Here is a 57671-nt window from a genome sequence, read left to right as displayed (position 1 = left end):
CTGTAAACCTTGCCGAGCCTTATCATCACACCCGTGGAAATCATGTTGAGCACCATCTTCTGGGCTGTACCGGCTTTTAACCGGGTGGAACCCAATATAACTTCCGGCCCTACAACCGGGGCGATAAGTATGTCGGTAAAATCTCTCAACGGGCTCTCGGGATTGCAGCATATCCCTATCGTAAGCGCTCCTACTTCTCTGGCATATTTCAACCCACCTATGACGTAGGGTGTCCTGCCGCTGGCCGTCAGACCCGCAACCACATCTCTGTCGGACAGTCTCCTGTCCTGAAGGTCCTTTCTCCCCATATATTCGTCGTCTTCAGCTCCCTCAACGGCTTTTTTTATGGCTGAGTCACCTCCCGCTATCACACCCTGCACGAGTTCCGGGTCCACGCCGAAAGTCGGGGGGCACTCGGAAGCGTCCAAAATTCCCAACCTGCCGCTGGTGCCCGCCCCGATATAAATAAGCCGGCCACCGTTCTTCAGCCTATTGGTTATAAGGTCAACGGCCGTAGCTATCCTGGGGATCTCCTTTTCCACAGCGAAGGCCACTTTTTTGTCCTCGTCATTCATTTTTTTCAGCATGCTCACGGTATCCAGTATGTCGATGTCTTCCGTGTAAGGATTTCTCTGTTCTGTTATGAGTTTTGTGAGTTCCATCGCACCATCCCCTTTTTAAAGGTCATATAATTATTTTCCCGAGTATAACCCTTTTTCCTGCTCCCGTCGCACCGGGTACGTTGTTGCAGACCCCGCCGATCGTCTCGTTGGCCAGTACTGCAAAGGCCACAGCTTCCTTGGCGTCCGAATTTAGGCCGATATCTTCAAAGGTACGAATCTCAACGCCTTTCAATTCTTTGCGAATCATATCGACCAGCGTTTTATTATACGCCCCGCCGCCGCTTATTAAAATCTCATCTATTCGATGGTTTGGCATAAGGAAATCCCTGCAAGCTCTAGCTATTGAATATGCGGTAAAGTAAGTAACGGTAGCTACCAGGTCTTCGAATCCAATCCTCAGGTCCAAAGATTTCCTAATAATCTCTTCTACAAAACCACCACCGAAGATCTCCCTACCTGCCGTTTTTGGGGGCCGCTGTTTTAGGTACGGATGTGCTTTGAGGAATTCAATCAGTCTTTCGTCTACCTTTCCTTTCGAAGCTACAGCCCCGTCTTTATCGAACTTCATACTTCCTCCAGTCCCTCGCAGCACTATTTCGTCTATCACCATATTACCGGGACCTGTGTCAAAGGCCGTTATATCTTCCACCGAGCAGCTCTTCGGCAGCACCGTAATATTGGCGATTCCTCCTATATTCAGCAGAGCCCGGTTGACTTCATCGGACCTGTAAAGAAGGTATTCGGCGTACGGCACCAGCGGTGCCCCATGACCTCCGGCAGCCACATCGCGGACCCTGAAATCGGCGACCACCGTCCGGCCGGTAATCTCGGCGATAACGCAGGGTTCTCCTATCTGCAGCGTAGCTTCTCCGGGAATGTGATAGACGGTCTGCCCGTGGGACCCTATCAGATCAACATCACTTATATCCACGCCCGCAAGCTCGCACAGCCGTATCGCAGCATTGCCGAAGAGTCTCCCGAGCTTAAAATTCATCCTGCATACCAGGTCCACCGTTGAACGGCTCACATCAAACAGATGGAATATTTCCCGCCTCGTCGGCTCATCATAGGGGAAATTGCAGAAGACCAGGAGTTCTGCCCTGGTTTCCGGGCCGTATCCTTCAATTTCCACAAGCGCAGCATCGATACCATCGGCTGAAGTCCCCGACATCAGGCCGATTACCTTTTTCTTCTTCTTTTTATAAAGTGCGTAGAGCCTTTCCAACAGCATCACTCCTATAATGTTTCCGCCCCCGGCAGCAAATTCGAATCCAACTCTATACCCAATTCCCCGGCAAGGAGGATAAGAGCCCCCGCAGTAGCCCTATATCTGGGGCGGCGTATTTTTACCTTTGGACACGTGCGCTTTAGCTCAAAAGCGAAAGTATCGTATACCAGCTTTTCCTTTAACAGGATGCTGCCGGATACAATAACATCGGAAATATACACGAACCTTTTCAGAGCACAGCTTACAAGCTCTGAAAGAGCCGTGCCCGCCTCTTCAAGGATCTGGCGAGCAATTCTTTCGCCTTCATCGCAGAGTTTGCTCACCCTGACTGTGAGGCCTGCAATGATATCTTTCGAAAAACCTCCCGAATACAGAATAGGCTTTATTTCCGTTAGATCTTTTACGGAAAAATGCGCCAGGACCTCTTCGTAAATCCTTTTCGAGCCTCCGCGCCCTTCATAGAATTTAACCGCTTCCCTAATGGCCCTTCGGCCTATATAGTATCCGCTGCCTTCATCTCCGATCAAATGGCCCCAGCCTCCCAGGATCACTTCACTACCGGCTTCGTTTACGCCGTATACCACGCTTCCGGTACCAGCTATCACCACGACGCCGTACGGCCTTCCAGCTGCACCTGCCAGGGCTATCCTGTAATCGCTGTCTACGAATACGGCGTCCGTCAGCGCAAGACCCGTCAAGACCTCGCGGATTTTCCGCCTGATCTCCTTGCTGCCCGCTCCTGCGGCTCCCACGTATATCCCCAGGCATCGGGAGCCCGTCTTTTCGACCGGCGCCGACACCTTCTCCACCGCTTCTTTTATGTTGTATAATGCTTTATCTTCTCCCGCCGACATGGCATTGCCGGACCTTTCAATAATGAGAGTATTTGCACTGTGCCTTTCCAGGTCAAGGGCTAGTACTTCGATTTTACTTCCCCCTGCATCGACACCTATTATGTAACTCATAGGCTCCCCTTCTCGGTTTTCAGGTCGTTAAAACTCACCAGCACAATATCCTTTTCCTCAAGAACACCGCGTAAAAAGGGGTTCGTCAGTATCTCCAGTTCTTTTTCGCGAAAATGGGTATAAGTGCTTATCTCCAAAAGCTCTTGATCACAGTAGCCGGGATGGGTCATGATTTCCATCACCCCGTAGCTGTAGGAGTCTAAAATGGAAACCAGATTTTGATAAGATGCTCCCTCCCCGTAAAAATCCACGGAAAATTGATCGGGCGTTATAACACCGCGGCTTTTAAAAAACGCTCTAGTTTGAGAATCAACGGCCCGTACCGGTACATTAAGTTCCAGAGCTAATTCAGCCACGATTTCTGCTACCATCGGGTGAAGGTGCAGGTGATGATGACAGTCCAGGTGGCTCGGCTTTAGCCCGGATCTCAAAAATTTATCCACCTGGGCTCGCAATTCTTTCTCGATGTCTCGAAGGGTTGCCCTTTCCATCAGAGCAGCTCTTCTCCGGTAAAAACGGCCCGATTTATCCACCAGGCTCGGGACCTCCGCCGGGTCCAGCACCGGCCTGCCGCAGGTCAGGTTCAGGTGAATCCCCACCCGGTCGGGGAAGCATTCCATGGCTATATCCATCGCTTCCCGGGCAGCGGGCATATTCACCATGAGGGTTGTATCGGTTATTATCCCTTCGATAACGCCCTGTTTAACAGCCCGATTTATTCCCGGCGTCAATCCGAAATCGTCTGCATTAACTATCAATTTTTTCATTACCAAGACACCCCTTGAGCGCGCTTACCTCAACTTCCAGTTCCCGCACCCGGCGGAAAAGATCTATCATATTTTCGATGAGGCTTCTTTCCGCCATCGCCGTCATGAGGTGATCCTGGGCGTGCACCAGGAGCACCGAAACCTCGTGTTTTTTTCCCTGAACTTCCTCGTGGATCAGCCTCGTCTGGACGTGGTGCGCCTTTAACATCTCTTCGTCGGCTTCCTTTAGCAATTTCTCCGCCAGTTCAAAATCGCCTTTTCGAGCCCGGGCAGCAGCTTCATAGGCTTTAGCCCGTGCATTTCCGCCGTAAGCTATCATCTCAAATATCGAGTTTTCGTCTACCATCATACGACCTCCATTTTTGAAAGCCGGGTAAAACCCGGCTTTTTTGATCAGCTTTCGGTCTCTTCTTCCATCATCTTTCTCTCGTATACCTTAAAGAACGGATAGTAAATTATAGTTGTTAAAGCAATATTGACCAGCACCAGCACCACCGCCCTCCAGTCTCCTCCGGTGGCGAGGTAAGCACCTATAGGAGCGGGCAGGGTCCAGGGCGCCAGCACGTAGGGCCTGCCTACCAGGTTAAAAACCATAGCTATGTAGGATATTACTGCTGTAATTACAGGTCCTATAATAAACGGAATTGCAAGTATTGGATTCAGCATTATCGGAGCGCCGAAGATTACGGGCTCGTTGATGTTGCATACGCCGGGGAGGAGCGACGCCTTCCCGAGATTTTTGAGGTACCTCGACTTCGAAGTAAGCATTAATAGTACAAGGCTCAGCGTTGCACCCGATCCTCCTATCCAGATGAACCACTGGAAGAAAGGCTCCGGAGCTATGTGGGGCAGGATTTTAGCTCCGGCTGCCGCCGCCTGCGTGTTTTCATCCAGAAGCGCCATCCAAATGGGCCTCGCAATGCTGCCCACCACAGAAACTCCGTGGATGCCTGCCGACCACAGTAGGGTGATCAGGATGACCGGAACGAGCACGCCGATTAACGAATCTCCGGCGGTTACCAGCGGTTTGAAGAGATTCATTATCAGTTCCTGAATATTAATGTTAAGCATAACCCTCACAATATATATGATAACCATGATTGCGGCCGCGGGTATTAATGCCTCAAAGGACCTGGCTACCGACTCGGGAACGCCCTCGGGCATTTTTATGGTTATTTTTCTGACGGTCAGGAACCTCAAAACCTCTACGGCAAAAAACGCCATGATGATGGCTGCAAAAAGGCCCGCACCACCCAGTCCGCCCATGGGCAGGACGAAACCTATTTTTTCCACGTTCTGAGGCAGGGTAATCATTATAAAAGACGCCAGCGCCAGGAGACCACCTGCTACGGGGTCCAGGTTATAGGACTTGGCAAGGCTGTACCCTATGCCGTGGGCTGCGTAGAGTGCCATCAGTCCCACGCTGAGCCTGAAAGGTATTAATATCTGGGAAGCGTAGGGCTGAATTTTTTCAGCCAGTGCCGGTATCGGGGGAGAAGCGACTATTAGGAAGAAGCTGCCCACGATTATAAGGGGCAGAGTGGCCACTATACCGTCCCTGACGGCCCGCAAATGCCTCTGTTCTGCTAGTTTCGCCATGGGAGGCATCAGTTTTTCCTCAACCCACTTTAAAAAGAATTCCACCGTTCATACCTCCTCGAGAAGTTTTTTTGCCTGGCGGAGAATTTTTTCCCCGCCAAAGGGACCGTAAGCTTGAGGCTCGATAAGTCCTGTGGGAATCCCATGCTTTGAAGCTATTTCTTCGAAGAACTGCTTCCTGTGTCTTACCTGTGGAGCTATCAATACTACGTCAAAATCCTTTACCCTTTCTTCAAATTGGGTGGTGGATGCCGCTTCAACGTAAACGTCTTCTTTTAGCTCTGCCGCTTTCTTTTCGACGGCCTTTAAGACAATGCTTGTGCTCATGCCTCCTGAACATACGAGAAGTATTTTCAAAAGTCTCCCCCCTTTCGTAAGTATAATTTCGTATTGTTTTAGTAATACTGTAATTTTACTTCATCATACTCCAAAAAAAATTAATATTTTCTTGAAGCAACCGCTTCACTGGTATTTTCCAGGTAATTGATTATATCGTCGTACTTCCTGCAGGCTACGATGGTAAAAAGGATGTCGATGACGTTAAGCTGCGCCATGCGGGAAGCCATGGCACCACTCCGGAAAAGCGCCTCCGAGGAAGTGACGAAAAGTTTTATGTCGGAAACCTTTGTAATCGGTGAATGGCCGAACTTGGTTATGCAGATGGTGGTGGCCCCGGCATTTTTGGCAAGCTTTAGGGCATCGACGGTATCCACGGTCTGTCCGGAGTACGATATCCCCACCGCCACATCCTCCGGCGAGAGGTTGGCCGCCGAAGTAAGCTGCATGTGGGTATCGGTATACGCGGTGCAGGCCTTGTTTATCCTCATGAATTTGTGCATTGCGTCCTGGGCTACTATGCCCGAGGCCCCTACGCCGTAAAAATCAATCTTCTTTGCCCGTAAGAGTACCTCCGCCGCCTTTCGGACTTCATTCCGGTCCAGGATGTCCATCGTATTTTCTACAGCCAGCATGTTGTTGCGCGATACCTTTGTTATTATGGCGTCCACATCGTCGTCCACGCTGACCAAACCCTGGATCTTTTTAGTTTTTATAGCTAAATCCGCCGAAATCTTTATCTTCAAGTCCTGGTAGCCTTTATAGCCTAAAGTCCTGCAGAACCTGACAACACTCGCCTCGCTGGTACCGCACCTCTTTGCCAGCTCTGCGATAGGCAGGTCCGAGATCTCCTGGGGGTTTTCCAGAATATACTGCGCTATCTTTTTTTCCGACGGTTTTAGGCCGTTTAGTATCGCTGCGATTTTTTCTAGACTTCCGGGCATAACCTCACCTCTTAAATAAAATATTCTACACTTTTTGTAACTATCCTTCATATTTTTATAAAATTTTTGTAATCCAGTTTCTTCGCTGTAAAAACCCTAGAAGCATATGAAAACAATTCCTTCCGGGGGTTGACATCCGGCTTAAAATATCATAGTATTATCTTAAAATAGACTCATATAGTATACTTTAGCTTGGAGGAATTACATACAGTGAAGCTCAATCAAGCAACGGATTATGCATTTCGGGCAGTATTGCATTTATCTAAGCTCCCCCCGGGGGAAGTGGTGGAAGCTAGGGTTATAGCAGAACAAGAGCACATCCCCATGCGTTTTATGTTAAAAATACTCCGCTTGCTGACCCAGGCCGGCATTGTAAAATCTTACCGTGGAGTAGGCGGCGGTTACGCATTGGCCAAAATGCCCCGGGATATAACCATGCGGGATGTAGTGGAAGCAGTAGAGGGCCCGGTTTACATCAACAGGTGTCTGATTGCCCCCGAGGAGTGCAATAAAAGAAGCACTGCCAAATGTTCCATTCATAAAGCGCTTTTTTCCATCCAGCAAACCATCAATGATAAGCTGGAGGAATATAATTTTGAGATATTAAGTAAAAATTAAAATGCAATATTGTACGTAATTAGTTACAAAATTTTTTATAAAATACTATACATCTTGAGTATAGTTTTAGCAGCATCTTAGAAATGCTAATACCCAAAATAGTAGATAAGAAAATTGACGCACAGTTGCACCCTAAAGTATACTATTTGAGTCTAGTATATAATTACTAGTAATAATTACTATTTTAGTCTAGTATAATTACTAATAATGATAGTTACTAAACTAATATTTACTGCCGGGAGGTTAAAAAAATGGAAATGTGTACTTCTGCGGATAAAAAATTAATCGATTTTATGCGTTCAAAATTTGAAGTAGAGACATCCTTTAACCGCGTTTCAAGTCAAGCCGTGAAGTGCGGCTTTGGCATGCAAGGGGTTTGCTGCCGGCTGTGCACCAACGGACCCTGCCGGATCACCCCCCAGTCTCCTAAAGGGGTCTGCGGGGCCACCGCCGACACCATCGTCGCCCGGAATTTTTTACGGTCAGTGGCTGCCGGAGCGGCCTGCTACCTGCACATATTGGAAAACACCGCAAAAAATTTGCGCGCTCTTGGCCAGGGGAAAAACGGGTTAACCATTAAAGGACCGGAAACACTGCGTGAACTAGCCGAGATGTTTGAAATAGAGGAAACCGATCCGGCGCAGCAAGCCGTCAAAATAGCGGAGCGGGTGCTGGAAGATCTTTACCTGCCCCGGGAACAGCAAATGACCCTGGTGGAAAAACTGGCCTACCGGTCAAGATTCCAGCGTTGGAAGGAACTGAACATACTGCCCGGCGGTGCTAAGTCCGAAGTCTTCGACGCCATCGTCAAAACCAGCACCAACCTATCCAGCGACCCGGTGGATATGCTGCTGCACGCTTTAAAACTGGGTATTGCTACGGGTTTATACGGCTTGACTTTAACTAATTATTTAAATGACATTATGTTGGGTGAACCCCAAATTACTACCGCTAAAGTAGGTTTTTCCGTGGTGGACCCGGATTATATCAATATTATGGTTACCGGCCACCAGCATTCCCTCATCGGAGTACTGCAGGATAAAATAGTTACCCCCGAAGCAGACGCGCTGGCGAGCAAGAATGGGGCCAAAGGCTTCAAGATAGTGGGCTGCACCTGCGTAGGCCAGGATATGCAGCAGCGCGGAGCGCACTACCGGAAAGCTTTTGCAGGTCATGTCGGCAACAACTTCACCAGCGAGGCTCTGCTGGCCACCGGCGGTATCGATCTGGTAGTATCCGACTTCAATTGCACCGTGCCGGGCATTGAGACTATTTGCGAGCAATTTCAAGTAGCGCAAATCTGCCTGGATGACGTGGCTAAAAAATCTAACGCAGACTTTATACGGTTCGATAGCAGCGAGGCTGCAGACATAGCGGAAAAAATTATGCACGCGGCTCTGGAAAGCTATACCCGGCGCCGGGGCAAAGTACAGGTGGATATACCCGACCACGGCTGCGACGACGCAGTAACCGGTCTTAGTAAAAAATCATTGAAAAGTTTTCTGGGCGGGAATTTTAAACCTTTAATCGACTTAATAGCCAGCGGTAAAATCAGGGGAGTTGCCGCTGTGGTGGGCTGTTCCAATCTTACAGCCAAGGGACATGATGTTTTTACCGTAGAGTTAACCAAAGAGCTTATCAAGCGGGATATCATCGTTCTGTCCGCCGGCTGCACCAGCGGTGGTCTGGAAAACGTCGGTTTGACCTCTCCGGGAGCGGCGGAACTGGCCGGCGACAATTTAAAAGAGGTTTGCCGTACGCTGGGTATACCGCCGGTACTGAACTTTGGACCGTGTTTGGCTATAGGGCGACTGGAAACAGTAGCCGCTGAATTGGCCCAGGCCCTCGATATCGACATCCCAGAGCTGCCACTGGTATTGTCTGCCCCGCAGTGGCTGGAAGAACAAGCTCTGGCTGACGCCTCCTTCGGGCTGGCCCTGGGGTTACCGATTCACGTTGCTATCCCGCCCTTTGTTACCGGCAGCCAGTTGGTAAGCAAGGTTTTAACTGAGGATGTGGAACAGCTAACCGGCGGGAAGGTCATTGTGGAGGGTGAAATCGTACCGGCGGCAGAAAAACTGGCCGATATCATTGAGCAGAAAAGAAAAGCCCTGTTATCGTAAGCGGGAAAACTTTAAGCGCAGGAAGTAGTAAAAACTACTCCTGCGCTTCAGCTTGTAGACAAAGCCGCTTTTAGGATGCATAACCTAAAAGCGGCTTTTTGTTGAAGGCGAAGAAAATTTTTAAGAAAAACGAATGTAAAGCGGGGACTGTTGGCGGAAACGTTCCCCGTCTTTTCTTCCATAAAGCCAGCTTTTTTAAATTCATGCATGCGAAAAGAAGCGTGAGGTAATGTCCAACTTTCCTCAAGCCTCGTAGATTTGTATAGCGCATGCCATGCTTTTCCTTCGCATCGGCAAATACCCGCTCGATGGTCTGGCCGCGCATTTTGTATAGTTCTTTACCCCATTGGGTGTGTCTTATATCTTCCGCTATTTCTATGTAATGCTCCCATATATGCCGAGTTATGATTTTTGTGTAATTTTTACTTTTGGTGCACTGTAGGCGCATGGGACATTTACAGCATATTTGGGGGTTGCTCCTATATTCCCGGTATCCCGCCCGGTTGGTGGTGCTGTATTCTAATATTTGGTTGTTGGGGCATATGTAACAATCATAATATTCGTCATAGACGTATTCGCGTTTTTTAAAGTAGCCATCTTTGGTCATCGACCTCTTGTAGGGCATAACGGGAAGCGCTCCTGCCTCAATGATTTCTCTGCATATCCCGGGGGTTTTGTAGCCTGCATCAACCACTACCGCCTCTATTTTAGAAAATTTATCGTTTACTTCTTGAAATAAATCGGAGAATACCTGGCTGTCATGAACATTTCCAGGTGCTATTTTGACACCAAGGACAAAGTTGTTCCGGTCACAGGCTACAGAAGCTGTGTAGGCAAAGCAGCGCTCTTTTTCCCCTTTTTGAAACATCCCACTTTCAGGATCTGTGGTGCTTACCCTGACTTTTTTAGAGCTATTTTCTCCTTTGTTGTTATCGTCATCATCATCTTCTTCTTCAAAGGGCTTTTTACCGTTTGCTTCCCGTTCGGCGTTGATTTCTTTTAAAAGTTCTTCCTTATATTTTTGAGTCCGTTGCTTAGCGACTTTCTCGATATATTTATTCTTATTGGCACTGGCTTTTATGTGAGTAGCATCGATAAATACTGCATCTGTTTTAACAAACCCGCATTCTATTGCTTCCATCAACACCCGCTCGAATATCTTTTCAAATAGATCACTTTCCTTAAACCGCCGTTCATAGTTTTTTCCAAAAGTTGAAAAGTGAGGTATTTTTTCTTGTAATCCATAGCCTAAAAACCAACGGTAAGCTACATTGACTTCTACTTCTCTGATGGTTTGGCGCATGGAGCGGATTCCATACAATGCTTGGAGCATGAGTAGCTTAATTAACACTACCGGGTCAATACTAGGTCTTCCTGTATTTTCGCTATATAGGTCTTTTACTTCTTCATATATGAAACTAAAGTCGATGCTTTCTTCTACAGCTCTAAGGAGATGGTCTTGAGGCACCAGGCTATCGATGCTTACTAATTCTACTTGCTTTATTATTTCTCTATTTTTCTTCGTTAACATTTCATCGCCCCACAATATTTTTGTATCTTCTTTAATTTTACTAAAAAGCTGATGATTTTTGTACTAGCTTTTGCAAAAAAAGACTGTCGACAGTTACTTTGTCGACAGTCTGAAGCGCAGGAAGTAGTAAAAACTACTCCTGCGCTTTTTTGTTTCCTTCATTATTCTGTTCTTCCCCACTTTAGTTCTTCTCCATTTGCATCAAATTTCTTTCTTTTGGCTGTTATTTCTTCAATTTCTATAGAGTCTACATTAGTCCTATTTAATCCTGCTTTAATTGCTATAGGAAAATAAGCCATTTTTGTCGGGGTATATTTTTCGCATATTAATTTCAGTGCCTTAATCTTTTCATCTTCATCCTCTACTAATTTTACTTTTCCTACTACAACAGCAGATTCAAACTCAGTGGTAAAAACTTTACTAATAAGTGCATTTGCTTTTGATTCATCCTTTGCGATTTCATCCAATTCTTCATTGGAATAGATTTCTGGAATTTTTGTTTCTCCAACGAAAACTACACTAACTTTAGGGTTTTTCTCCAGTATTTTAACCTTCCTTCCATCCTTGGCTGAATGAAAATATAATGTATTCCCATCTCTTACAATAGAAAGAGGAATACCATAAGGTTCACCCTCATCCACCATTGAAAGAACTCCATATATGGATTTATCTATGACTTTTAGTCCAAATTCCCTGTTCATTTCTCTATCTTTTCTTCTCATAATTTTCACCCTTTAAAAAACTACACATTACTTATTTCTTAAATTTATTTTCAATTCCTTCTTGTATCATCCCTTCATCTTTAGCTTCTTTTAAAAAGAGGTGATGAAAAATTTCAGAATACTATATTGAGCTATTTCTCATCTCTCCAGTTAGGTTTTTGGGTTGTCAATTTAATTCTAACCAGAGGGGTGAGGGTGGCTCAACCCTTTTTTAAAACTCCCTTTTTACACAATTATATGGAATTAACTCTATTACCCAAGCCTTTGATGTATTGTCTTATATTGTTCTGAATCTATATAAATTCTTGAGTGTATAATTTGTCGGGATTTTTCTGATTCCAAAAAACCGCTATACTCACGTATCCTTAATTCATTTTTTCGTAGAGTTCGGCTTCGGTATCTTTTATGCTGATGTTAGATTGAGAAAATAATACTTACTATTAAAATTATAAACAGCGCAATTACGACTATAATTTTTTCTTCACGATGGCATTCCTCCAACCAGGAAGAGGCACCCGGAAGAGGGGATGGCTAGCACCCTCCTTCTCACCACTAGATATGCAGGTGCGTATCTCGAATAGTTTCTATTCATACTCACCAAAAACGCGGGATTTCAGTACGTCCTTTTCCCGAAAAATAGAAATAAAGTCTTTCGTTTACTTTTCCTTTTGGAATTTCAAAGACAAGTATATCATTATATTCAGGGGTTTGCGAAACTTTAGCTTTTGCCAGTATTTTATTTTTTCCGTCTGTAATATAATATTCATTCCAATGGCCGTGCTCATTGTTGTATAGTTTAAGCAGAATAAGATCAAAATCCTTAAGACGCCTTAATTTATATCCGCTTACCGAAAGGCCTTTCTTACCGTTGTAGCTTGCCTCAATTGCTCTGCTTGAAGTCCTTACACTGTAGTTTTTTATGAATGAATACATTTGCATGTACTTTTCCGTCAATGAAAGAGAAGGGGGACTCTCAAAGTTCTGTCTTACTCCTCCCTCATCAGATTTAAAGAGATTCAGATAATCATAGGAACAAAACAAGGGTTCCTCCAGAACATGGTTATACTTTTGTATCATCATAGCATAATACGTTATTAAAAGGTCTCCTTTTTCCGCTTTATTCAATTCCTGGTTTATTAGTTTCTTTGCAAACGAATCTACTTGTTCATTGTAAGAGCTGATGATATTAATGTTGTCGATCAGTTTTACCGAGTAATACAGGGGAACTATGGAGACTATAGAATTTGCTTTTAAACTATCCCCAATGACCTTTTCGGCGTTGATATATATTTTCTGTTTTAAGGTCTCCGGAATTTCTTCGCCCAGCATTATAAGGATTTCGACATAATTTGATACGTCATATAACTCCTGTTCAAAATTGTCCCGGTTAAGTTTTTCCTCAAGATTTTTGTAGGTGTTCTGGAGAAAATCTTCATACAAATGCTGATTTGAATCTTTTAAAGTCGATTTTAAATTTCTATCTTTGTCTAATATTTGTAGAGCTTTTAAAGTATTCAACATCACCAGAGGATGATAGTCTGGACTCCCAAGTAATGCTTTCAAAGTGCGGTTCAGGTATTGCTCTACGATGTTTGCATTTTTAACTTCATATCCTAATTCTGTTAATATATAAAGGCATTTATAAGTGGCTTGGGGAGTCGAAGGGCTTATAAACGGCTTGTTGAAGCCGCCTGCAGGATTCATGTGTGCGAATATAAAATTTACAAGCTCATTTTTTTCGGGCCCGGTTATTTTGTAATTTAATCTGCGCAAAGCACTTACGGCATAATATGTTTCCCGGTCTGTAGATGAATCTTCAACTACAGCAGAAAACCCGCCGTCTAAATTTTTATACTTTAAAAGAGTTGTTTTAATAACAGAATTTAATCTATCGTCTTCAAAAAAACTCAAAAACCACAGTTTTTCAATAAAAGAGGATTTACCTTGCTCCATCTCACTGGTAAGCTGTTGGCGTATGTTTTCGTCTATTTTTACAGGTTCGTCAAAGTAACGTAGAAAAAACAGTTTTGTCAGGGTATTCATACTAGTTGATGTCAAACATAATTTTTTAAATTGAGTTTTGACATCTAAGAACTTTTCTTCGTTTTCTATGGCTTTAACGCTCTCCAAGACAAAATAATTTAAAAAAGGTTCTTTTTCGGCACTATGCTCATAATAGAGATTATCAGGCTTTTTTAGCCGGACAAAGAGATTTTTTATTTCCTGTTTTAGATTTTCATCAAATTCAAAACCGAGCCTCTTCAGGCTTAAAATTGCAAAGAAGGTATTTTGTATTTGTCTGCTATACTGGCTTTCACTGCCAAAATATCCGGCCTTGGTTTTTATTGACAATATCCACTGGATGGTTTTTTCTTTAAAATCTTTATTAAGGGGAATATTAATCATATCACATATCTCTAAAAAATAATAAGTAGAAGATAAATCCCGGTCTTGGATTAAAAAATGCTCCTTGAATCCTCCGTCATTATTTTGCGAGGCATATATCTTTTTCTTTGTATTTTCCTCCCATGTAATTCTCGTTAAATTATCACATGATACCGTAAAAAAGATTATCAAAAAAACAAAAAACAAAGATAATATCCTCTTCATAAAGCATCTCCCTACAAAACTGAATTGTTAATTTCTATGTAAAATTAGGTCACATGGGGCTTGTCTATATAATTTCAGCCCTATGTGACAATTATTTGTTAATCAGTATACCAGTTAATATAAGTTTCTATATAGTCATAGCTTCCGTCATAAAATAATCCAGCTCTAGTAGATGTGCCACAGCTTGTGAGTACACCAGCAGCATAAGCGTAATGGTATTTTGCGTCATGGAATCTAAGGTTTTCTCTAAATTCATCATATTGTATACTACTACCAGAAATTAGAGTAAAGCCTGGCGACAGACCCTGGCCATATGAAAAATCCAAACCGACTCCATAACAATAAGATTTAACCATTAAATGGTTTTCGTAACTACCGCTTGGTTCTGTTAAGATATCGCTGGCTCCCATACCACACCATTTAGCTGCAACAGGAGTTCCAAAAAATCCAATCCCAGACCAGGCCGCTACCTGACATGTTTGCGAACCCACATCTACAATATCAGTTTTATAGGTAAACGTAAGCTCAGGACATACATGCGAAGCAGATAATATGCTTGGATTACTATTATTTTGGTGTTTTTTCAAAAAGTATATTTTAGAACCGGGAGCAACTTCCAGCCTAGTAAAATCTGTCTTAGTAATTGATTTGTCTATAATATATTCATTGCTACTAATTTGTTTTATTAATTTAGGATCATTTTCCGAATATGCTTTAATATATTCTTCTATCGGAATTAAATCACCATCTATAGGTGCCGCTTGTACAGAGGAAATCAAAGTAGTTAATATCAAACATATTAATGTAGCAATTGAAATAATTCTTTGCATTTTTGTATCACCCTCCTCATAATCATGTTTTAATATTCGTAAAATTAAATTTACAGACTATGATCCAACGGCAGCACTTCCTTTCTAATAAAATTTTTTCCCTTTACTTTATAAAAGTACATTCGAGAATCAAAAACGCAACCCCCAAAATATAAATTTTACAAAAATTTTCAGTTCTTTATTTGCCAATTTTCCTGTTTGATATTTTTTATTTCTTTTATCAACACTCAATTAAATCCTGACTTGCCTCATCAAAATCATACCCCATTAACCTATTGAATATTTTTTATTTTAGTTTTTCAAATCGCCCTGATACAATTTTAAATTGACCAATGACTGTTCTCCCGTCTTTATCATAAAGAGGTATCAATTTATCACCAAGATTATTTTGAGCTACGGCTTCCTCCGGTGTGCGCGGATCAGGAGGGTTCAGGTCCGAGGACCGTACATAACCGAATGTTCCATCTATGCCTATGGCTGCAATTAAATCCGGCTCCTCTCCTAAAACCTCAGCATAAATTGCTGGACCATAAGTTTCGCCATATTCATTTACTCGATATTGATAATTCGAAATTTCTTTTGGTTTTGGCAAGGCGGATTCACTGCTGCCTTTTCTTTCGAGGGCTGACGTCTCCACTGCACCTGCCAAAATAGCGCCTAATAATACGATTGCCAGTGTTATTGCGGTTGCAACCATGCGCACCCATTTTTTGCTCATTGGGACTTTATCTTTCAGTATTATATCGACCCTCCTTTCCAGTTGTTTCCGTTTGCCGCTGAATGCGGAAAATAATTTGGCGCTTTGGTCCGCAACGTTCCATAGCACACTCAGCATTAACTCACAATACCGCCTCCTTTCCCGATTGCTCATTGATTTCACAACACTTTCGTCACAGGATAGTTCGCAGAAGCGGTCAATGTCGAACCTTGCCGCATAGGCTAGAGGGTTGAACCAATGTATCGCGTTGATAAAAAGCATCAAGAATTTCAACCAGCCATCACGGCGTTTCCAGTGGGTCAGTTCATGAAGAAAAACGCATTGCAATTCGTCCGCAGAAAGTTTAATATCCGGCAGGACGATGCGGGGCTTTATGATGCCGTAAAGAAAGGGTGTTGTTATGCACGGTGAGATGTATACTGGGATTTGTCTTGTTATGCCCATTTGCTGTTTACACTTGAAAAGTACCTCCAAAATCTGCATATCATCGGTCAAACGACAGATTCTGAAAATGCGGCGGTTCAGATTATAGTTATGGACAAGAATTACAACCATGAATATCAGAGTTCCGGCCATCAATATATATGGCAGAATTTCAAAGTAAACGGAAGCTCCTGCATAGCCTTTTTGCTGTGATATACCGCCAGCAGCAAAGTTCAAAGCGGTGAGTGGGTTTAATCCCGTAATAGAGGGCAGTTCGAAGCCTTTGTCGGACATCTTTAGAAAGCTCAGATCAAGCCCGGACATCCACCGGTGATACGGCAGCAGGAAAAACATATATACAGCTATATTGGTGTAATAATGCCATGCCGCAGAAAAGTATTTAAGGGTTACCGCACTCAAAACTTTCAGAATCAGGTATATTCCTCCGGCTACAACCGACATGATAAACAGTTGATTGTAAATGTCGTTCAATATAAGCACCACCTATTCTTTCAGGCGTTTCAAAATGCTTTCAATATCTTCCTTCGTCAAATCGCCATTGTCGCACAAAGCGGTTATAAAGCCCAATACGGAGCCTTTATGAACATCGTTTATGAATTGCTTTGTTACAAAATTCCGGTATTCCTGTTCCGTTACACAAGGTTCATAATAGTTGGCTTTTCCTATCCTGGTCGCCTTAAGTATCCCTTTTTTCATCAAACGGGTCAAAAAAGTAACCACCGTGTTTTGCTTCCATGCCTTGTCCTCCGGTAGATTTCGCATGATTTCCGAAGTTGTAACCGGGCGCCCGGCTTTCCAAATGTATTCCATAATCTGTTTTTCCGCATCAGATATCCTTTGTAGCTTTTTCATGAGAATCACCTTTCATTAATCTATATTATGTAAGTCAATTTTATTCTACATCGCGTAAGTTGTCAATAGTTTTTCGAAAACAAAATTAATTTTGGATAACTCAAGCCACGAATATGGTACTCGTGACTTTGGGGTTTGTTTTGATAAAGTAATTGTGCCCTCAATTTTTCAATAAACATCCCCATACCCTAGACCATAATTTTTATGCTACTATATTTTGAGGGTGATGTTATGAATTTAGATAAAGTCAAAGGCTATCTTGCAGGAGTGGGTTTTTCATCTATTTTCGGGTTTTCCTTCATGTTCACCAAAAACGCTTTGGAAAGGGTGGACCCCTTCCGATTTATAGGTTTCAGGTTTGCCCTGGCAGCTTTCACTATCGGGTTGCTGGCGGCTACGGGCGTGATAAAGTTTTCGCTAAGGGGTAAGAGCCTTGCGCCCCTTCTCGCGGTCGCCTTTTTGCAGCCCGTCTGCTACTTCACATTTGAGACCATGGGGGTAAACCTCACTTCTTCTTCACAGGCCGGCATGATGATGGCACTCATCCCTATCTTCGTAGCCATTCTCAGCGCCCTCGTGCTGAAAGAGCGTCCCAGCCTGGCCCAGGCTTTTTTCATCATCCTCTCGGTAACGGGTGTGATTATCATAGCCGCCTTTCAGGGTGTAAACGGCGGTGGAGCCAACCTGCACGGGCTTTTGTTCCTCACCGGAGCCGTGCTCTCAGCAGCTTTTTACAACATTGCCAGCCGGCGCTTTTCCACCAAATATACGCCTTTTGAAGTCACTTTTGTAATGATGTGGGTGGGGGCTCTTTTCTTCAATACCGTGGCTTTTATACTGCACCTGAAATCGGGGAATCCGGGCACTTTTTTAGCTCCTCTCACCGACGGCAGGGTCCTGGTATCCCTCTTTTACCTGGGGATAGGCTCTTCGGTGATCGCCTTTTTCCTGGTGAACTACTCGCTGTCGCGGCTTTCCGCATCCCAATCGGCGGTGTTTTCAAACCTGACGACGGTCATATCCATCCTGGCCGGCGTGGCTTTTCGCGGTGAGCCCTTTTTCTGGTATCACGCTGCCGGTGCCCTAATGATCCTGGCCGGTGTGTGGGGAACCAACTATTTTTCGCGGAGCCCTGAACAAACAAAAAAATCCCCGGGGTTCGGGGAATCCTCTTCAATAGAATAAGGTTTATTATCTCCCGATTTATATTTTCTCTGAAAAGCTAAAAGGAACTCCTTCCACCATAGCCCATTTTACTCTTATCTCATCGTCGAATATGATCATATCCGCATCCTTTCCCACCTCTATACTGCCCTTCTTTTGCGAGAGCCCTATCGCCCCGGCAGGGTTCAGGCTCGCCATCCTCACCGCTTCGCAAAGCGAAACTCCGATAGTCCTCACCATGTAGCGCACCGCCCTGTCCAGGGTAAGGGTGGAGCCTGCCAGGGTTCCGTCCTGCAATCTCGCCTCGCCGTTTCTCACTATAACCTTCTGACCGGCCAGGGTGTACTCTCCGTCGGAAAGCCCGCAGGCCATCATCGCATCGGATACGAGGACGATCCTGTCCTTTCCTTTGGCCCTTAGTATCAGCCTGACCGCCGCTGGGTGCAGGTGTATGCCGTCGCATATAACCTCGCAGTAAACCCTTTCGTCGGTCAGCGCCGCACCGGCAGCCCCGGGTTCCCGGTGGTCGAACCCCCTCATGCCGTTGAAGGTATGGGTTACCAGGGTCACGCCCAGATCTATCCCGCGCTTTGCTTCATCGTAGGTGGCATTGGTGTGGCCCATGGCGGCCACGATACCTCTTTCCCTTAGAAAGGATATGGCATCCTCGGCGCCGGCGGCTTCCGGAGCCAGCGCCACCACCCGGATGCTGTTTTCCGAAAGGCGAAGGAGTTCGTCCAGTTCGGCCGTATCGGGTTTCCTTATGTATTCTGCGGGCTGGGCTCCCCTTTTTGCAGTTGAAAAATACGGCCCTTCCACATAAATTCCCAAAAGCTTTGCCCTCGCTTTATCAGGCCCCTGGATTTTTATAAAACCTGCCGCATTTTTTATCGCCCTTTTCATCTCCTCAAAAGGTGCCGTGAGTACCGTCGCCAGGAACCCGGTCACGCCGTTTTTCAGGTGAAATTCAGCTATGGTCTCCAGAGCCCCGGGTGTAGCTTCCATAAAGTCTCTGCCGTAACTTCCATGATTGTGGATGTCGATAAAACCGGGCGACAGGTAGTTACCCCCTGCATCCACCACTAAGTCGAAGTTTTCACCGGGTTCCCTCCCTTTTTTCACTTCCGCAATACTGCCGTCCCGAACCAGAACCCAGTGGTCATCCAGCACCTCGAAGGGAGTTATCACCCGGGCGTTTTTTATCAGCACCTTCATTTTACACCACCCCCCTAGAAATCAGACGCCGGCTGTATCGCAGCGTCTATCTTTTTTTGGCAGCCGCATCTTTATCCATCACGACGGTGACGTCCCTGTGGAGAAGCAGGAACGAAGCAGGCACCCTGGTGGAAACCGCATCATCATCCAGAAGTTCCGCCATTATAGCGGCTTTTTCGGGGCCGCTGGCCAAAAGCAGGATTTTTTTCGCCTGTATTATGGTACCTAAGCCCACCGTTATGGCTTTTCTGGGAACCTCGTCAATGCTCCCGAAGAAGCGGGCGTTGGCTGCCAGGGTATCGGGCGCAAGATCGGTCAGGTGGGTGGCGGTCAGGAGCTCATCGCCCGGCTCGTTGAAGCCTATGTGGCCGTTTACGCCGATGCCGAGAAGCTGCAGGTCGATTCCGCCACACTTTTTTATTTCTTCGTCGTATCTTAGGCATTCTTCCTCCACGTCCCGGGCCGTTCCGTCGGGAATATGGATGTTTTCCGGCCTTACGTTTACGTGGTCGAAGAAGTTCCTGTACATGTAGTAGTGGTAGCTCCTTTTATCATCGGGCGAAAGGCCGTAGTATTCGTCCAGGTTGAAGGTTATTACCCGGGAAAAGTCGAGTTTTCCTTCTTTATACATTCGCACCAGTTCCCTGTAGGTGCCGAGTGGCGTGCTCCCCGTAGCAAGGCCCAGCACCAGGTCCGGCTTTTTTTTGATTTCCTCCGCTATTATGTTAGCCGCAATCCTGCTCATCTCCTGATAGTCCCCGGCGACGATAATTTTCATAACTTTCCCTCCAATCTATTACCTATTGAGATTTACCGTTATCTTGAACTGGTCAGATTTGTAATAGGAAACCTCGTAGAAAACCGGCTTTGTGTGAAAGTATACGCTCTCCACTTTCAACAAGGGGACGGTCTCCTCCAGCATCAACAGCGCTTCGAGATCCGGCGTGGAGAGCACCGCCGAAAAACTGGTCCTGGAACTCCTGACTTCGATTCCGTACCGGGTGCTCAAAAGTTCGTATAAAGAACCGCTGAGATCTATTTTTTCAAAATCCGGCACCAGCAATACGGGGATGTATACGGTCTCCACCGCTACCGGTACCCCGTCGGCTTTCCTTAATCTAGCCACCCTGTAGACTTCTTCTTTCAAATCTATACCGAGAAACGCTTTCAGTTCACCGGCGGGAAGCCTGTCAAATTCGACCACTTCGGTCCGGGGCGTCATCCCCCTGCTCCTGACCATCTCGGTAAAACTCATGAGACCTTCCTGCTCTATCCAGGGGATGGCCACAAAGCTGCCCCTGCCCTTTTCCCTGACGATAACACCTTCCAGTTCCAGTTCCTTCAGAGCCTGTCGTACGGTCATCCTGCTGAGGCCGAAGCGCTCGCAGTATTCCCTCTCGGAGGGCAGCGGGTCCCCGGGCTTCAGGTCATGCCTTTTTATTTCATCCCTGATTATCTGTTTCAGCCTGAAATAAGCGGGTATCGGGCTTTTTTTGTCCAGCATTGGAACACCTCCATAATTAGTATACCATATATATGTATAGTTGTATAGACATGTAATGTTAAAAAATTTACGTCAATATATTTTTGCCGCCTTCGCTGACCGGGCTATCCCGTTGGCCGCTTCCATACCAGTCTTCAATGCACCGTTGGCCCAGCCATGGGTCCCGGATATATGTTCTCCTGCGAAGTATACTCTGCCGTCGTATTCGGGGAGCGCCGACGCCCAAGAAAATATTCGCTTTTGCTCCGGAAAATAGTAACAAAACCCCCCTAAAAAGGTTGGCTGCCTACCCCAGCTGATTCTGGCAAAGTCAACAACTACGGGGTCAAGATATCCTTTGGGCAATCCGTGGACTTCCTCCACCTGACGCTTTATTATTTCAAAGGCCACGTCATCGGGTATATTGCCCAGGCGGGCCGCATCTAATGTTAGATTATAAGAGGCCAGAAGAACCCCCGGTTCATCAGGTGAATACCCGTGTCTCATATCCCAGCTGTCCGCCGGCGACACAAAGAAACCCCTGCGCACCCTCTCCTTCCATTTTGAATTGCACCGCGCATGGTCCGATGGATACCGAATTTGTTGGATTGGCAGGTCTGTATAACTTGCACCGCCGACAATCCTCTCGCCGGGCCCGCCAAGTTCCCAAAAGCGGAACTTGCAGAGAAAGAGGGTTTTCTGGGCCTCGATATAATTCACCTCTTTTATCGCCTGCATCTTTCTGTTTCTAAAAGGAGGATCTATCTTGACAATCCTGAGGGTCGAAAATGGTATTGCGCATACCACATAGTCAAAATCTTCCTGAAGGCAGTCTCTCGTATATCTTGTTTTATACCTTAGGGTAACCCTTCCGTCTTCCCCGTGTCTAAATATTCCGTCCACCCAGGTACCCCTTCGCCAGGTAACTCTGCCCAAATGTCGGTCAGGGATACCGGGGTATTCTTTGGGATTGGGGCTGGTCAGCGATTCGTAAAAAGCCAGCGGCAGGCGGGCCATCCCTCCTATTATTTCATAAAGGAAGTTAAAGACAGCGGGATAGACTTCCGTAAGAAATTCTATATAACCGTTATACAAAAACGAGCCCACAGCGGGAGATAAGCTTCCCAGGAGATAGATAGCATCCTGACTGAGTCCCGCCTCCTCCATCACCCTGCGCACGTCGAAATAGTCCCAATATACTATTGCCGGGCTATAAATAGGCCTTACATCCACCGTTTCCGGGCGGACCTCCTGCAGCATTCGCAGAAGAGGCGTCTCAAGGGCGTAGAAAATGAGGTCTTCCCAGGGCGTCCTCCTTTCCCACCCGTTCAAATCGAACTTCGGGTAGATTCTTTCCATTACGTTCCTTCCTTCGGCGTCGTTCCTTACCCGAACGCCTTTTACGTAGATAAAGGCGTTCTCATTGGTCTGGACGAAGGGGCGGGTAGGCAGTTTAAAAAGGTTAATGTAATGCCATGTGGTTTCGTGGGAAACGGGAAACCGCATAGCCCCCAGTTCGCCGTAATATTTTTTCTCCTCGTCGAAATAGTAGGTATATATTCTCCCCCCTATGCGGTCTTCCAGGGCTTCGAATACGGTGATATCGAATCCCAGCTTGCGAAGCTCAAAGGCGGCGGAAAGTCCCGCAAGGCCGCCTCCGATAATGCCTACCTTTACACCTCTAAATTCTCCCGGCGAGGCAATGGTCGTAATATCGGGAGGCGGTCCCAGCACTTTTAATATATTGTCAAAATCTTCAAGCCGCCCCACTCGCTCCAGTGAGTAGCGCAAAAGACCGTACCTTTCTTCATCCGTGGGATTATCGGGCATATACGGCGTAAATCCCGGCTCAGAAGGGACTATGTTGGGTTTTTTGCGGGACATGGTCGCTTTCCTCCTTGTAATTTATCTTAACCTTATATTGAATCTATTCAATAAAATACGGATGATTGCATGTACAGTTAAAAAGGGAGGCAAGAAACATCACCTAAAGGCTTTTTCACCGCCCAACCTGAATACAGCAAAAAACCAGAGTTCGTTTCAAAACTCTGGCTTTTATAAAGAAAATAGTGCTTATTCTGATGAAGTTAGAGAAGCTGAAGAAATGGTAGGACTTTTTTAATAATTTTTCTTCAGGTTTTTCGCAGCGTTCCAGGCGGCTTCGATGGTCTTTTTTATATCTTCGTCGGAATGGGCCGCCGAGAGGAAGAAGGCCTCGAACTGGGCCGGGGGCAGGTATACGCCCTGTTTTAGCATTTCCCGGAAGAAGACCGCATAAAGCCGTGTATCCGATTTCACGGCCGTGTCGTAGTTCCTCACCTTTTCCCCGGTGAAGAATACCGTCATCATGCTGCACACCCTGTTTACGGTTACCGGTATGCCGGCATCCTCCATAACTTCTTTAAAACCGCTACAAAGCCTTTCCGCTCTGCGGTCCAGTTCATCGTAAAGGCCCGGGTTTTTCGACAGCACCTCCAGGGTTGTTAAACCTGCGGCCATGGCCAGGGGATTACCCGAAAGGGTTCCGGCCTGGTACACAGGTCCGTCCGGGGATACGCACCTCATTATGTCTTCCCTGCCGCCGTAAACTCCGACTGGCAGGCCCCCGCCTATTATCTTGCCCAGCGTGGTCAGGTCCGGCTCGATGCCGTAATAGCCCTGGGCACCCGAGTATGAGACCCTGAAGCCGGTTATCACCTCATCGAAGATTAGAAGCGCTCCGTACTTTCGGGGGAGTTCCCTCAATGCTCTCAAAAAGTCCTCCTCGGGAGGCACCACCCCCATGTTGCCGGCCACCGGCTCCACGATGACCGCCGCGATATCGGGGCCTTTTTCCTCGAATATTTCTTCCAGCATATCGACGTCGTTATACCTGGCGACAAGGGTTAACCTCGCTGTATCTTCCGGGACCCCGCCCGAATCCGGGATTCCGTATGTGATTAGGCCTGAGCCCGCCCTGATGAGCAGGCTGTCCGAGTGGCCATGATAGCATCCTGCAAATTTAACGATCAGATTTCGCCCCGTATAGCCCCTGGCCAGCCTAATGGCACTCATGGTGGCCTCCGTGCCCGAGTTGACCATCCTGACCACTTCCATCGAAGGCACGGCCTCCCTTATCTTTTCGGCCAAAAGCACTTCCAGTTCGGTGCAGGCTCCGAAGCTGGTGCCCAGCTCCGCCTGCCTTTTTAAGGCCTCTACCACCGCCGGATGGGAGTGCCCCAGTATCAGCGGCCCCCAGGACAGCACGTAATCAATATATTCATTACCGTCCTCATCCCATACGCGGCTGCCGAATCCCCTTTTGATGAAAACCGGGTCTCCCCCCACGGCTCCGAACGCCCTAACGGGACTGTTCACACCCCCGGGCATCACCTTTTTTGCCCTCTGAAAAAGTTCCGAAGACTTCATTTTATCCCCCTTTCCCCGAAATAAGCCCCTTCCTTTTATAAGGCTATAATAAAGCCTTATCTTCTCTTCAGGTGTCAGTTTAGCCGCCTTGGCCTCGGCTCTGGCCCTTTCGAGATCCCGAATGAGGTCGTCGACCTCTTCCGGCACGATCCCTTCCAGCCATTCCCTGACAACCTTTGACAACAGCGGGCTCTTGCCTCCCGATGAAACTGCGACCGCAAGATCGCCGCGCCTGAGTACCGAGGGCACGATAAAGGAAGAGAGCCCGGGGTCGTCGGCAACGTTGACAGGTATCCCCCGCTGAGCCGCCTCTTCGGCCACCTGCCGGTTAACCACCGGGTCATCGGAGGCCGCAAAGGCCATGAAAAAACCCTCCAGGTCCCCAACGGAGTAGCACCTTTCCAGGATTACAATCCTGCCTTTTTCGCCCAGCTCCCTTATATCTTTATTTATCTTTGTCGCTATTACGGTAACAGCCGCACCGCATTCCAGCAGGGACCTGATCTTCCGGTAGGCCACGGCACCCGCACCGACCACCAGGCATTTTTTGTTTCTCAAATCGAGCATCACCGGGTAGTAAGCCATCGGGCTACTTCCTTTGCATGGTACGTTATGATAAGGTCGGCCCCGGCCCTTTTTATGGAGGTCAGCGCTTCTAAGACCGAAGTTTTTTCGTCCAAAAATCCCATACTCGCCGCAGCCTTTATCATAGAATACTCCCCGCTAACGTTGTACGCCGCCAGCGGTACCCCGAAGCGATCCTTTGCCCGCCTTATGACGTCCAGGTATGCCAAGGCGGGCTTTACCATGATTATGTCGGCACCCTCCAGGATGTCGAGCTCGATCTCTCTCATTGCTTCGTTGGAGTTGGCAGGGTCCATCTGGTACGATCTCCTGTCTCCGAACATAGGCGCCGAATGGGCGGCTTCCCTGAAAGGTCCGTAAAAGGACGAGGCATACTTGGCACTGTAGGCCATTACGGGCACATGGCTGAAACCTTCACCGTCCAGCAGCTGCCTGATGCCCCTCACGCGACCGTCCATCATATCCGACGGCGCCACCATATCGGCACCCGCTTTTACGTGTGACAGGGCTGTCCGGGCTATTAACTTAACGGTTTCGTCGTTTTCGATACGTCCGTTTCTCACCACACCGCAGTGGCCGTGGCTCGTATAGGCGCAGAGGCATACATCGGTTATTACAACGAGGGACGGTTCCGCTTCCTTTATGACCCGCACCGCCCTCTGGACTATGCCGTCGTCGGAATACGCCTCGCTGCCGAATTCATCTTTTGAAGCGGGCACCCCGAATAAAAGTACGGCAGGTATGCCGAGCTCTCTTATCTCCTTCACTTCCTCCGGCAGCCGGTCGATAGAATACCGGTATACGCCGGGCATGGAATCAATTTCCTGCTTTATGTTCTCCCCGTGCGCCACAAAGAGGGGATAAATAAGGTCCTTTACATCCAAACAAGTTTCCCTCACCATTTCCCTTACGGTGGTGTTATATCTCAATCTCCTGGGCCTTTTTATTACCTCCATCTCCTTCACCTCTCCCAACAAATTTCTCTAGAAGGGCCTTTTGGAGCCCTTCCAGCGTATGCTCCTTTGGACATACGTCCACTTTCAATCCCGTTTTCTCTATGGCCGCCGCCGTTGTCGGACCTATCGCGGCGATGAAAACTTTTTTCAGCTTCTCGGGCAGTTTTCCCACCATTTGCTCCATACGGTAAAAGGACGAGGGACTGGTAAAAACCGCCGCATCCACGCCTTTTCCCAGTTCTTCGATGAGCCTCTCTCTCACGTCGTAGTTGGGCAGATTTTTATAGGCTGCGATTTTCATTACCCGGTATCCCCTGGCCTCCAATCCGCCTACGAGTTCCTGTCCTCCGATATCCGAGGTGATGACGGCGGCGGTCCTTTTACCGCCTCCACCGGCCGGTATTTTTTCAAGCAGGTCTTTTGAAGTGAATTCTTCCGGTACCAGGTCGGGGTAAATAAACACTTCCTCGAGTCTTTCCGCCGTCTTCCTACCCACCGCCGCCACCGTAGCACCGCCGAGCCTCCTCAGGTCCAGCCTCATCCGCCTCATGGCTCCGGCAAAGGCCGTAACGGCGTTCTTGCTTGTAAACACGAGAAGGTTTAGGTCCCCCGCATTTGCTAAAAACCCGGCCGTTTCCCCGTAATCGAACTCTATTTTTACGGTGGGGCAGTGGATGACTTCGGCCCCGGCGTCTTCAAGGAAGTCAAAGGGGCCGTCCTCCGGTTGGCCCTTTTCCGCGTCGATTGTTCCCGTCACCAGTATCCTCCGGCCGTGGAGGGGTTTCCCCTCAAACCAGTTTAAATACTCCCACAGGCCAACCGTACCGCCGACGACAAAAACCGCCGGGTTTTTGATGCCCGCCTCTTTCACCCTGCGGACTATATCGGCCAGAGTGCCCGTCACCGTCTTCTGGGCAGGAGTGGCACCCCACATGATCATAGCGGCCGGGGTGTCCGCCGGCTTTCCGTATTTTAAAAGGTTGCTGACGATTGATTCCAGGTTCTTTACTCCCATCAGGAAAATCAGGGTGCCTTTCAAGCGGGATAGGGAATCCCAGTCCGCCCTCTCCCCACAGCCGTCGCTCCCCGTAATTACGTGAAAGGAGGAACTGATGCCGCGGTGGGTTACCGGTACCCCGGCGTAAGCCGGCACCGCGATGGCTGAAGTAACCCCCGGCACCACTTCCACCGGCACTCCTCTCTCCGTCAGGTAAAGGGCTTCCTCGCTCCCCCTGCCGAAAACGAAAGGGTCTCCGCCCTTTAACCTGACTACGGTCATGCCCTTTAAAGCTTTTTCCAGCAGTATTTCATTAATCCTGTGCTGGGGCACGGGGTGGTTATCCGGAGCCTTTCCCACATCGATGAGTTCAGCATCTTTTCTTGCCAGAGTCAGGATCTCCCTATTCATGAGCCGGTCGTACAGCACCGCATCGGCCTTCTTCAGCACCCGGACGGCTTTGAGGGTCAAAAGCCCGGGGTCTCCGGGGCCGGCGCCTATGAGATAAACCTTACCGGTCACTGCTATCACCCAGCCTTTCTGCAAGTCTCAGCCCGATTTCTTCGGCTTCTTTTAACTTTCCGGACATCGTGCCCTTGCAGACGCTTCCGTTTTTTTCCACCATTCCTACCAGGGTCACCACCGTCCCTTCCACCCTCGCAAAGGCCCCCAGCGGCACCCGGCAGCTTCCCCCCAGGGCCCTCATGAAGGATCTTTCCGCCCTCACGGCAACCTCGGTTGCTTTGTGGCTCACAAGCCCGGCCAATTCCAATATATCGTCGTCCTTCCTGGCTTCCACCGCCAGCGCTCCCTGGCCCACAGCGGGCACTATCACCTCCGGTGGAAAATACTCCGCGATAAGTTCCTCCAGGCCGAGCCTCTTTATGCCTGCGGCCGCCAGCACCAAACCGTCCAGTTCCAGGTCATCCATTTTCCGGATTCTGGTCGGGACGTTGCCCCTGACCGGCACAATGTCTAGATCGGGCCTGAGGGCTTTGAGCTGTACCGACCGCCTCAGGCTGGACGTCCCGATCCTCGCCCCGGGCCTCAGGTTCAAAAGTCTTCTCTTGTCTCTCGATATGAGCACATCTCTGGGGTCTTCCCTTTCCGTTACCGCCGCTATGCACAAACCTTCGGGAAGCTCGTAGGGCACGTCCTTCATGCTGTGAACGGCCAGGTCTATCGATCCGGCGAGGAGCGCCTCTTCTATCTCCTTTACGAAAACCCCCTTGCCTCCCGCATCGCTCAAATTTACATCCAGCAGTTTATCGCCCTGCGTCTTAATTTTAACGACTTCGAATTCCAGTTCGGGACGGCGATCCTTTAACAACCTTATGACTATTTCGGTCTGGACCAGGGCCAACCTGCTCTCCCTGCTCCCTACCCTCACAATCCTACCCGTTGGTATCACCCCACTGAAAGGCCGCCACCACATCGGAGTCGATCTTCCCGTTTTCGGCCAGGAATTTCAACGCCGAGAGGTATCGGGCCGCTATTTTTGCACCCACCCGGTCCAGGGCTTTCTTGATGTGCCTTCTTTCTCTGTCGCCCATTTCCGGGAGTTTGCCGTTAACCTTTTCGAATTCCGCAAGGCATACACCTTCCACGTATTTATTCAGCTGTTTAATAACCGGTACTACAGCCAGGCAGCTGTACCATTTCACGTAATCTTCGAGGGCCGCCTTAGCCATTTCCTCGATCACCGCTGCCAGTTTGCGCCTTTGGTTTTCGTTTTCCACTGCCGCCATTTTCAGGTCGTCGAGGGTGAAGAGGCTCACGCCCGGTATACTCCCTATCCGGGGATCGATGTCTCTGGGAACGGCCAGGTCCACCATGCAGACCCTTCCGCCCCGGTAGGCTGCTTTGAATTTATCGTAATCCACCGTATAATGGGGCGCATCGGTTGCACTGATGACTATGTCGCTTGAGGCTATCTTTTCGTATTTTTGGTCATAGGGAACTACGGTAATTTCCGGTATCTCTCTTTTCAGGTTAAGGGCTCTTTCGTGGGTCCTGTTGGACACCGAAACATGAGCGATACCCTTCTGGATGAGGTATTTTATCGCAATCCTTGCCATTTCTCCGGCACCGATTACGAAGGCGGTCCTTCCGGAAAGTCCTCCCAGGACGTCTTCTACAAACTTTACCGCTATATAGCTGATGGAAAGGGGATGATCGGATATGCGGGTTTCGAATCTCGCCTTCTTGCCCAGGGCAACCGCATCCGAAAACAGCCTGTTCAATATCTTCCCCGAGGCTCCCGCTTCCAGTGCCTTTTCCCAGGCTTCCCTCACCTGCCCCAGGATCTGGTCTTCCCCCAGCACCATGGACTCCAGCCCGCACGCCACCCGGAAAAGGTGGAGGGCGGCATCCTTTCCGGAAAGCGTGAAAAGATTTTGACTCAATTCATCCTTTTCTGCGCCAGAAAGGCCGATCAAAAAATCTCCTGCCCAGTTCCGGGCCTCTTTTTCGGCGACCAGATAGACTTCGGTCCTGTTGCAGGTGGATAATATCACCGCTTCCCGCACGCCTTCGGTGCCTTTTAACCGGGAAAGGCAGTCGAAAAGGTCCCGCTGCTTTATTGCCACCCTTTCCCTTATCTCCACGGGCACCCTGTGGTCTATTCCCGTGACGACAATTTCTTCAAGACCCATCGTCATTCCCCATCTCCTTCAGAAGGTCTTCCATGTTATTTACGACAACCGGATAAACCAGGGGAGGTCTCTGGATTAAAATGACCGGAATTCCAAGCCTCCGTGCAGCCTCGAGCTTTTCCGGCACGCCTCCTTCCGGGCCGCTTTCCTTACTCACCACCGCATCGATTCCGTAATCCCTGAACATCAGGTAGTTCATCTCCGCGCTGAAGGGTCCCCGGGCGGCTATGATCTCCCCGGGCGAAAAACCGAGTTGTTCGCATTTTTTCAGAACTTCACTGGTGGGAAGAACCCTCACCACCAGCTTTTTCCCCATGCCCTTTAGCCCGGCGAATTTTTCCAGGTTCCTGCTGCCTATAGTGAGAAAGATGGTGTGGAATTCGGCGGCTTTTTGCGCCGCATCTTCGAAGTCCCTCGCCATTATAACGCCTGTGTAATATTCCCTTGCGGATTCTTTTCGCTCATACCTTATGTACTTTACCCCCATCTGCCTTGTGACCTCTATGGCCTTCAGGCTTATATCCTTCGCAAACGGGTGGGTGGCATCGACCACAACCCTGATACCGCGACGGGCGATGAATTCCCTAAGACCCGTATCGCCGAAAGGCCCTATCCTCACCCTCACCCTTTCCCCCAGGAGCTGCCCGCCGTAATCGGTGACAACGCTGGCGAAGACCTCAAAACCCATCGACGACAATTTTTCCGCCAGCAACCGGCCGTCTTTTGTCCCTGCCAGGACGAGTATCATACCCTGTACCCCCGGGGAGTTATGATCCACCGGCCGCTGATGAAGGTACTTTCGCCACCGACTACGACGATGGTGCTCATGTCCACGTTATATTCCGGCAATTTGTCGAGTCTTGTGATCGCCACCGACTGACCTTCTCTCGAAGCCTTTCTCACTATACCCACCGGCGTATCCGGCTTTTTATGGCGCATCAAAATCTCCCAGGCCCTCGAGAGGTTTTCCGGCCTTTCCGAGCTCCCGGGGTTGTATATGGCGATGACAAAATCGGCCTGGGCCGCCAATGAGAGCCTTTTTTCGATAACCTCCCAAGGCACCAGGTGGTCGGAGAGGCTCACAACGGCAAAATCCTGCATCAGCGGCGCCCCCAGAATGGCTGCCGCCGAATTTACGGCGCTGACACCGGGTATGACCTCGATCTCCGTCTGCGCACCGCCTTTCAGAGCTACTTCCAGGAGCAGGCCTGCCATGCCGTACACGCCCGGGTCTCCGCCGCTCACCAGGCTTACCTTCAACCCTTTTCCGGCAAGCTCCAGGGCTTTCCTGCATCTTTCTACCTCATCTCTCATGCCCGATACGATCACCATCTTGCCCTCGATAAGGGGCTTTATGAGATTTATGTAGGTCGTATATCCCACTACGACATCGGAGTCTTTTAAGGCTTTTGCGGCCCTAAAGGTCAGGTCTTCCGAACTGCCGGGGCCGATGCCCACCACCTTTATCCAGCTCATTTCATCCTCCTCCTGAAGATCGCGAGGGTAAATCCCCCTCCCCGGAAGTACCCCAGTTCCTCTCCACCGTTACTCGCAAGAAACGCAGAGGGCCTCGCGACGCTTCCCACGCCGATCCTCTGTTTTACAAATTCAGAGAGCGGAAATCTATTTTCCACTTCCTGCAGCCTCTTTACCGTATAGAACTCCACCGGAACTTTCAAGCTCCGGGAAAGCTCGTTTATACTCTCTTCCTCCCGCTTCAGGTCAACGGTGGCTATACGGCCTATACCGGTTACCGATAGATTCAATTGGTCCAAAGCTTCGGAGAGGAGCCGCAAAAGCTCCGGGTACTTTGCCCCTTTTCTCGCTCCTATGCCGAGCACCAGGCTTCGGGGCCTTAATATTACGTGCGGTATCCCCGGCGGGTTCACCCTTTTGTCGGTTATGAATACGGCGGCAGCGGCGTCTCGGGGGACCCTGTCGCATATTACCGCATTCTGCTCGAAATGACGTCTTTCGATGGCGTCCACCGGATAACCGGATTCCAGGACGTAAGCCACCTTATCACCCCGCAGCAGGCACGAACTTACCCTTTTAAGGCCCTCAAAATTCTCTATATAAAGTCCCAGCTTTGCCGCCGTCACGTCGGGCGTCTCGATGCCGGCTAGATCACTTGCCGTGGTGATCACCGGTACGGCCCCCGTGGCCTTCGCCACCGCCTTTGCCAGGTCGTTGGCACCTCCCAGGTGGCCCGAAACAAGGCTTATCGCAAACCTCGCCCTCTCGTCCAGCACCACCACCGCCGGGTCAAGCCTCTTGCCTTTTAGCGCCCCGGCGATGGACCTTACGGCGATGCCGGTCGCAGTCACAAAAATCAAGCCCCGGTATTTAGGGAAGATGCCGTGTACAAATTCGATAAAATCGCCTTCTATCGGGTAAGTCCCGGGACTTCCCGCTTTTATGAGCTTCTCAGGCAGGTAAATATCGCTCCCCAGGCTTTCCCGGAGGCGCAGGGCGATCCCGGCCCCTCTTTCGGTTACCGCTATGACCGCCGTCTTCAAGGCGTTCCACTCCTGAAGCCGTGGGAAAAGGACGGATCGTACAGCTTCGAAAATTCGAAGGCGTCGCCCAGGGCTTCGCCGACTATGATGACGGCGGTCCTTTTTATACCTTCTTCCTCCACCTTTCCGGCTATATCTTCAAGGGTGCCCCTGACTACTTTCTGGTCCTCCCAGGTGGCCCTGTACACAACGGCAACCGGAGTCTTCGGGCCGTACGATTGTATGAGCTCATCGGCGACATCTTTTATCCTGTCGGCGCTCAGGAACACCGCCATGGTGGCCCGGTGGGCCGCAAGACTTTTTAACCTTTCTCTTTCGGGCACGGGGGTCCTGCCCGGAACCCTGGTTATTATTACCGTCTGGCTCACTCCGGGCACCGTGAGCTCACTTTTAAGTACGGCGGCGGCAGCGGTGAAGGAGCTGACTCCCGGTATTATCTCGAAGGGTATGCCGAGCTTTTTGAGCATCTCCGCCTGCTCCCTGACGGCGCTGTATATGGAGGGGTCGCCGGTGTGAAGTCTGGCAACATCAAGGCCTTCCCCGTGGGCACTTTTCATCACATCTATTATTTCCTCCAGGTTCATGCCCGAGCTGTCGTAAACCCTGGCGTCCCGCCTAGCATACCGCAGGACATCCGGGTTTACCAGGGAACCGGCGTATATGACCACACCGCAGGATGCCAGGATATTTGCGCCCTTTACCGTGATGAGGTCAGGATCGCCGGGGCCGGCTCCGATAAAATATATCATGGCTTCACCTTCTTTCCGATTATGACGGACAAATAATCGATCTTTTGTCCCCTGTATTTTTCAGGCTCCAGGGTGACGACTTCATCGCGGTGCCCGCACCTTACCACCAGGCCGGAGCGAAAACCCTTTTGCTCCAAGAGGTCCAGCACGCCGCCGTAATCCGATGAAACCTTCATAACAACCACGTTGTCAAAGTTCTCCAGGGCCTTCTCCAGAATTTCCCGGTCCCCCGCGGGCACCACCGCAAATGGCTTTCTCCCTTCGGCTACGGGCATTAAAAGTTTTGCTGCGGCCGCCGAAAAGGATGTAACTCCGGGAATTACCTCTATTTCAAAATCCGTCAACCTTTCGGTCATGTATATAAAAGTGCTGTAGGTCATGGGGTCCCCCAGGGTGATGAAGGCCGTATCGTTGCCTTCTAATAGCATGCGCCTTATTAGATCCGCGTTTTTATCCAGCGCTTCCTGCCTCGCCCTGCCGCAGGCGCCCATTTCAAAGGGCATCTTCAACAGCTTCCCTTTTATGTACGGCTTTGCGATTTCGAAGGCGATACTATCCCCCCCGGCGCTCGGGGCTATTACTATATCAACTTTTTCCAGTACCCGGACCGCCCTGAGGGTAAGGAGTTCCGGGTCACCCGGCCCCACGCCTACTCCGTAAAATTTACCGGCTGATTTCGTTTTCATTATGCGCACTCCCCGTTTTCAAAGTCCCGCCCCATCGGCCTTGCGGTTATGATGAAGACCGGATTTCGGGCTATCATCATGTGCTTTTGGCCCGCCTTCCTGGAAGAGGCAATGTTTACCAGCAGCAAATCCCATTCAAAACCTTCCCCTTCCAGCAGCCCGGTGGCTGCATATACGGTTTCCACCGTAACGGCATTGATCACCATCACTCCGTCTTTTTTCAGCCTCGAGGACGCAGCTTTCAGCACGTCCGCCGTCCTCTCGCCCGTTCCTCCTATAAAAATCCTGTCCGGGTCCGGGAGGTTTTCTAGAGCTTCCGGTGCCTCTCCCGGAACGGGCACCAGGTTGGTTGCTCCGAATTTTCTGGCGTTTTCGACTATGAGGCCCAGGGCGGCCTTATCCTTCTCGACGGCAAAAACCCGACCTTCGCTGCAGAAAAGCGCCGCCTCCACGGACACGGAACCCGTCCCCGCGCCGATATCCCAGACCACAGAGTTTTTTTTCAACCTCATCTTGGCCAGGGAGATGACCCTCGTCTCTTCCTTGGTCATGGGCACATCCCCCCTCAAAAAGAGATCATCGGGTATTCCGATTCCGTATTCCCACAAATCCTTATCACCACCACGTTAATGTCGAATTCCCCGGTACTCCCGGCCAGTTCTTTTACGCCGTATTTTTCGATGGCCTCGTTTTCGTAGGACAGGTTTTGGCCGACGTAAATCTCCCGGTCCAGGATGCCGTTCTCCAAAAGCAACCGCGCTATCTTTACGGGGTTGTTCACGGGATCTGTGAGGACCACCACCGTGGAGTGATTTCTTACCGCTGAAACGATATCCCCTCCCCGCCCGTGCAGGCTGACCACAGCCGTATCTTTGGCCGGCAGCCTGAGCCTTGCCATCATGTACTGTACCGAACTTATTCCCGGGATCACATCCACCTCTTCCTCGCTCACGTGTTTCAATACCAGGTCCAGGATTCCGTATATCCCGGGGTCCCCCGTCGCAATCACAGCTACCCTGCCGGGGCTTTTGAGAACTTTCCCGAGGTCCAAACCGGCTTCCAGCGGTATTTTCTTGCACGCAAGGTCTTTAAAAAGGTTCAGGTGCCTTTTCGCCCCCACGAGCACTTCGGCCTCTTTTATCCTTTTCAGCGCCGCCGGTGTGATATATTCCGGTGCACCGGGGCCTATGCCCACTACACTTACCATTTTTCGACCCCCACCGCAGCCAGCAAACCCCTTTTATTGGAAATCAGCTCTACGGACACCTCGATCTTGCCCCCGGTATACCAGAGGCATTTATCCCGCACCCTCCCGGCCACAAAAGCGGCGAATTCACTCAAATTTATTCCGCTTTTCTCGATCAGCTCCATCGCCTCCTCGGTGGTGTTCGAGGCCAGTACCTTTCTTACCGTATCCGGACCCGCACCGAAATAAGCCGCGTAGGCCGCCATTATCTCGGCCCGGGCGTCGGCCACGCGGCCGGCGGTGTTGAAGATCCCCGCGGCCACCTTTATGAGTTTGCCGATATCCCCCACCAGGTGTACCTCTTCGAATTTCATTTCTACGGCCTTTTCCAGGGTAAAACCCAGGTAATTGCCGCAGGAGACTATAAGACTTTCATCGATCCCACTTTTTATTGCATAACTTTTGCCGTAGTTGCCCGGCGTGAGCACCAAATTCTTAATCCCCTGGGCGGAAAGCACCGAAAGCTCAAGAGCAAGAGTCTCCTTTAGGCTTTCCAAAGACATGGGCTCCACGATTCCAGTGGTTCCCAGTATCGAAAGGCCGCCGACTATGCCGAGCCTCGGGTTGAAAGTCTTTTCGGCCACTTTTTCTCCCCCGGGGATGCTCAGTACCAGCCTCACACCGCAACCTTCCGGCAGCACCTTGGCAACTTCCCTCTTTATCATCGCCATGGGCACCGGGTTTATGGCAGGCTCTCCGGGTTTCACCGGAAGTCCCGGTTTGGTGACCGTGCCGATGCCCTCTCCCGCTTCTACCAGGATGCCCTCGCCATCGATTTTCCGGACCTTGGCGCAAACCAGGAGGCCGTGGGTCACGTCGGGATCGTCGCCGCCGTCCTTTCTCACGCAGCAAACGGCCCAGTCGGGGCCCTTTTGGGCGCTCTCTATTTTGATGGTGAGCAGCTCCCCGCCGGGAGTTTCTATTTGGACTGTTCCAGGGATATCACCGTTGAAGAGCATGGCGACGGCAGCCTTGGAAGCTGCGGCTGCGCAGGAACCGGTGGTGTATCCGCAGCGCAGCTTCTTTCCGTTCTTCAATACGTATCTATCCACCGCAGGGACCTTCTTTCACCAGCGCATAAAGCAGCGCATTGACGATGGAAACCGCAACGGTGGTGCCGCCCTTCCGGCCGCGGGTGATTATACTGGGCACCCGGAGCCGGAAAAGGGTTTCCTTTGATTCGGCAGCTCCCACGAAGCCCACCGGCACTCCCACCACCAGAGAAGGCCTTACTTTCCCTTCCTGTATGAGTTCTGCCAGCTTGAATAGGGCAGTGGGTGCGTTTCCTATCGCGAATATCAGGTTTTTCGGATCTTTCGAGGCCAACTCCATAGCAGCCATCGACCTGGTTATACCCCTCTCCCGGGCAATGGCTACGGCCTCCGGGTCGTCGACGTAACACAGGATGCGGCACCCCAGGGCTTCGAGCGCCCTCCTGTTAATTCCCGCCTGGGCCATCCTGGTGTCTGTCACGATGCCGCATCCCGCCTTCAGCGCGGCCAAGCCCTTTTCAACGGCATCGGGCGAAAATTCCAGTATTTCCTCGTAATCGAAATCCGCCGTAGCATGGATCACCCTCTGTACAACCGCCAGCTCCCCATCGCTGAACCGGCGGGCATCGATCCTGCTGCGGATAATTTCAAAGCTCTTTTTTTCTATAGCCTCCGGGTCCTTGATGTAGTTTACATACTCCATACACACCATCTCCGATTCAGCTGATTTCTACGACTTCCCCCGCCGCCCTTTCGGCCAGGATTTCGCATATCCTCTCATCATAGCCGATGGGCTCAGCCAGAAAAATCTTTACCCCGGGGTGGGCGTCTTTGGAGACCTTAAGTTCGCCGGGTATGTCCCGGGTCACGTGGACACCCCTGAATAGAAATGCGGGCACGGCCACTATCTCCTTTGCCCCGCGCTCAACGAGCCGGGCCACCGCCTCGCCGATGCCGGGCTGCTGGAACTGGACGTAAGCCACCTCAGCCAGGTCGTATCTTCCCATCCCCTTTAACTTTGAGGCGAGCCTTTCCATGACTCCAGCTGAATCGTCAACCCTGCTCCCGTGAGCGATTATGAGCAAAGCTTTCAACGGTCAGCACTCCCTTCGTTTATTAAGGCGGATGCGCAAAAGCTGCGGCACCGGTTCAGGAAATTCCTCACCAGTTCCGGGTAGGCGTAAAAATCGATGTGCAGGTAGGTTGCCAGGCAGTTGTTCCGGACGAAGCCGCACCTCCACCGTCCCCGGCCACCGGGCTTTTCCACCAGGTAACTGGTATCTTCAACGACCCCTACGACTTCCGAATGGTGAAACTCATGCCCGCACAGCACGGTACCGCGTTCGGCCAGCACGTTGTCCTTCAGGACGGTGGCCCGGGCATAACCGAAGCGCCTAAGTCTCCCGGTCATGATAGCCTCCATATCGAAGGCCTCCACCATCGGGAAGGAACGGCCCTCCTTATCCACAATCGCCCGGGAAAGGTACATCAATCCGCCGCACTCGGCATATACGGGCATTCCGGCAAGAACGGCCTTTTTGACGGCTTCCAGCATGGGGCGGTTGCGGCTGAGTTCCCCCGCGAAGATTTCCGGGAATCCACCGCCGATATAAATTCCTGAAGCGCCTTCCGGCAGGGCCGAATCTTTTAGGGGGCTGAAGGGTACCAGCTCCGCCCCGAAATTCTCGAACAGTTCCAGGCCCCCCCTGTAGTAAAAGTTGAACGCTTCGTCCAGGGCCAGGGCTATCCTCACTTTCTCACCTGCCAGGACGGGTTCTTCTTGAGGAAGCGTAAATGCCACTCTCCCTGCATCGGCGGAAATATTCCATATTTTTTCCAGGTCTACACATCTTTCAATATGGTAAAAGAGCCTTTCGAATTTCCCCTTTAGTCCCTCCATTTCCCAGACAGGGACGAGCCCCAGGTGCCGTTCCGGTAGGGCTATCTCCGGATCTTCCGGCAGAAACCCAACCGCCGGGATCCCCGTATCCCTCTCTATACATTCCTTCAAAAGGGCGTAATGCCTCTCTCCTCCGACCCTGTTCAGTATCACCCCGGCTATTCTAACGCCCGGATCGAAATCCCTGAACCCCTTTACCATGGCCGATACGCTGCGGGCCATGCCCGACGCGTCGACGACCAGGATTACAGGAAGGGAAAGCAGCCCTGCCACATGGGCGCTGCTGCCGAAGCCGGTGGAGTCCATGCCGTCGAAAAAACCCATAACCCCTTCCGCTATCGCCAGTTCACCGCACTCCGCCTTTTCCGCATAAAGGGCTTTAAGCCTTTCCTCCCCCAGCAGGAAGGCGTCCAGGTTGTAAGAGTGATTACCGCAGGCGAAACGGTGGTAGGCGGTGTCTATGTAATCCGGCCCCACCTTGAAGGGTATAACCTTGTGCCTCTTGGCCATGGCACCCATGAGACCCAGGCTCACGGTGGTCTTGCCCGAGCCGCTGTGGGTACCCGCTATCATTATCCCTCTCGCCAAAATTATCTCCCCTCTCTCAAGCACTCCAGAAGGTCCCGAGCATTTTTGGGAAAGCGGCCGTCCAAAAGCCCCATTTGCCGGAGAGCGTCGCTAACCTCCACCAGCAGGGGCTTTTTCAGGTCGGCTCTTTTTAGCAGTTCATCGTCCATGAACACTTCCTCGGGACTTCCCCCTCCAATCACCCTGCCGTCCTTCATAACGAAAATTTGATCGGCCCAGGAGTAGGCCAGGTCCACATCATGGGTGGACAGGATCACCTGCCTGCCCTCCGCGTGGAGCCCGTCCAGCATTTCCACCAATTCCCCGGCGTGCCGCGGGTCCAGGTAAGCAGTGGGCTCGTCGAACACCACCACCTCCGGGTCCATGGCCAGCACGTCGGCTATGGATACCCGCTTTTTCTGGCCGTAGCTCAGGAGGTGCACCGGCCTGTCCATCAGCTCCCTTATTCCCATGGCCGAAAGGGCGGATTCCACCCTTTCCCTCACATCTTTGGACGGCAGGTTCAGGTTCATGGGCCCGAAGGAGACTTCCTGGAAGACTGTACCGGCGAACAGCTGGGCGTCCGGGTCCTGGAAGACAATCCCTACCTTTCTCCTGATTTCCCTGAGAAAGGAGCGGTTGTAGACCAGTTCCTGCCCGTCGTACAGGATCCTGCCCTTTTTGGGTCTTAAAATCCCGTTGAAGTGCAAAAACAGAGTGGATTTTCCGGCACCGTTGGGACCGAGGAAAGCTACTTTCTTGCCCCTTTCCACGGCCAGCGAAACGCCGTTTAAGGCCCGTATCCCCCCTGGGTATTCGAAATAGACCTCCTGAACTTCAAGTAAATAATTGCTCATCTTATTCAATCCTCTTTCCCAATACCAGCAGAACCAGCAGCAATGTTAAAGTCAGGATCACCGCGATATTGCGTGAGCTGATGCGGTATTCCCGGTGATCCAGCACCCTCAATTTGCCGTCGTAACCCCGGGCTTCCAGCGAAATGCGGAGTTCATCGGCGGTTTTCAGGGATTTTATAAGAAGACTCGACGCCAGCATGGCCATAGACTTCAACCCCCGGCCGCAGTATGCATACCCCAGCCGGGAGTTCTGGGATACGTGGATCCGCGAAGCTGCATCGAGAAGCACAAATAGGTACCTGTACGTTAGAAGCGAAAGCTCGATAAAAAGGTCGGGCACCCGGAGCCTATGCATCAGCATCAAGATATCCGGAACCGGGGTGGTCATCGCTATGAAATAAAAGCAGGAAACAAGGGCCATGGACCGGGAGAAAAGGACCATACCTTCATCAAAACTCCCCGATGAGATCACCACCACCAGAACACCCGGCAGTAGAAAGACAGGGGGTATAAGCAAAGACCTCAGATAAAACCGGATAGGAATACCCGCTCCCGGTACAAGAATGCCCGTCATCACCGCAAATACCGCAAGGTGCACTATCGGGCCAGATATAAAGCCCAGGAACATCATCAAAAGCCCGAAGGCCAGCTTTTCTCCCGGATGGACGCTTCTGAAATTATTGTTGTAGGCGAAATTATCCAACAGCATCTTATCCCGCCTTCAGCCTGATGAAAAAGTAAGCCGCCAGCCCCACCCCGGTTACGGCCTGCAGGCCAAAGAGAAGCTTTTCCGTCCTGTCATCCCCGGGCTCCCAAACGCTCTCAAACCAGGGCCGGTAATCCGGGTTCATCCGCAGGGCAAGATCCGCCGCCCGATCGTCGGTGCCTTCAAGGCCCGAATCTAAAAAGTTGGCAACGACAAAGAGAATAAGGAAAATCAAAGCTATAGGTAGGGCTGTTGATAAGAGGGATTTCTTCATTTTTTTATCCTTCATCATTCGAAGCCCCCTTGACCAGCCTTCCCACGACCACTCCTGCATGTATTTCGAGTAAATTTAAAACTATAACGGTAAGGATTCCCTCGCCTATCGCCAAGGGCAGCTGGGTAACTGCGAAAATTCCCGAGAACCCGGCGAAAGAGGCGGCAACACCTCCGCGGCTAGCCGGAAAAGCAAGGGCCAGCTGAAGCGATGTTATTATGTAAGTCATAAGATCCCCCGAAGCAGCCCCCAGAAATACCGATGCACTTTTCGAAAGGCCTACCCTCCCGGCGACTTTATACAGCCCGTAGGCTGCGAAGGAACCTGCCACGGCCATCGAAAAGGCATTGGCGCCCAGGGTGGTAATTCCTCCGTGAGCCAGAAGCAGGGCCTGAAAGAGAAGAACTATACCGCCGATCACCGCCATCGGCAGCGGGCCTAACAGGATTGCCCCCAGCCCGATCCCCGTCGGATGGGATGAACTTCCGGCCACCGACGGCAATTTGAGAGCCGACAGCGCGAAAACGAAGGCGCCGGCAAAGCCCAGCAGTATTTTTTTCGACGGTTCTTCCGCAATATTTTTTTTGATGTAAATAAGCCCCGCCATGAGGAATGGGATATAGATTGAGTACCATAAAAGACACCACTTAAAGGGAAGGAAACCCTCCATCACGTGCATTGCCAGGGCATATCGCGGCAGGAGACTGAGCAAAGCAGCGATAAATGTGATCTTTCGCAATGGATTCACTCCTTTCGTTATTTTCGAACATTTCATATAAACAAAAACCCTCTTAACTACGGAGAGTTAAGAGGGTTTTTACCCGTCTTATACACCCCCCTATCACTCGTAGGTGAGTGTACGAGCAGTACAGGCAGGTCTCCTGGCTCTGGTTCATCGCCGCCTTATGCCTTCCCAGTTTCCCAGTGGCGTAATATAAGGCGGCTTCCCATTACAGTGGCGGGACCGCGCCGGACTTTCACCGGACTTCCCTTTTAAGCCAGTCCACAGGACTGGCACCTGTACGCTTAATATTCGGTTTTGTCAAATTGCATTAACATTATAACATTTCCGAAGGGGGTTGTCAATTCTGACACTCAATTTTTTGTAGATGAGCCACAGTTTCGTTCACACTACTTTATTAAAGTGAAAAAGACATTGCAAAGGGTGGGTATCCCTGGGGTATTATGGATATGGAACAACAGAAACCCACTAAGGAGGGATCCCACCCAATGACATTATACCAAAAACTTAAAGCTTCGGGTAATCCCCAGGCTGTTGCTCAAATCACTATCTCTTTACTTGAGTCTCATTCCGTTAAAGAAACCGCTAAAATCTTGGGTGTTACTCCAAGATGGGTGTATAAATTAAGAGAGCGTTTCAGGCTTTCTAATGGGGATATATCGGCCTGTATCAAAAAACGAGGACCTAAATTCCGCATGCCTAACAGAACTCCGGAGCACATCGAAAATTTGGTCGTTACTCTGGCAAAAGAAACTAATCTGGGCTCTAAAAGGCTGGCATTGTTCATTAAAAATACCTTCAATATTCAACTTTCCCCTTTTACTATTCGAAATATTAGAAGACGTTACGGTATACACTGCCGTAAACACAAGACGCTTACCGGCTCCCGCCGATTTGCTACAGATTTCTCCGCCTTCGAACCTTTGCAGCTCTGGCAGATCGATGCAAAACATATCGCCGATCAATCGGCTTTGCCTCCCGAAGCTTATGCATCTATTTTCAAAAATAAGCTGCCTCCTTTTCAGTTCACTGCTATTGATATTAAAACAAGGTTGCGCTTTATTGCGTATGCCGATTCTCTCGATTTTAAAAATGGGTTGACTTTCATGCTGCTTGTGGCAGCCTGGCTTAGAGCCTTCGGTGTAAAACATCAACTCTTCTTTCAAACAGACAATGGAGCAGAGTTCGGAGGCAGTGCCGGCTCTCGTAAAAGAAAACTCATTCAAAAACTTATTTTCGATCATTGGAACGTATCTTTGCTTAATATCCCGGAAAGGAATAAGGAAACAAATTGCTTCGTTGAACGCTCTCACCGCACTGATGATGAGGAGTTTTACGCTTTAAACTTGAAAAAAGTAACTTCAAGGACTTCATTCCTAAAGATGGCTCAAAATTGGATACTATATTTCAACTACAGGCGGCCGCATTTTGGCAAAAACATGAATGGAATGACTCCTGTTGAGGCGTTGAAGTTTTATCGCTGCTTTTATCATCCTGCAATTGGTTCTATGCCTGTAGTTGTTTTGGATCAGCTTTCTAATTACACTTCTTTGCTTTTTGACATCTCTTCTTTGCCCTGGGATAACCTGCCCAGAAATAAAAAGCTATTGAACGAGACTATGGCACATTACAGACACTCAATTTTTTCTACCAGTCTATAAAAAGGTCAAAGTTGATATATATATTCTCTGTTGGTATAATTTCTTTAAGAAAATTAAAAAATGGTGATTTGCATGGATAATATTGAAAAATGCGTTTCCGAGCTGAAGACTTTCTCTATGCTTCACCAACAATATCTTATATGCGTGCTCGAGGGCATAATTGAATACTATAAGGATTCACTCTTGGGCCTTACAATCTTCGGCTCCTACGCCAGGGGAGAAAACCGGAAAAATTCCGACCTGGACCTGTTGATTATTTTAAAAAAAGCTCCAGGATTTAGTGAGAGAATCAAAGAATTTGTAAATAATATAGAACTTGCGCACGAATCTTTAGGCCAACAATTGTATGAAGAAGAGGATATCCTGTGCGAGCTTTCCCCCTATATTCTCTCAAAAGAAGAAGCACTAAAGTTTCAACCCGTTTATTTTGACTTAACCGAGCATAACAAAATCTTATTTGATCCGGAAGGAATCATATCTCGAATATACGGCGCCGAAGATTTTATACCTACCGAAGAATACGAATCTGAAGATGCCGAAACAGCCATTAAAGATGCGGAGTTTGTTCTAAAAACCGTTGAGGAAGCATTTAAAAAAGGTATATAGGTTTTCGATAAACTTGAAAACTTGAAATTGTGAGGAGAAGAAAATGTTCATTGAAGTTTACCCCACAGCGCAGAGCGTGAAGGATCTGAATGGAAAAACCGCAATAGTTATAGATGTGCTGAGGGCCACCAGCGTCATAACCACCGCCCTTCATAACGGAGCAGAAAGGGTCATCCCGGTGCCTTCGGTGGAAGACGCTTTTCGCCTGGCGAGGGATCTTAAGGGCAATTCGCTCCTTGGAGGGGAAAGAAGGGCTTTAAAGATTCCGGGTTTTGACCTGGGGAATTCGCCGCTCGAATACAAAAAAGAACTGGTGGAGGGGAAAACGGTGATCCTCACCACCAGTAACGGTACAAAAGCCATAAAGGCTTCCGAAAGTGCCGAGCACATCCTTATAGGATGTTTTTTGAATGCCTCAGCAGCGGCAGGAAAAGCCCTTCAGACATTATCCAGCGAAACCACCGGTGTGGCGGTGTTGTGCGCCGGCACCCTAGGAGAATTCTCCCTGGACGATGCCGCCTGCGCCGGTCTTATCGTGGATATCCTGGTCAGGAATATAAAAAGGATCAACGAAATCCCGGAGCTTTCGGACCTGGCCTTCGCCTGCCGGGACCTTTATCTGGAACACCGGCACGACCTGAAAACTTTCATATCCCATGCCGCACATTATAAAAGGCTTCTGGACCTGGGCCTTGAAAAGGATATAGACTACTGCCTGCAGCAGGACGTGCTGGACTGCGTGCCGGTGTATGAGAAAAAAAATATGGCGGTCAAGATTTATTAAAAACCATTGCTATGATTTCAACCACTTTAAAAACGTTTTAAAATATACCTAACACACCACCGATTACTCCAAGAACAATAAGTAAGCCCATCATCTTTATAGGAGAAACACCTTTTTTAATCAGGTGTAAAACAAGGAGAGTTAACAGCATCGGAATCAATCCGGGCATTATTTTATCCAATAAATCTTTTTGCAACGAGAATTTTACCTGATTGATGTTTATTACAATAGGTGTGCTAAGGGTAACGAAGCGCCCTACAAGTCCGCCCATGACTAGGGTTCCTAAAATTGAAGCCCCTTCAATAACTTTATTTATCAATCCACCTTCTAAAATAGTTTCTACAGCTTTTTTACCATAACTATAACCGTTCATCCACATGGTATAGGAAATTCCAATCATAATTGCATATTGAGCTAATACAAAGATGATTGGACTCGCTATATTGCCGCTCATGGTCAGTCCTATACAAATGGCAAGCATAATCGGAGTAATTATGCCCTGGGTGATGGTGTCGCCAATACCGGCAAGAGGGCCCATTAGTCCAGTTTTAATAGCGTTAATGCCTTCGTCACTAATGGGCTCTCCGTTAGCTTTTTCTTCTTCCATCGCTATGGTAATGCCGTGAATTACAGAACCGCAGATGGGTTCAGTATTAAAGAAGACCAGATGTCTTTTTATTGCGGCTATTATATCCTCCTTTGTTGTATAAAGCTTTTTTATAATTGGAATCATTGTTTTTTGCAAGAGGAAATTCCCCATTTTTGCAAAGGTTTTTCCCCAGGCACCGGTGGGGAATTTTTATGTTAACTTAATTGCCTCATGAGTGATTGCCTCATCCGGTAGCTTTGACCATCAAAGATCAATAGGTAACTGTGGTGTATTAGCCGGTCAATCATTGCTGCTGTCATCTGCTCATCGTAGAAAATGCTCGCCCAGCGGCTGAATTCCAGGTTAGTGGTAATTACTACACTGCGACGTTCATAGCAGTCCGAAATCACCTGAAAAAGTAGCTGCGCTCCTTCGCGGTCCAAAGGAACATAGCCCCATTCGTCGCAGATCAGAAGATCTGGTTTGGAAAGCTGTTTCAGTAACCCGGAAAGTTCACCTCCCTTCCGGGCTTCTACCAGCCGGTTTACCAGTGCTGCAGTGCGGAAAAATTTTACGTTGAATCCCTTTTTACAGGCCTCCACACCGATGGCTGTGGCAAGATGGGTTTTGCCGGTTCCCACGTTGCCGTAAAGGATCAGGTTTTTCTTTTCTTCGAGAAATTTGCAATCTTTTAGGTCCTGCGGTGTAAGCCCCTGCGGGAGTTTGATTCCATCGAATATGTAGTCGGCAAAGGTCTTTATCGTGTAAAAGCCCGCATTTTTCAAAAGCCTGTCCTTTCGGCTTGCGTCTCTGTGCTCCAGTTCTAATCTTAGCAGCTTCAGCAGGTATTCTTCATGGCTTTGAGCTTCGATCTTGTCGCAGTTTTCCACTAGATTGCGGCTGAGTTTTAACGCTTTACAGCAGGCGGCGATTTCGTCCTTCAGCATACATTGGCACCGCCTTTCAGAAAGGCTTTGTCATAGTCTTCAGCATTGAAGCGGAATGCAGTGAGTTCAGGAACCCCTTCCGGAATCTTTACCGGCTCCAACGGCGGGGTTATACTCGTCATCCTGTTATGGATGGCTACGAGGCTGTCTAAATCCTGCACTCCGTAAAGGAGAGCCTCGGCTACAGCGTTCACGGCCTGTTCAAAACTGCTTTTGGCACAAAGCGAAGCAATAGCCTTGAGCGCTTTACCGCGTTCGCTTTTGCTGCAGCCGTCGAGGTATTCCCGGAGTGGGTCCGGCAGCATGCTGTATATTCCCGAATACTTAAGGGCTCCAGGACAGCGGGGAAGCTGAGTGAGGTAGGGTAGCCAATCCATGCTTTCTTGCTTGTTGTCCCCGTAAAGCCGCTGGTGGCGCACGATTTCCCGGTGGCTTTCATCCAGCGGTATGATCTCATGGGCTGTTATCTTTACCAGCACCCGGCTGTTGGCGTATTTTGGAGCGGTAGAGTAGAGGTGCTTTCCACCGTTCAAGCTGAATTTGGCGTAGGCGTTGGTTTTGACTGTTATGTAATCGGCTACCTCGTAAGCAACGGTAGGCAGATCAAGCAGAGCCTTACGGTCTTCATTAAAAAGTTCGGCTATGGATGCCTCCTTTCGGTAGTGTTCGCGGTGCATGTCCTGGTCGCACAATCGTAAAAGTTCGCGGTTAAAATCCTCCAGCTTTTCAAACCTAGGGACCGGGACAAGGAAGTTGCGACGGTGGTATCCGACCTTGTTTTCTACATTTCCCTTTTCGTGGCCGGAAGCAGGATTGCAGAATACCGCCTCAAAACCATAGTGCTGCTTGAACCTCAGGAAGGCGTCGGTTAGTTTGCGCTCACCATTTTTCAAGAATTTCACGATAGTGCTGGCGTTATCAAACCATAGCTTACGGGGTACTCCCCCCAAGTGTTCAAATATGTCCTTAAGTCCCTGAAACAGGCATTCCTGGTTTTCTCCCTTGAAAAGCTGGGTATATCCTACGTTACTGTAGGGAAACGACAGGTTCAGATAAAATCCGTGATGCAGCGTCCCGTTTTCGTAAAAGTCTGCCTCACCGAAATCCACCTGCGCTTCACCCGGGATATGTTCCAGCGGCAGACGACATGAGTTGTCCTGGTACAATTCTTTTTTTCTCATGGCTACGTAGCCTGCTACGGTGCGGTAAGAACAGTTAAACTTATCTTGGTATTTTTCACAGAGCCTGTCATAAATCCTTTTGGCGGTATGCCTCTGCTTTTTGCGAGCTTTTTTATCTTCTTCAAGCCACTGATCTATATCCGCCTTGAAAGGGTCGAGTTTTGGGAAGGTATGTTTAACTTCTTCAACTTTAACCCTGGTGTTCCAGTCTTCTTGATAAATATACTTGCGTATAGTTTTTCGGTCTTTTTGGAATTCCCGGGCTATCTCGCTGATATTTTGCCCTTTCATAAAGAACGCTTTTCTGATATTATCAATATGGGTCATTGTGAGCATCCTCCAATCCTCCCTTGCAGTTAAGATTTCCCTAACTACAAGGGTAAAGGTTTTTAGGGGTGCCTGCAATGACCTTTGCAAATTTGGGGATTTTTGAGTTGCAAAAGTGGGGATTTTATTTTGCAACTCTGTCCATTTTAATTATGCAATAAACAGGAATCATGGCATGAGCAAAAGCAGTGGCTTGTAAACGCTCATAGTTGTAATTTGACTGAGCAAAGAAAAACCATAGCAAGTAAGATTTTAAAATGTCACCTTTGCTTAACCTCTTTTTACCTTCTGGCATATTTAAAACCCTCCTTTTTCGCAATTTTCATGCACTTATTGATTTATTTGAATACTTCAACTGAATAATGGTTATAGCAGCAATAAATCCTATTATTGCAATAAGAATTATATCCACTTTGAAATAGAAGAAAGCAGTACGCCCAGAACAAAAAACGGCATTGTAAAAGAGTTTCCTATGAGTCTTAAATTCATAGCTATTCCAAGGGCGGGTAACATAGCGCCGATTACTTCAAATACGTGAAGCACTTTTGGCCCCATAACGTCAAGGAGTCCTGACACGGCGTTAGGGCCATAGTATACGACCAATGTAGCTGGTACAAAACTCAATATGAATAACAGGATTTGAGGTGGAATAACATTAATTAAAGCAACAGCCCTCATATTGCCTTTTTCGGCCTCTCTATCAGCCCAGTGCACAAATAAAGAGTCTATGGTCATTTTGGTGATCCAAAGAATCGTTGCAATGGTTCCTAGAGGAACGGCAACTGCCATAACCGCTTTAGTATCCAAATTGGATGCCAGAGCCAGAGCAGTCCCTACATATCCCGCAAAAGCAGGATCGCCCATCTGTGCTCCTCCGGCAGAAATGAATCCAAGGTATATTACGTTAATGCTGGCCCCAATTATAGCACCTTCAAGTGGTTTGCCCAGAATTATTCCCGTGACAAATCCGGCTAAAAGCGGTCTGTTCCAGGTAAAAAAGCCCACATAGGAAAACCATGGACTCCAGGAAATGTAATAAAATAACCCTATTAAAGCAGCTTGTAGGAATGAAATCTTCATTCTTTCTCCTCCTTGTACAATATAGTTAGCTTTAATAATGTAATTAAGGGTCATTCAAAGTTTTTTGACAACCACACAGGAATTCTGATAAAACTTAGCTAATATTTCTCGTAGCGGCAGGGGACTTCGATCTTCCTCCTTGGGAAGCTCTTTCGCTGTCCCGAAATTAAGAGTGAAGCCCCTCCTCTATGAGATGTCTCGAATGAGCACGTTGCGGATGTAGCTTGCTGCATGCCTCGAGTTACGCGCAAGGTTGAGACTTATAGAGGATTGCGGGAACCCTGCCTAATTCAGTGAAAGCGAGGATGTAAATCATGTTCTATGGCGGTATTGATGTGGCTAAACACAGTCACGAAGTATGCCTCGTAAACGACTCCGGTGATATAGTCTTAAAGATGCATCTAGACAATAACCATAAAGGGATGAATAAGCTTTTGCAGGCATTGGAAAGACTCGGTTTAAAGCCTGATGACGTAAAGTTCTGCTTAGAGGCCACCGGCCATTACTGGCTCCCTATCTACTGCTACCTCACTAACCAGGGATTTGAACTTCATGTCATCAATCCCATTCAGTCGGATGCTTTGCGGAATCTCTATGTGCGTAAAACTAAAACCGACCAAAAGGATGCTCTGCTCCTTGCTGACTTGCTGCGATTGGGAAGAGCCCCCGAGACCAGACTCCCTTCCGAAACAACCCTCAAATTGCAGTCGCTCTCCCGACTCCGCTTTGAGTTCGTACGCCAGGTCGGTGGCCTTAAGAACAGGGTGCTTGGTATTTTGGATAGGATTTTCCCTGAATACCCAGACTGCTTCTCCGATGTGTTTATCCGGACTTCAAGGGAGCTGCTTAAATCTTACCCGGAGCCGGAAGAATTAGCCGAAGTGGACCTTTCAGAGTTATCTGCTTTCCTGAAAGAACATTCCCGCGGTCGGTTCGGTGAAGAAAGAGCTAAAAAGATTCAATCTCTGGCTAAGGGGACCTTCGGTATCACCATGGCTTTAGACGCTTTCACATTACAGCTTCGTTTGTTGGTTGAGCAAATTGAATTTATTGAAGAACAGATAAAGGTTATTGAAGATGCAATTAACGAGGTTATGGAGGAGCTTCGTCCTAGTAAGGATACCCCTTATCGCCACGTAATTGAAACTATTCCAGGTATTGGCCCTGTCCTGGCTGCCGCAATTATCGGTGAGATAGGTGATATTTCTCGTTTCCCTAACCCCCGGGCTCTCGTAGCTTATGCCGGTTTAGATGCTACAGTCAGGGCTTCAGGATTGTTTGAGGGTACTCGTAACCGTATGTCTAAACGCGGTTCCCCTGTTTTAAGAAACAGCTTGTGGTTAGCCGCTGTTTCAGCCCGCCGTTTTAACCCGGAGTTGAGGGCTTATTATGAGCAAAAACGCAGCCAGGGAAAGCACTCGAATGTTGCTACAGGAGCCGTTGCAAGAAAACTTGTTCACCTGATCTACTCTCTCTGGAAGGATAACCGGCCGTATGACCCGGATTATCAATGGTCTCCTCCCGGCAAAAATGCGTGAACAGAATTTCTATGTGATTGTCAAGAAATTTTTGCTCTAGCCTATTGACTTTTCATAGCACGTCTTATCCTCACTCTTAATTATAAAAACTTTTCTATGCTAATACTTTTATCATCCGGAACTATTCTGATATTCACCTGAACTCCTAAGTTGATTATCTCTCTAAAAATATTTCTTTCTTCCTGCGATACCGAGATATTTTTGTACATTTGTTTACGCCCAGGACCGGCTCCCATGCCACCCACATTTACTTCTTTCAAATCTATCCCTTTTTTGATTAGTTCATAGATGGTTTTCGGAGTCTTTACAAGAATTATTATTCTATCCTGCTCTGTTTCACTTGACATTAGCTTGTCTACAGCTTGTTGAATGTTATAAACTTCGACTTTGATTGCTGGTGGCGCAGCCATAAGCATAACTTTAGTCATGAACGGATCTTGAGCAACTCCATCATCGACTATAATAATCCTGTTTGCTTTGGTAGCTCTTACCCATCCTGTAATTACTTGCCCGTGAATCAATCGATCATCAATCCTTGCAAGAACAATGTCTGACATATTATCATCTCCCCTTGGTTAATTCGTTTTGACATCCATTTCAATGGAGTTAAGCTGTTCTGTAATATCTTTAATCCCTTTTTTTCCGACATCAAGACAACATTTTTTTAGCTCCTCGATTTGACAAAACTGTCTGGATGAAAAGGCTTCGAGAATCATGGGCAAATTTACACCAGTAATACATTGGAGTTTGTGTTTTGCCGTAAGTTTTTTAAAGTTTAAGGTGATGGCATTAAAGGGACTTCCACCGTATAAATCGATGAATGCAAGTACCCCGTCTCCATCGTCCAACGATTTTATTTTCTCTAAAATACGCTCACCAAATTGGTCAATATTGTCACCATGAAACAAACCTAATGTTTCATAATGACTCTGTGAACCCAAAATAAGTTCAGCACTTTTTATTAATTGCTTTCCAAAATCTCCGTGAGTTACTACCAGTATGCCGATCATAGTTTTACCTCTCTATCTATATAATTAAATCTTAGACATAAACTACGCTTTAAAACTATCACTCTTCGGGAATTACCATAATTTTGCCAAAGAATATCTCTCTTTTATAAATTTTTTCTAAAGTAGCCGGAATGTCTTCAATACCGATGCGATGTGTAATCAGTGGCTTTACTTTGAGCTTTCCCTCCCTCATATATCGTAGGGCAGAATACCATTCCCTTCCGGGAAAAGGGAACGAATTTGAAAACCAAGACCCTATTAGGGTAAGCTCGTTTCTCATTATCTTTTCAAAACTGTCCCTAGAAAACGTCACATCACTATATGGAACTCCAGCATAGAGTACCTTCCCGCCTTTCCTGGGAAGTAATAAAACCTGTGCGCAGGTCTGGGAAGTCCCTGCAGATTCCATGGCTACATCGACTCCTTTAGAGTCAGTTATTTCTTTGACTTTTGCCACGGGATCGCAGATCTTAGAGTTTATGCAAAAGTCAGCTCCAAGCTCTTTTGCTATTCGGAGCTTTTCATCGAAGATGTCTATTGCGATTACCTTTGAAGCCCCGAATATTTTAGCCCACTGAATTAAAAATAATCCAATAGGACCTACCCCTAAGACCGCAACTGTATCTTCAACTTTTACCTTTGCCCTAAAAAGCCCATGCCCCGCTATACAGGCTGGTTCCATTCCTGCTGCAGTTTCAAAATCTATGTCTTCGGGGATTTTGACTAAATTCCTTTCACTAATTTTTGTGTATTCCGCAAAAGCACCCAAATGATTGTGGTTCCCAAGAATATTCAGGCTCTCACATTCAGAGAATATTCCCTGTTTGCAAAAATCACATTGGAAACAAGGCAGGGATGGACAAACGGCAACCCTATCCCCCACTTTTACACTTTTTACATTTGGACCCACCTCCACAACAATTCCTGAAAATTCATGCCCGGGAACTTCACCGGGCAAATGCGGCCCCGTCTTGCCGTATTTTGATATATCAGAACCGCAAATTCCTACAGCTTTTACTTTTATAATAACATCATTACCGGATTCAATAGTTGGTTCAGGTATATCCTCTATCCTTACATCCCTAATCCCATAAAACTTAGCCGCTTTCATCACGACACCTCTTAGTTCATTTTTTATAAATATTGAATTCTTTTTTCAAAAAGTAACCCGGGTTACTGATGTAATATCAATAGCAAATAATGTACCATCCCAAATTTCATAAAGTGTATCATTTTAAGCTTTTGCATATAGAGCTTTTTTCTTTAGCGGTGCAGGGTTGTTGTTTATTCAAAAAAAAAGCAACTCCTTAAAAGGAATTGCTTTTCGTGCATATGTGTATTATCTTTTTTAAAGTGTATCAAAATGTGTATCAAGCATCTCCACTATATATGCAAATTCTGTATCAGGGATTTGTATTCCAAAAGTCTCTTCTATTAGTTCGAATTGAGTTTTTAATACATCAAATATACCGGATCTAGATTTTTTAATCGCCTTTAAATTTTTATATGGTAGAGGTTCTCCTCTTATAATTCTTTCAATCATACATGAACAATGAAATAAAAATTTAACATATATATCGTCATCTATTTTCCTATCGAACTTGTGGAGCACTTTTTTCAAAACCTCGTACAGATTATCACAGGCCTTTTGGGGATTGAGGAATGTCAGAGTCTTACCTAGGATATCTATCAAAATCCCCCGGAAATAACCTCCTTTATATTCCCCATATGTTGCCGACCTTATTTCATGCTGCCCTTTTCCTATATACGGACTCATGCACCTGACGTCTTCCGCTAGCATGTCTAAGGTCATATCAGGTAAAAGAGCCTTCCGTGTGGCTTCAATAACCATAGGGGTACTGACCATTTCCACGGTTCTTGTAGGTATTCCGGTTCTTTCAGTAATGATTTCCGAAAAAGCCGCAAGGGAACCCATGTCCACCAGTATTAGGACTCCTTTACCTCTGTCTATCCTTTTTACCTCTTCCACGGCTTTTTCCAGTACTGTTTCCACCTTTTCTTCAAGGGGCATATCCAGAGCCCTAGCATGGTTGACGCCGAGCAGTTCGTTCGCCACCTGTGCCATAGTGCTTGCGGCGGCTCTACCATGAGAAATTACCAATACACCTATATTACCCTGTTCCTTTTTTACCTTTGCGGCATAAATCAGCATGGCAAGAAAGGCTATTTCATCTTCAGGGATTTCTATGAAAAGTCTTTCTTCCAGTTTTGCCTTAACTTTACGGGCCAATTCGTACTCCAATGGATGTTCGCGTGCTATGCTTTTCTTGTCAGGGTGAGATATAACGGTACCAACCCGCAATCTTTCCAGGAGAATGCTCACATGAAGGGCCACACTATAAATGAACTTTTGACTGAAAGCCCCGCCGAGCGCCTCTCGCATATCTGTTAAAGTATCCTCTACAGTCTTTAAAATTCGGGGGCTTACTATTTTAGCTAAAGCGTCTCTGTCTACTACAGGACCTTTGAGTTTAATTCGGGAAAAGATCCCATCGAAATACTCCTCTATCTGCCTGTCTACCATCTCGCGTATTTTTCGCTCGGAAAGACCTTTGCGAGAAAATTCATTCCAGCTGCTTTCGATCACTTCGTAAAAGTCATCGGCGGTTTTGTATTCATCTATAAAAACCGTCCCCTCAAGATTGTCCCACATATTCTCGTCTTTTCCGTCAAAAACCACATCTTCTCCGACTCCCAGGTTAAATTTCTGGGCAATCTCTCCTCTTTTTTCCCCAATTTTGAAAAAACCTTCTCTAACTCTTCGGGAAAGGTGGGACAGTTTTACTTCTACCTCATCTTTCTTAAAGGTCATGTAATCTAGAAAAGCCCTAGCACATATTAGCTGGATATCGCTCTTAAGCTGCCCTATATTTCCGGGGCAGTCGTAGAGTAAAAAAGCCTTCAGGACTTCCTTGGAAACCTTAAGGGGCACCTTAATCCTGGCCGATTCTTCCCGAAAAAACCGGCACACAAAAGCCATCCGCTCTCTTAAACTCCGCTCCTCCAAGCCCGGCAACATGATGACCACCGGTATCCTCCTTAAAAAAGTATGCAACAAAGCCGATTTGGGATCTTCGGTGGTAGCTGCAATTATAAGTACGCGTGCCTGCCGGGTATTTTCGGACTCTCCTAAGCGGCGGTATATTCCCTTATCCATTAATAAAAACATCATTTCCTGGCCTTCTGGTGGTAAACGGTGAACCTCATCCAAAAAAAGTATTCCGCCGTCGGCCTGTTCTACAAGGCCTTTTTTTTCCCTATCTGCACCAGTGAATGCCCCTCTGACGTAACCGAAAAGCTGTGAAAGAAGAAGCTGGGGATTTTCGGCGTAATCGGCACAGTTGAACACCACAAAAGGGGCTGTTGCAGGAATTTTTCCCATTTCCACTGCATATCTGTACATGGCTTCGGCAAAAGTTGTCTTTCCTACACCCGTGGGACCGACTATTAACGTATGTAGGCCGTGAGGCGGGTACAGTATGGCAGCCTTGGCCTGTTCTATTTGTGCCTTCAAACTTTCATCAGCACCTATTAACCGGTCCAATATACTTCTGTAGGGGGCCGAATTCGAGATCATTTCAAAATTTTGGGTCGGTTCAAGAGAATTGAGAAATAATTTTTTAAAAGTCTCATAATCTTTTATGGCATGATCTGTAATTTTCAATTTCCAACGAGTTTCCAGGCAATTTTTATCTAGGTAAAGAACAGGTTTTCCCTTGATTTTAACGGCCTTACCCTCTCTCACCAGCCGGTTTAACTCTTTGCTCGTGTTGTTTCTATTAATTCCTATTTTTTTCCCTATAAAACCCGCTTCAAAACCGAATTTTCTATCAACATTTAGATCATTTAAAGTTAAAGACTCGGTAAGCTCTTTAAGTTTCTTATAGACCTTGTCCTTACGATTTAATTTTATATCAACATCGCTCAACAGTCTCACCTCATAAAATTTGCTTAGATGGGGCATATTTCCCTATCTTAAAAATTAGCCGAAACTTTTTACATTACAGAGTAGCATATTAAAAAATTATCTCTTTTTTGTAATATTCTCAATCTTTTAGAATCATCTTCAACATTATATTAGAAAAACATATAAAAAAAATCAAGCAACGCTCGAATACAAAAAAGCTGGTGGCCGGGAAACGATTATCCTCGTCATCAGCGATTTCACCAAAGTTAAACAGGAGCTATAGATGTCGAATATACGGTGCAAGAAACGGGAGGGAGGAAGCGGAGGACAAAAACAAAACAGTGGATGCGGAAATTAATGAAGAAACCGATGATACAGGTAAATGCGATGGCATAACATTTGCAGTTATGAAGTCCCCCTAGCAGAAGGAAGAAAACGGCGTTACGTACGCATATGCGATTGCTGTTGTCCTTGAGCCGGAGCACTTAGCAAACGTTGTGGTATATATCGCCGAGCCGAAGAGCGTAGTGTTCATGATGGGGTTAAAGCCCGGAGAAGTATTTACCGCGAAACTCGTAGGAAACAGCAAAATTACGAGCAAGCAGAAGGTGTGGGTTAAAAACGTTAGGAGGAAAAATAAACAGGGCTGACGTGTGAATCAGCCCTGTTACATTTTTTTCAAAAAAGGAGGTTCCCCAATGGCTTCGGAAGTTGTGAAAAAGGCCGTTGCAAGCAAAAAAACAGGAGGTGCGAAAAAGCGGCAGGCTTATCGGAGCCTGCTGCGTGCGAATATGGGTTACACCCATTATTGGTATAGTCCTATGAGACTCCGGAGGGTCAGCGCCGCTGGGTGACTGAAGTAGTCGCTTTCTCTATATTTATTCATTTTTTATCACCCGATCAAGTCGGTTAATTGTAAAATTAAATGCGACAGTAAAAAAAGTTGAACCATAGCGTGAAACCCGATATGATGTTGGTTGGCAAAAAAATAACACATATGGAGGGTTTCAGCTATGGTTCTTACTAAAGAGTATACCACATCATCACGCACTTTTAAACACCTTACACCCTACGAAAGAGGTAAAATCTGTGCTCTGTTAAAAGAAGGTTTCTCGCCAACTCAAATCGCTAAAAAACTTTACGGCAAGAGTATTAGCGGGCGGCCTTACAGCATCGAAAAGCGTGAGGAATTCGGCCACTGGGAAATCGATACTGTCCTTGGAAAACGCTCTAGCGACCATGTTCTGCTAACCTTAACGGAAAGAAAAACTCGCTATCACCTGCTTTTCCCATTGGCAAACAAAACTGCTGAGGCAGTAGATGAAGCGTAAAGCGCCTAAAAACTCAGTATGGCTCTATCTTTTCTCGGGTGTTTAAAAGCATTATTGCGGATAACGGTAGCGAGTTTGCTAATTTGAATGTCCAAGGAATTATCGTTTTCACAAATCGAACGGGTGCAGAATTGGTGTAATACTCTGCCAGAAAAATCCTGGGCTACCGGCAACCAGCAGAACTCTTTTTCCGGGAAATAAAGCGACTAACTTACCAACTTCAGCATTCATGATCGAAAAACCCAACATCATTCGGGTTTCCAAAAAATGTATCGCATTTAATATTGCATTTTACGTAATCAAATATTATTACATTACACCTTTTTCAATCCCCGGCAGAAACCCTTCCTGTACATCCCGGCTATCCGTGTAAAGCCTCGCCCCGTATCTGAAGTAAACGGGGTCAATGGCAACCGTAACCTCATCCCCTATGCCGGCTCCCGTCCCTGTGAGGTCGATGGCGGTAAGTTGCATTCCTATCCTCCCCAGAATCGGGAGGGGTTTGCCGTCCATGAACACCAGCGGTACGGGATTTAAAAAATCTTTAATCTCGTGGTAGATATTCCTTAAAAGTCCTACTAACGTAAACGCGTAATTGCGCCGCTGAACTTTTAAGCCTTCAAAATAACCCACCGGGATAATCCCTATCACCGTATCCCTCTGTGTCTTGTAAGTGCGGCCGTATCCGATATAAGAACCCCGGGGCAGACTCTTTACGTCGATTATCTTGACCTTGAGGCGGGCCACCCTTTCAAGTCTGACCGACGTGTTTTTGAACATGGTTATCCCGTAAAGAGCACTGCCTATCCTTACCATATCCAATCGGGCTTCGGGGAAATCCATGGCAGCGACCGAATTGGCCGCATGCCTGATAGCCACTTTTATGCCGGACTGTTCCAGTTTATCCAGTACCCTTTGAAAAACCGACAGCTGGTAAAGGGTATAGTCAGGCTTTTTAGCAAAAGCCTCGGCGAAATGAGTGTAAGCTCCCTCGTAAATGAGGTGTGAAAAACTCCTGAGCCCATCTATGACGCGGTCCAGGTCTTCGTAAAGGAAACCGAATCGCCCCAAACCCGTATCGAATTTCAGGTGTACCCGGCATGAAACACCCCTTCGCGCAGCCGTTTTATTCAGTAGATCTGCTCTGTCCAGGTTGTAAATCGTAGGAATTACGTCTTTTTCAATGAAGATTTCGCAATCTTCCCGCGTTACCGGGCCGGTGAGGCAAAGTATCCTGCCCTTAATACCTGCTTCCCTAAGCTCCACTGCCTCCTCCAGAAATTCAACGCCGAACCACTCCACACCTGCTTCCTGAAGAGCCAGAGCCACATCCTTTGCCCCGTGACCGTAGGCATCCCCCTTGACAACAGCCATAACCGGAACCCCGACTTCCCGGCGTATTGTTTCATAATTCTGCCTCAATGCGCGCAAGTTCACTTCCATGTATTTTTTATATGGTCCCATCAATGCGCCCCCAGTTCATCCTTTGTGCTGCTGCGCTTATCCTCAAATTTAGATTTCTTCAGCATCAGTGTGATTTTACGGCGAATATTTCTAAAAATAGGTATACCCTTTTGCCATACAGTGTACCAGAAAGGACTTAAGACCATGTCAAATTCCCCTATAAATTCTGTAAACTCTCCGTTAAACCCCTTTTTGAACCTGTAAAGGCCGTACAGGGGGTTGTCGGGGTTCAGGTCCCCCGATACCCCACGGAAATCGTATAGGGTGCAGCCCCGTTCCTTCGCCCTTTTGATCATTTCCCACTGAAGCAGGTAGTTGGGCATAACGTTTCTGTGTTCGTTGCTGCTGGCCCCGTAGAGGTACCAGCACTTGGTGCCGCAAAAGAGGCAGATTATTCCTGCTATGGTTTTGCCCTCGTATTCGGCCAAGGCCAGTTCCAGGTATCCACGGGGCTCTAGGCTGTCGTACATCTTTTCGAAATAATCGAGGCTTCTTACCACGAATCCGTCCCTTAACCCCGTTATTTCCATAATCCTGTGGAATTCCTTCAGGTCTTCGCGCTTTCCAATTCTTATTTTCACGCCCCTTCTCTGGGCCAGCCGTATATTGTATCTT

Annotated in this window: 54 protein-coding genes, 3 pseudogenes and 1 riboswitch (2 of these 58 running past the window's edge); of the genes and pseudogenes, 8 read left to right on the top strand and 49 right to left on the bottom strand. The window is 47.9% G+C overall.

Translation table 11 applies throughout. The features are described from left to right. From murQ to TOCE_RS01740, 8 genes are all read right to left on the bottom strand, one after another. On the bottom strand, positions 1–662 hold the 5' portion of the coding sequence (gene murQ, locus TOCE_RS01775) for an N-acetylmuramic acid 6-phosphate etherase (protein ID WP_013275175.1). It extends 265 nt beyond the left edge of the window; 662 of the gene's 927 nt are visible here — the first part of the coding sequence; its start codon is at positions 660–662; its stop codon lies beyond the left edge, outside the window. 22 nt (positions 663–684) lie between these two features. Further along, positions 685–1848 carry an anhydro-N-acetylmuramic acid kinase gene (locus tag TOCE_RS01770; protein ID WP_013275174.1) on the bottom strand — a complete coding sequence of 388 codons (1164 nt, stop codon included), beginning with the start codon at positions 1846–1848 and terminating at the stop codon, positions 685–687. A gap of 11 nt (positions 1849–1859) precedes the next feature. After that, the gene (locus TOCE_RS01765) at positions 1860–2816 is read right to left on the bottom strand and encodes an N-acetylglucosamine kinase (RefSeq protein WP_013275173.1); all 957 of its coding nucleotides are present in this window, start codon (positions 2814–2816) and stop codon (positions 1860–1862) included. Beyond that, positions 2813–3583 carry a chitin disaccharide deacetylase gene (gene chbG / locus TOCE_RS01760; protein ID WP_013275172.1) on the bottom strand — a complete coding sequence of 257 codons (771 nt, stop codon included), beginning with the start codon at positions 3581–3583 and terminating at the stop codon, positions 2813–2815. Before chbG ends, TOCE_RS01765 begins: the two co-directional genes overlap by 4 nt. Continuing rightward, on the bottom strand, positions 3564–3929 hold the full coding sequence (locus tag TOCE_RS01755; RefSeq protein WP_013275171.1) for a PTS lactose/cellobiose transporter subunit IIA: 366 nt from the start codon (positions 3927–3929) through the stop codon (positions 3564–3566). Before TOCE_RS01755 ends, chbG begins: the two co-directional genes overlap by 20 nt. 47 nt (positions 3930–3976) lie before the next feature. Beyond that, positions 3977–5227, bottom strand: a complete 1251-nt coding sequence (locus TOCE_RS01750; protein WP_013275170.1) for a PTS sugar transporter subunit IIC — start codon at positions 5225–5227, stop codon at positions 3977–3979. Between the two features lie 3 nt (positions 5228–5230). Then, positions 5231–5539, bottom strand: coding sequence for a PTS sugar transporter subunit IIB (locus TOCE_RS01745; RefSeq protein WP_013275169.1), 309 nt, complete (start codon positions 5537–5539; stop codon positions 5231–5233). Positions 5540–5619: 80 nt separating this feature from the next. Beyond that, the gene (locus TOCE_RS01740) at positions 5620–6462 is read right to left on the bottom strand and encodes a MurR/RpiR family transcriptional regulator (protein WP_013275168.1); all 843 of its coding nucleotides are present in this window, start codon (positions 6460–6462) and stop codon (positions 5620–5622) included. A 210-nt stretch (positions 6463–6672) separates the two neighbouring features. Here TOCE_RS01740 and TOCE_RS01735 point away from each other — a divergent pair, with 210 nt between their 5' ends. Both TOCE_RS01735 and cooS read left to right on the top strand, forming a co-directional pair. After that, positions 6673–7080, top strand: a complete 408-nt coding sequence (locus TOCE_RS01735) for an RrF2 family transcriptional regulator (protein WP_013275167.1) — start codon at positions 6673–6675, stop codon at positions 7078–7080. Positions 7081–7331: 251 nt separating this feature from the next. Further along, on the top strand, positions 7332–9203 hold the full coding sequence (gene cooS / locus TOCE_RS01730; protein WP_013275166.1) for an anaerobic carbon-monoxide dehydrogenase catalytic subunit: 1872 nt from the start codon (positions 7332–7334) through the stop codon (positions 9201–9203). A 70-nt stretch (positions 9204–9273) separates the two neighbouring features. On the opposite strand, the gene TOCE_RS01725 is transcribed toward cooS, so the two are convergent. The 6 genes from TOCE_RS01725 to TOCE_RS01700 all read right to left on the bottom strand — a co-directional run bounded on the left by TOCE_RS01725 (position 9274) and on the right by TOCE_RS01700 (position 16910). Next, entirely contained in the window at positions 9274–10734 is a 1461-nt protein-coding gene (locus TOCE_RS01725; protein ID WP_041423823.1) for an IS1182 family transposase, read from the bottom strand. Positions 10735–10895: 161 nt separating this feature from the next. Next, positions 10896–11456: a pyridoxamine 5'-phosphate oxidase family protein gene (locus TOCE_RS01720; protein ID WP_013275164.1), complete on the bottom strand. Its 561-nt coding sequence runs from the start codon at positions 11454–11456 to the stop codon at positions 10896–10898. A 594-nt stretch (positions 11457–12050) separates the two neighbouring features. Further along, entirely contained in the window at positions 12051–14066 is a 2016-nt protein-coding gene (locus TOCE_RS01715; protein ID WP_013275163.1) for a prenyltransferase/squalene oxidase repeat-containing protein, read from the bottom strand. A 98-nt stretch (positions 14067–14164) separates the two neighbouring features. Further along, positions 14165–14896 carry a hypothetical protein gene (locus TOCE_RS01710; RefSeq protein WP_013275162.1) on the bottom strand — a complete coding sequence of 244 codons (732 nt, stop codon included), beginning with the start codon at positions 14894–14896 and terminating at the stop codon, positions 14165–14167. A 286-nt stretch (positions 14897–15182) separates the two neighbouring features. Beyond that, on the bottom strand, positions 15183–16529 hold the full coding sequence (locus tag TOCE_RS01705) for a M56 family metallopeptidase (RefSeq protein ID WP_013275161.1): 1347 nt from the start codon (positions 16527–16529) through the stop codon (positions 15183–15185). A 12-nt stretch (positions 16530–16541) separates the two neighbouring features. After that, positions 16542–16910 (bottom strand): BlaI/MecI/CopY family transcriptional regulator, encoded by a 369-nt coding sequence (locus TOCE_RS01700; protein WP_013275160.1) that lies wholly within the window; start codon positions 16908–16910, stop codon positions 16542–16544. 231 nt (positions 16911–17141) lie between these two features. Between TOCE_RS01700 and TOCE_RS01695 the strand changes: the two genes are divergently transcribed. Further along, positions 17142–18095 (top strand): DMT family transporter, encoded by a 954-nt coding sequence (locus TOCE_RS01695; RefSeq protein WP_013275159.1) that lies wholly within the window; start codon positions 17142–17144, stop codon positions 18093–18095. 18 nt (positions 18096–18113) lie between these two features. Here TOCE_RS01695 and nagA read toward each other — a convergent pair whose 3' ends face one another. From nagA to TOCE_RS01570, 24 genes are all read right to left on the bottom strand, one after another. Then, positions 18114–19289, bottom strand: a complete 1176-nt coding sequence (nagA, locus tag TOCE_RS01690) for an N-acetylglucosamine-6-phosphate deacetylase (protein WP_013275158.1) — start codon at positions 19287–19289, stop codon at positions 18114–18116. Between the two features lie 46 nt (positions 19290–19335). Next, complete coding sequence (gene nagB, locus TOCE_RS01685; protein WP_013275157.1) at positions 19336–20067, bottom strand: glucosamine-6-phosphate deaminase; 732 nt, start codon at positions 20065–20067, stop codon at positions 19336–19338. Between the two features lie 18 nt (positions 20068–20085). Beyond that, the gene (locus TOCE_RS01680; RefSeq protein WP_013275156.1) at positions 20086–20793 is read right to left on the bottom strand and encodes a GntR family transcriptional regulator; all 708 of its coding nucleotides are present in this window, start codon (positions 20791–20793) and stop codon (positions 20086–20088) included. 72 nt (positions 20794–20865) lie between these two features. Further along, positions 20866–22656 (bottom strand): flavin monoamine oxidase family protein, encoded by a 1791-nt coding sequence (locus tag TOCE_RS01675; protein WP_013275155.1) that lies wholly within the window; start codon positions 22654–22656, stop codon positions 20866–20868. Between the two features lie 234 nt (positions 22657–22890). After that, entirely contained in the window at positions 22891–24765 is a 1875-nt protein-coding gene (gene hemL / locus TOCE_RS01665) for a glutamate-1-semialdehyde 2,1-aminomutase (protein WP_013275154.1), read from the bottom strand. Further along, entirely contained in the window at positions 24747–25721 is a 975-nt protein-coding gene (gene hemB / locus TOCE_RS01660) for a porphobilinogen synthase (RefSeq protein WP_013275153.1), read from the bottom strand. Before hemB ends, hemL begins: the two co-directional genes overlap by 19 nt. Beyond that, positions 25684–27240, bottom strand: a complete 1557-nt coding sequence (gene cobA, locus TOCE_RS01655; RefSeq protein ID WP_041423820.1) for a uroporphyrinogen-III C-methyltransferase — start codon at positions 27238–27240, stop codon at positions 25684–25686. Before cobA ends, hemB begins: the two co-directional genes overlap by 38 nt. Further along, a complete protein-coding gene (gene hemC / locus TOCE_RS01650) occupies positions 27230–28153 on the bottom strand; it encodes a hydroxymethylbilane synthase (RefSeq protein ID WP_049817880.1) in 924 nt (307 codons plus the stop codon). Before hemC ends, cobA begins: the two co-directional genes overlap by 11 nt. Continuing rightward, on the bottom strand, positions 28113–29372 hold the full coding sequence (hemA, locus tag TOCE_RS01645; RefSeq protein ID WP_049817879.1) for a glutamyl-tRNA reductase: 1260 nt from the start codon (positions 29370–29372) through the stop codon (positions 28113–28115). The genes hemC and hemA overlap by 41 nt, the downstream gene beginning before the upstream one ends. Beyond that, the gene (gene cobK, locus TOCE_RS01640; RefSeq protein WP_013275149.1) at positions 29362–30120 is read right to left on the bottom strand and encodes a precorrin-6A reductase; all 759 of its coding nucleotides are present in this window, start codon (positions 30118–30120) and stop codon (positions 29362–29364) included. Before cobK ends, hemA begins: the two co-directional genes overlap by 11 nt. Continuing rightward, positions 30117–30848, bottom strand: a complete 732-nt coding sequence (cobJ, locus tag TOCE_RS01635; protein WP_013275148.1) for a precorrin-3B C(17)-methyltransferase — start codon at positions 30846–30848, stop codon at positions 30117–30119. The genes cobK and cobJ overlap by 4 nt, the downstream gene beginning before the upstream one ends. Further along, a complete protein-coding gene (gene cbiG, locus TOCE_RS01630; protein ID WP_013275147.1) occupies positions 30845–31891 on the bottom strand; it encodes a cobalt-precorrin 5A hydrolase in 1047 nt (348 codons plus the stop codon). Before cbiG ends, cobJ begins: the two co-directional genes overlap by 4 nt. After that, the gene (gene cobM / locus TOCE_RS01625; protein ID WP_013275146.1) at positions 31888–32640 is read right to left on the bottom strand and encodes a precorrin-4 C(11)-methyltransferase; all 753 of its coding nucleotides are present in this window, start codon (positions 32638–32640) and stop codon (positions 31888–31890) included. Before cobM ends, cbiG begins: the two co-directional genes overlap by 4 nt. Next, positions 32637–33326, bottom strand: coding sequence for a precorrin-2 C(20)-methyltransferase (cobI, locus tag TOCE_RS01620; RefSeq protein WP_013275145.1), 690 nt, complete (start codon positions 33324–33326; stop codon positions 32637–32639). The genes cobM and cobI overlap by 4 nt, the downstream gene beginning before the upstream one ends. After that, on the bottom strand, positions 33326–33877 hold the full coding sequence (cbiT, locus tag TOCE_RS01615) for a precorrin-6Y C5,15-methyltransferase (decarboxylating) subunit CbiT (protein ID WP_187286579.1): 552 nt from the start codon (positions 33875–33877) through the stop codon (positions 33326–33328). The genes cobI and cbiT overlap by 1 nt, the downstream gene beginning before the upstream one ends. Before the next feature lie 14 nt (positions 33878–33891). Further along, entirely contained in the window at positions 33892–34533 is a 642-nt protein-coding gene (gene cbiE / locus TOCE_RS01610; protein WP_013275143.1) for a precorrin-6y C5,15-methyltransferase (decarboxylating) subunit CbiE, read from the bottom strand. Further along, complete coding sequence (gene cbiD, locus TOCE_RS01605; protein WP_013275142.1) at positions 34527–35624, bottom strand: cobalt-precorrin-5B (C(1))-methyltransferase CbiD; 1098 nt, start codon at positions 35622–35624, stop codon at positions 34527–34529. The genes cbiE and cbiD overlap by 7 nt, the downstream gene beginning before the upstream one ends. Further along, positions 35617–36267, bottom strand: coding sequence for a precorrin-8X methylmutase (locus tag TOCE_RS01600; RefSeq protein ID WP_013275141.1), 651 nt, complete (start codon positions 36265–36267; stop codon positions 35617–35619). Before TOCE_RS01600 ends, cbiD begins: the two co-directional genes overlap by 8 nt. A 16-nt stretch (positions 36268–36283) precedes the next feature. Then, on the bottom strand, positions 36284–36658 hold the full coding sequence (locus tag TOCE_RS01595) for a sirohydrochlorin chelatase (RefSeq protein ID WP_013275140.1): 375 nt from the start codon (positions 36656–36658) through the stop codon (positions 36284–36286). Continuing rightward, positions 36655–38052, bottom strand: a complete 1398-nt coding sequence (locus TOCE_RS01590; RefSeq protein WP_013275139.1) for a cobyrinic acid a,c-diamide synthase CobB — start codon at positions 38050–38052, stop codon at positions 36655–36657. The genes TOCE_RS01595 and TOCE_RS01590 overlap by 4 nt, the downstream gene beginning before the upstream one ends. 2 nt (positions 38053–38054) lie before the next feature. Further along, positions 38055–38888 carry an energy-coupling factor ABC transporter ATP-binding protein gene (locus tag TOCE_RS01585; protein WP_013275138.1) on the bottom strand — a complete coding sequence of 278 codons (834 nt, stop codon included), beginning with the start codon at positions 38886–38888 and terminating at the stop codon, positions 38055–38057. A 1-nt stretch (position 38889) separates the two neighbouring features. Further along, complete coding sequence (cbiQ, locus tag TOCE_RS11570) at positions 38890–39597, bottom strand: cobalt ECF transporter T component CbiQ (protein ID WP_013275137.1); 708 nt, start codon at positions 39595–39597, stop codon at positions 38890–38892. 1 nt (position 39598) lies between these two features. After that, positions 39599–39883, bottom strand: coding sequence for an energy-coupling factor ABC transporter substrate-binding protein (locus TOCE_RS01575; protein ID WP_049817878.1), 285 nt, complete (start codon positions 39881–39883; stop codon positions 39599–39601). Continuing rightward, a complete protein-coding gene (locus tag TOCE_RS01570) occupies positions 39873–40607 on the bottom strand; it encodes an energy-coupling factor ABC transporter permease (protein WP_013275135.1) in 735 nt (244 codons plus the stop codon). Before TOCE_RS01570 ends, TOCE_RS01575 begins: the two co-directional genes overlap by 11 nt. Positions 40608–40722: 115 nt before the next feature. After that, positions 40723–40905, bottom strand: a riboswitch (cobalamin riboswitch). 193 nt (positions 40906–41098) lie between these two features. Between TOCE_RS01570 and TOCE_RS01565 the strand changes: the two genes are divergently transcribed. From TOCE_RS01565 to TOCE_RS01555, 3 genes are all read left to right on the top strand, one after another. Then, on the top strand, positions 41099–42271 hold the full coding sequence (locus tag TOCE_RS01565) for an integrase core domain-containing protein (protein WP_013275134.1): 1173 nt from the start codon (positions 41099–41101) through the stop codon (positions 42269–42271). Between the two features lie 72 nt (positions 42272–42343). Beyond that, positions 42344–42877 (top strand): nucleotidyltransferase domain-containing protein, encoded by a 534-nt coding sequence (locus tag TOCE_RS01560; RefSeq protein WP_013275133.1) that lies wholly within the window; start codon positions 42344–42346, stop codon positions 42875–42877. A gap of 43 nt (positions 42878–42920) precedes the next feature. After that, on the top strand, positions 42921–43661 hold the full coding sequence (locus TOCE_RS01555; RefSeq protein WP_013275132.1) for a 2-phosphosulfolactate phosphatase: 741 nt from the start codon (positions 42921–42923) through the stop codon (positions 43659–43661). Between the two features lie 37 nt (positions 43662–43698). Here the strand turns inward: TOCE_RS01555 and TOCE_RS01550 are convergent, their stop codons facing one another. The 5 genes and pseudogenes from TOCE_RS01550 to TOCE_RS01535 all read right to left on the bottom strand — a co-directional run bounded on the left by TOCE_RS01550 (position 43699) and on the right by TOCE_RS01535 (position 47785). Then, positions 43699–44421 (bottom strand): PTS system mannose/fructose/sorbose family transporter subunit IID, encoded by a 723-nt coding sequence (locus TOCE_RS01550; protein ID WP_083768453.1) that lies wholly within the window; start codon positions 44419–44421, stop codon positions 43699–43701. A 44-nt stretch (positions 44422–44465) separates the two neighbouring features. Next, on the bottom strand, positions 44466–45197 hold the full coding sequence (gene istB, locus TOCE_RS01545; RefSeq protein WP_013275130.1) for an IS21-like element helper ATPase IstB: 732 nt from the start codon (positions 45195–45197) through the stop codon (positions 44466–44468). After that, positions 45191–46705, bottom strand: coding sequence for an IS21 family transposase (istA, locus tag TOCE_RS01540; protein ID WP_083768517.1), 1515 nt, complete (start codon positions 46703–46705; stop codon positions 45191–45193). The genes istB and istA overlap by 7 nt, the downstream gene beginning before the upstream one ends. A gap of 160 nt (positions 46706–46865) precedes the next feature. Further along, positions 46866–47000 (bottom strand): annotated as a pseudogene (locus tag TOCE_RS12035) (PTS system mannose/fructose/sorbose family transporter subunit IID); the annotation flags it as partial. A 27-nt stretch (positions 47001–47027) separates the two neighbouring features. Continuing rightward, positions 47028–47785 (bottom strand): annotated as a pseudogene (locus TOCE_RS01535) (PTS mannose/fructose/sorbose/N-acetylgalactosamine transporter subunit IIC). 314 nt (positions 47786–48099) lie between these two features. Here TOCE_RS01535 and TOCE_RS01530 point away from each other — a divergent pair. Then, positions 48100–49323, top strand: coding sequence for an IS110 family RNA-guided transposase (locus tag TOCE_RS01530; RefSeq protein ID WP_013274925.1), 1224 nt, complete (start codon positions 48100–48102; stop codon positions 49321–49323). A gap of 80 nt (positions 49324–49403) precedes the next feature. Here the strand turns inward: TOCE_RS01530 and TOCE_RS01525 are convergent, their stop codons facing one another. The 4 genes from TOCE_RS01525 to TOCE_RS01510 all read right to left on the bottom strand — a co-directional run bounded on the left by TOCE_RS01525 (position 49404) and on the right by TOCE_RS01510 (position 54318). Continuing rightward, positions 49404–49880 (bottom strand): PTS sugar transporter subunit IIB, encoded by a 477-nt coding sequence (locus tag TOCE_RS01525; protein ID WP_013275128.1) that lies wholly within the window; start codon positions 49878–49880, stop codon positions 49404–49406. 18 nt (positions 49881–49898) lie between these two features. Beyond that, positions 49899–50333, bottom strand: coding sequence for a PTS sugar transporter subunit IIA (locus TOCE_RS01520; RefSeq protein ID WP_013275127.1), 435 nt, complete (start codon positions 50331–50333; stop codon positions 49899–49901). A gap of 58 nt (positions 50334–50391) precedes the next feature. Then, positions 50392–51444, bottom strand: coding sequence for a galactitol-1-phosphate 5-dehydrogenase (locus TOCE_RS01515; protein WP_013275126.1), 1053 nt, complete (start codon positions 51442–51444; stop codon positions 50392–50394). A 237-nt stretch (positions 51445–51681) separates the two neighbouring features. Continuing rightward, complete coding sequence (locus tag TOCE_RS01510) at positions 51682–54318, bottom strand: sigma-54-dependent transcriptional regulator (protein ID WP_013275125.1); 2637 nt, start codon at positions 54316–54318, stop codon at positions 51682–51684. A gap of 1073 nt (positions 54319–55391) precedes the next feature. Here TOCE_RS01510 and TOCE_RS12820 point away from each other — a divergent pair. Then, positions 55392–55825 (top strand): annotated as a pseudogene (locus TOCE_RS12820) (IS30 family transposase); the annotation flags it as partial. 76 nt (positions 55826–55901) lie between these two features. On the opposite strand, the gene alr reads toward TOCE_RS12820, so the two are convergent. Beyond that, positions 55902–57056 carry an alanine racemase gene (gene alr, locus TOCE_RS01500; protein WP_013275123.1) on the bottom strand — a complete coding sequence of 385 codons (1155 nt, stop codon included), beginning with the start codon at positions 57054–57056 and terminating at the stop codon, positions 55902–55904. Further along, positions 57056–57671, bottom strand: partial view of a lipid II:glycine glycyltransferase FemX gene (locus TOCE_RS01495; protein WP_013275122.1) — the 3' portion only. Its footprint extends 491 nt past the window's final position; only the last 616 of its 1107 coding nucleotides appear in the window; its start codon lies off the right edge, out of view; its stop codon occupies positions 57056–57058. The genes alr and TOCE_RS01495 overlap by 1 nt, the downstream gene beginning before the upstream one ends.

Source organism: Thermosediminibacter oceani DSM 16646 (assembly GCF_000144645.1).
GTDB lineage: Bacteria > Bacillota > Thermosediminibacteria > Thermosediminibacterales > Thermosediminibacteraceae > Thermosediminibacter > Thermosediminibacter oceani.
Note: the sequence above shows the minus strand (reverse complement) of the source record. Positions and strands in the feature narration are given on the sequence as shown.

Coding starts and splice junctions, on each gene's coding strand:
- TOCE_RS01765 (WP_013275173.1), bottom strand. CDS start 2,816: ATGAGTTACATAATAGGTGTCGATGCAGGGGGAAGTAAAATCGAAGTA.
- chbG (WP_013275172.1), bottom strand. CDS start 3,583: ATGAAAAAATTGATAGTTAATGCAGACGATTTCGGATTGACGCCGGGA.
- TOCE_RS01755 (WP_013275171.1), bottom strand. CDS start 3,929: ATGGTAGACGAAAACTCGATATTTGAGATGATAGCTTACGGCGGAAAT.
- TOCE_RS01740 (WP_013275168.1), bottom strand. CDS start 6,462: ATGCCCGGAAGTCTAGAAAAAATCGCAGCGATACTAAACGGCCTAAAA.
- cooS (WP_013275166.1), top strand. CDS start 7,332: ATGGAAATGTGTACTTCTGCGGATAAAAAATTAATCGATTTTATGCGT.
- TOCE_RS01725 (WP_041423823.1), bottom strand. CDS start 10,734: ATGTTAACGAAGAAAAATAGAGAAATAATAAAGCAAGTAGAATTAGTA.
- TOCE_RS01720 (WP_013275164.1), bottom strand. CDS start 11,456: ATGAGAAGAAAAGATAGAGAAATGAACAGGGAATTTGGACTAAAAGTC.
- TOCE_RS01715 (WP_013275163.1), bottom strand. CDS start 14,066: ATGAAGAGGATATTATCTTTGTTTTTTGTTTTTTTGATAATCTTTTTT.
- TOCE_RS01710 (WP_013275162.1), bottom strand. CDS start 14,896: ATGCAAAGAATTATTTCAATTGCTACATTAATATGTTTGATATTAACT.
- TOCE_RS01700 (WP_013275160.1), bottom strand. CDS start 16,910: ATGAAAAAGCTACAAAGGATATCTGATGCGGAAAAACAGATTATGGAA.
- TOCE_RS01695 (WP_013275159.1), top strand. CDS start 17,142: ATGAATTTAGATAAAGTCAAAGGCTATCTTGCAGGAGTGGGTTTTTCA.
- nagA (WP_013275158.1), bottom strand. CDS start 19,289: ATGAAGGTGCTGATAAAAAACGCCCGGGTGATAACTCCCTTCGAGGTG.
- nagB (WP_013275157.1), bottom strand. CDS start 20,067: ATGAAAATTATCGTCGCCGGGGACTATCAGGAGATGAGCAGGATTGCG.
- TOCE_RS01680 (WP_013275156.1), bottom strand. CDS start 20,793: ATGCTGGACAAAAAAAGCCCGATACCCGCTTATTTCAGGCTGAAACAG.
- TOCE_RS01675 (WP_013275155.1), bottom strand. CDS start 22,656: ATGTCCCGCAAAAAACCCAACATAGTCCCTTCTGAGCCGGGATTTACG.
- hemL (WP_013275154.1), bottom strand. CDS start 24,765: ATGGCTTACTACCCGGTGATGCTCGATTTGAGAAACAAAAAATGCCTG.
- hemB (WP_013275153.1), bottom strand. CDS start 25,721: ATGGAGGTAATAAAAAGGCCCAGGAGATTGAGATATAACACCACCGTA.
- hemC (WP_049817880.1), bottom strand. CDS start 28,153: ATGTGGTGGCGGCCTTTCAGTGGGGTGATACCAACGGGTAGGATTGTG.
- hemA (WP_049817879.1), bottom strand. CDS start 29,372: ATGGGTCTTGAAGAAATTGTCGTCACGGGAATAGACCACAGGGTGCCC.
- cobK (WP_013275149.1), bottom strand. CDS start 30,120: ATGATACTCGTCCTGGCAGGGACAAAAGACGGCCGGTTGCTGGCGGAA.
- cobJ (WP_013275148.1), bottom strand. CDS start 30,848: ATGAGCTGGATAAAGGTGGTGGGCATCGGCCCCGGCAGTTCGGAAGAC.
- cobM (WP_013275146.1), bottom strand. CDS start 32,640: ATGATATATTTTATCGGAGCCGGCCCCGGCGATCCTGACCTCATCACG.
- cobI (WP_013275145.1), bottom strand. CDS start 33,326: ATGAAAACGAAATCAGCCGGTAAATTTTACGGAGTAGGCGTGGGGCCG.
- cbiT (WP_187286579.1), bottom strand. CDS start 33,877: ATGACCAAGGAAGAGACGAGGGTCATCTCCCTGGCCAAGATGAGGTTG.
- cbiE (WP_013275143.1), bottom strand. CDS start 34,533: ATGGTAAGTGTAGTGGGCATAGGCCCCGGTGCACCGGAATATATCACA.
- TOCE_RS01600 (WP_013275141.1), bottom strand. CDS start 36,267: ATGGAGTATGTAAACTACATCAAGGACCCGGAGGCTATAGAAAAAAAG.
- TOCE_RS01585 (WP_013275138.1), bottom strand. CDS start 38,888: ATGAGCAATTATTTACTTGAAGTTCAGGAGGTCTATTTCGAATACCCA.
- cbiQ (WP_013275137.1), bottom strand. CDS start 39,597: ATGCTGTTGGATAATTTCGCCTACAACAATAATTTCAGAAGCGTCCAT.
- TOCE_RS01575 (WP_049817878.1), bottom strand. CDS start 39,883: ATGAAGGATAAAAAAATGAAGAAATCCCTCTTATCAACAGCCCTACCT.
- TOCE_RS01565 (WP_013275134.1), top strand. CDS start 41,099: ATGACATTATACCAAAAACTTAAAGCTTCGGGTAATCCCCAGGCTGTT.
- TOCE_RS01560 (WP_013275133.1), top strand. CDS start 42,344: ATGGATAATATTGAAAAATGCGTTTCCGAGCTGAAGACTTTCTCTATG.
- TOCE_RS01555 (WP_013275132.1), top strand. CDS start 42,921: ATGTTCATTGAAGTTTACCCCACAGCGCAGAGCGTGAAGGATCTGAAT.
- TOCE_RS01550 (WP_083768453.1), bottom strand. CDS start 44,421: ATGGGGAATTTCCTCTTGCAAAAAACAATGATTCCAATTATAAAAAAG.
- istB (WP_013275130.1), bottom strand. CDS start 45,197: ATGCTGAAGGACGAAATCGCCGCCTGCTGTAAAGCGTTAAAACTCAGC.
- istA (WP_083768517.1), bottom strand. CDS start 46,705: ATGACCCATATTGATAATATCAGAAAAGCGTTCTTTATGAAAGGGCAA.
- TOCE_RS01530 (WP_013274925.1), top strand. CDS start 48,100: ATGTTCTATGGCGGTATTGATGTGGCTAAACACAGTCACGAAGTATGC.
- TOCE_RS01525 (WP_013275128.1), bottom strand. CDS start 49,880: ATGTCAGACATTGTTCTTGCAAGGATTGATGATCGATTGATTCACGGG.
- TOCE_RS01520 (WP_013275127.1), bottom strand. CDS start 50,333: ATGATCGGCATACTGGTAGTAACTCACGGAGATTTTGGAAAGCAATTA.
- TOCE_RS01515 (WP_013275126.1), bottom strand. CDS start 51,444: ATGAAAGCGGCTAAGTTTTATGGGATTAGGGATGTAAGGATAGAGGAT.
- TOCE_RS01510 (WP_013275125.1), bottom strand. CDS start 54,318: ATGCCCCATCTAAGCAAATTTTATGAGGTGAGACTGTTGAGCGATGTT.
- alr (WP_013275123.1), bottom strand. CDS start 57,056: ATGGGACCATATAAAAAATACATGGAAGTGAACTTGCGCGCATTGAGG.